This window comes from Hydrogenophaga sp., from assembly GCF_051860785.1.
GTDB lineage: Bacteria > Pseudomonadota > Gammaproteobacteria > Burkholderiales > Burkholderiaceae_C > Hydrogenophaga.
The window spans coordinates 1-56202 of record NZ_JBIMLB010000020.1; the positions used below are offsets into that span (position 1 = coordinate 1).

The following is a 56202-nucleotide window of genomic DNA, read 5'->3' on the forward strand; positions in this document are numbered from 1 at the left end:
CCTCGACCAGTTGCTGCACATGCCCGATGCAGGGCAAGACCGGCTGATCGTGCTGGGGGATGCGGGCGATGCGGTGCAACTGGTGGGTGGCTCGGGGAGCTGGAGCAGCGCGGGCACACAACACCATCAGGGGCTGGACTACGCGGTGTACACGCACAGCGCGGCGGCGGGGCGTGAGCTGTTTGTGCAGCAGGCGGTGATGGTGATGTGAGGGGTGAGGGAAACGGGATATCCCGATAATCGGGTGAATGTCTGTTTCCGCGCCTCATCCCAGCCCCCACCTCGCCACCGGCCTTACGCTCGCCATCGCAGGCTCGATTGCCTTCAGCGCCAAGGCCATCATCGTCAAGCTCGCCTACCGGTATGGCGTGGACGCGGTGACGCTGCTCATGTACCGCATGCTGTTCTCACTGCCGCTGTTCCTGGCGCTGGCCTGGTGGGCGTCTTACCGGCAGGGCGGCCAGGAGGTGCGGCGCTTGGTGTTGAAGCGGCGCGACTGGCTGGGGGTGATCGGCCTGGGTTTCACCGGTTATTACCTCGCCAGCTTCCTGGATTTCTGGGGCCTGCAGTTCATCAGCGCCAGCCTGGAGCGGCTGATTCTTTACCTCAACCCCACGCTGGTGCTGGTGCTGGGCTGGCTCATCTACAAACGGCGCATCAGTGGCCTGCAGGCCATCGCCATGGCAGTGAGCTATGCCGGCGTGTTGCTGGTGTTCGGTCACGAGGTGGGCGCTCAGGGGCCGAACGCGCTGCTGGGTACGGCGCTGGTGTTCGGCAGTGCGATCAGCTATGCCATCTACCTCGTCTACAGCGGTGAACTCGTCAAGCGCCTAGGCTCGATGCGCCTGGTGGGCCTGGCCACCAGCGTGGCCTGCGTGTTGTGCATCGTTCAGTTCGCATTGCTGCGACCTTTGAGTGCGGTGGTGGTCGCGCCCGAAGTGATCTGGCTTTCGCTGCTCAACGCCACGCTGTGCACCTTTGCGCCGGTGGTGATGGTGATGATGGCGATCGAGCGCATCGGCGCGGGCCTGGCGGCGCAGACCGGCATGATCGGCCCCATGTCCACCATCGTCATGGGCGTGCTGATTCTCGGCGAGCCGTTCAACGGCTGGATCGTGGTGGGCACCGTGCTGGTGCTTTCGGGCGTGTTCCTGGTGACGCGCTTTGGCTCCTCCGGGGCCAGCAAATGAACATTCTTTTCTGAGGAGATTGACGAATGGACCTGGGTATCAAAGGCAAGTGGGCGCTGGTGGGTGGCGCGAGCAAGGGGCTGGGGCTGGGCTGCGCGCAGGTGCTGGCGGCCGAGGGTGTGAACGTGGTCATGGTGGCACGGCGCGCGCGCGATCTGGAAGAGGCGGTGGCCGGCGTGCGTGCGGCGTCGCCGTCGGTGACGGTGCTCGGCGTGGCGGCGGACATCACCACGCCCGAAGGTCGAGCGGCGGCGTTTTCGGTGAGCGCTGGGCCGGGCACGGCGTTCGACATCGTGGTGACCAACGCGGGCGGCCCACCGTCGGGCGATTTCAGAGATTGGGACCGCGAGGTGTGGATCAAGGCACTGGACGCCAACATGCTCACGCCGATCGAACTCATCAAGGCGACGGTGGACGGCATGGCGCAGCGCGGCTATGGCCGCATCGTCAACATCACCTCGGGCGCAGTCAAGGCGCCCATCGACATCCTGGGCCTGTCCAATGGTGCGCGCAGCGGCCTGACCGGTTTCATCGCTGGCGCGGCACGCAGCCCGCTGGCCGCGCAGGGCGTGACCATCAACAACCTGTTGCCCGGCGCCTTCGACACCGACCGACTCAAGAACCTGTTTGCAGGTGCCGCCACCAAGACCGGTGAGCCTGCGGAAGCCCTTGCCGATGTGCGGCGCAAGACGATACCGGCCCGACGCTTTGGCGATCCGCAGGAGTTCGGCGCCACCTGCGCGTTCCTGTGCAGCGTGCACGCGGGCTACATCACGGGGCAGAACATCCTGGTGGATGGCGGCGCCTACCCCGGGACGTTCTGAGGCTTCAGGGGCGGGACGACACCAGGATGCCGCCGACGATGAGAACGAAGCCGACCGCGTGGTACAGGCTCGGCGGCTCGCCCAGCAAGGTGGCCGACATGAGCGCGGCGAAAAGGGGTGTGAGGTTGGAGAAGAACGCGGCCATGGCCGGGCCCACGCGTGCCACGCCGGCCCCCCAGCAACGGTAGGCCAGCAGCGAAGGCCCCACGGCCACGTACACCAGCGCGGCGGCCAGCGGCCAGCCCCACTGGATGTGGTGCTCGCCATCGGGCAATGGGGGCAGCAACAGCCATTCGCCGGCCGAAGACAGGGCCGACCAGCCCACACCCATCACCACCTGTGCCAGCAGGAAGGCAGCCCAATCGGCCTTGATGTGGGCAGGTTCGGTGCCGGGGCGGGGACGCACCAACTGCCAGCTGTACCAGCCCCACACGACGGACGCGAGCACAACCAGCGCGTCCCCCGGTACCAGTTGCAGGGCCCACAGCTGGACCAGATCGCCGCGCGAGAGCACCACCACCACACCGGCGATCGATAGCACCGCGCCCAGGGCCGCCATGCGCGTCACGGCCACGCCGTAGAACAGCCGGCCCAGCAGCAGCATCCACACGGGCATGCTGGCCGCCACCAGCGTCACATTGATCGGCGTGGAGGTTTTCAGGGCCATGTACTGCAGCGCGTTGTAGCTGCCCACGCCGAGCAGGCCGAGCAGCGCAAAGCGGCGCCAGTGCGGCCACATGCCCTGGCTGCCCGGTCGCAGCACCCAGCCTGCCAGGGGCAGGAGCAGGGCGAGTGCTAGCACCCAGCGCAGCAGATTGAGCGTCACTGGCGGAACCACGCCCTGCATCACACGCCCCACGATGGCGTTGCCCGCCCACAGCAGTGGTGGCACCACCAGCAGCAGGATGGTGGAGAGCGAAAGGCGTGATTCGGTCGACGCAGACATGCCGGGACTGTAGCGCCCCGGTGATGCCCGCCGGTGGCCAGGGGCTGCTGTGACCCGATACCTTCCGCAGTCGGTTTTCGTGGCAGCATGACCGCTTTCGTCGTCACAAGAGGAGACCCGACATGAGCGAACAGAGCAGCCGCGCCGTGCGCATTCACGCGGCCGGTGGCCCCGAACAACTGGTGATCGACACCTTGAGCGTGGGCGATCCTGGTCCGGGGCAGGTGCGCATCCGCCACCACGCGGTGGGGCTGAACTACATCGACGTCTACCAGCGCACCGGCCTCTACCCTTTTCCCATGCCGCTGGCGTTGGGTATGGAGGGGGCAGGGGTGATCGAGGCGGTGGGCGAAGGCGTGACGCATCTGAAGGCGGGCGACCGTGCCGCCTACGCCGCCAACCCGCCGGGCAGCTACTGCGACGTGCGCGTGATGCCCGCCATGAACTTGTGCAAGCTGCCCGACGGCATCGACTTTGAAACCGGTGCGGCCATGATGCTCAAGGGGCTGACGGCGCAATACCTGCTCAAGCGCTGCAAACCGGTGGAAGGCCTGGAGACTGGCGACTTCGTGCTGTTCCATGCCGCCGCCGGCGGTGTGGGTTTGATTGCCTGCCAATGGGCCAGGGCGCTCGGCCTCCAGCTCATTGCCACTGCCGGTTCAGACGAGAAGTGCAGGCTGGCGCTGGAACATGGCGCGACCCACGCCATCAACTACCGTACCGAAGATTTCGCAGCCCGTGTCAAGGACATCACCGGCGGCCAGGGCGTGAAGGTGGTCTACGACTCGGTGGGCAAGGACACGTTCGACAAATCGCTCGACTGCCTGCGCCCGTTCGGCCTCATGGTGAGCTTCGGCAACGCCTCGGGCCCCGTGCCTCCCGTCGCTCCCGGCATCCTGGGCGCCAAGGGCTCGATCTACCTCACGCGCCAGACCGTGTTCAGCCACATCTCCAGTCGCGAACGAACGCAGGCCATGGCCGACGACCTGTTTGCGGTGGTCGCCGGTGGTCAGGTGAAGATTCGCATCGACCAGCGCTTTGCGCTGACCGATGTGCAAGCCGCACACAAGAGCCTCGAGGCGCGCGCCACCACGGGCAGCACGGTCCTCCTGCCCTGAAGCGATTGGTCAGGCGGGCTGCGCAGCGCGAGGAGCCACGGTGGCCAGCGCCCGCTCCAGGTGCTTCAACGTGCCTGGCACGTCGTGCCACTTGTCCAGGCCGAAGAGGCCGATGCGGAAGGTCTTGAAGTCCGGCCCTTCGTCGCATTGCAGCGGTACCCCGGCGGCCGTCTGCAGGCCTTGCGCCAGGAATTTCTTGCTGGACTGGATGTCCGGGTCGGTGGTGTAGCTCACCACCACGCCTGGCGCCTGGAAACCTGGCGCCGCGACGCTCGGGAAACCGTGGCTCTGCAGCAGCTCGCGCACCTGGGTGCCCAGTGCCATCTGCTCCTGGCGCACCCGCTCCACGCCGTAGGCTTCGGTTTCCTTCATGGTGTCGCGCAGGCGCGTCAGCGCGTCGGTGGGCAGGGTGCTGTGGTAGGCGTGGCCGCCCCCTTCATAGGTTTCCATGATCTGCAGCCACTTCTTCAGGTCCATGGCGAACGTGGTGCTCTGCGTCGCATCGATCGCGGCGCGGGCACGCTCGCTGAGCATGACCATGGCACAGCAGGGCGAGCTGCTCCAGCCTTTCTGCGGCGCACTGATGAGAATGTCCACGCCGGTGGCCTGCATGTCGACCCACATGGCGCCCGAGGCAATGCAGTCGAGCACGAAGAGCCCGCCCACAGCGTGCACAGCGTCGGCGACTTTGCGCAGGTAATCGTCGGGCAGGATCATGCCGGCGGCGGTTTCCACGTGCGGGGCAAACACCAGTGCAGGCTTCTCGCGCGCGATGGTGGCCACCACCTCATCGATGGGTGCGGGCGTCCAGGCGGCCTGCGGGCCTTCACCCACGCGCCGTGCCTTCATCACCGTGTGGCTGGTGGGAATGGAGCCCATGTCGAAGATCTGCGTCCAGCGGTAGCTGAACCAGCCGTTGCGGATCACCAGCACGTGCTTGCCGTGCGCAAATTGCCGCGCCACCGATTCCATGCCGAAGGTGCCACTGCCCGGCACCAGCACCGCCGAGCGTGCGCCGTACACGCGCTTGAGCATGGCCGAGATGTCGGTCATCACGCCCTGGAAGCGCTGGGACATGTGGTTGAGCGCGCGGTCGGTGTAGACCACCGAGAACTCGAGCAGACCGTCGGGGTCGACGTGGGGCAGCAATCCGGGCATGTGTGTCTCCTGTGTCAACGCGCTTGAAAAAGCGGCCTGCCAGCGTAGCACAGCGACCTCTTCGCTGCAGGCTTCAGGTCCGATCGGTCGCCTCGACGGGCGGGCGCAGGCGGCTGGGCGCGAGCACGCCGGCCGAATCCAGAATGGGGTAAGCGATGGAGCAGATGTGCGAGTTGATGCGCTTCAGGTCGCTGATCAGGTCCAGGTGCAGGGCGCTGGTGTCCATGCTCTGCATGCTCTGGTCGGAGAGACGGTTCAGGTGCGTGGCGGCGTATTCGCGCTCCATGTCGCGAAAGCGCACCTTCTCTTCCAGCAGGCGCTGCGCATCGCGCACGTTGCCATTCAGGAACACGCTCATGCCCAGGCGCAGGTTGTCGATCAGGCGCGCGTGCAGGTCGGTGATTTCAGCCATGCCGGCTTCAGAAAAGTCTCGGCCTTTGCGGATCTTCTTGTCCTCGATGTCGAGCAACACGCGCTCCACTGTGTCGCCGATCTGCTCCATGTTGATGGTGAAGCTGATGATGTCGGTCCAGCGCCGGCCTTCTTCCTCGCTGAGCTGCTGGCGCGAGATCTTGGTGAGGTAGTACTTGATCGACGAATAGAGGCTGTCCACCGTGTCGTCGAGCTTGCGCAGATCCTGGGCCAGCTTGAGGTCGTTTGTCTTGATCACCGTGACCACGCCGCGCAGCATGGTCTCCACGATGTCGGCCTGGTGCATGGCCTCACGCGCGGCGCAGGAGATGGCCAGCGAGGGCGTGGCCAGCGCGGAGGGGTCGAGGTGCTTGGGCCGGTCCAGCGGGCTGTTGCCGGTTTGCAGGGGCAGCAGCCGATCCACCATGCGGGAGATCGGCTTGGTGAGACCGATGAACACCAGGCCGACCATGAGGTTGAAGCTGAGGTGGAACAGCACGGTGAGCGTGGCCGGATCCTGCACAACAGGCTGAACCACGCTCAGCCAGAGCGGGATCAACCAGGGCGCAATGGCCACGCCCAACACCTTGAACAGCAGGTTGCCCAGCGGCACCTGGCGCGTGCTGATGCCGGACTTGGCGGTGGTGATCACGGCCAGCAGGCCGCTGCCCAGGTTGGCGCCCAGCACCAGGCCCAGGGCCACGTCCAGGCCCACCACCTGCGTGGCCAGCGTGGCCGAAAGCAGCACCACGGCCAGGCTGGAATAGGACAGCACCGCCAGCGTGGCGCCCAGCAGGATCTCCAGCAGCAGGTCGCTGCCCAGCGATTCCAGCATCAACTGCACCGCCGGGTTCTGCGTAAGCACGGCGGTGGACGCCGACACCAGCCGCAGCGCCAGCAGCATCAGGCCCAGGCCGATCAGCACACGGCCGAAATCGCCCACCTGCGTGCCCTGGCGTGAGATGAAGAGCGTGACGCCGATGAAGATGAACAGCGGCGAGAGCCAGGACAGGTCGAAATGGAACAGCACCGCCATCAGGCTGGTGCCGATGTCGGCGCCCAGCATCACCGCCAGCGCGGCCGGCAGCGCGATCAGGCCCCGGCCCACGAAGGAGCCGGTGATGAGTGCGGTGGCGGTGCTCGATTGCACCAGGGCGGTGACGCCCAGGCCTGAGAGCGCGGCGGCGAAGCGGTTGCCGGTGCTGGTGGCCAGGATCTGGCGCAGGTTGCTGCCGAAGACCCGCAGCACGCCCGTGCGCACCAGGTGGGTGCCCCACACGAGCAAGGCCACAGCGGCCAGGAGATCCAGGAGATGTTTCATGAACCCCAAAACTATACGCGCCACCGGCGACCCCTGTCGCCAGCGCGGACTCACGGGGCTGGCCGGGCGCTCAGCGGCGGCGGCGCAGCCGCAGGAGTTCGTCCAGGATCAGCGCGATGGCGCCCACGCTGATGGCCACGTCCGCGATGTTGAAGGACGGGAAATGGCCACCCGGGAACAGACCTTCCAGAAAGCCCCAGTGGAAGTCCAGCCAGTCCACCACATAGCCGTGCATCAGGCGGTCGATCACGTTGCCCAGTGCGCCACCCAGGATGCAGGCAAGCGCGAACGAAAACAGCTTCTGACCCGGATTCGAGCGCAGCATCCAGACAATGAAGATCGATGCCCCCACGCCCACCACCGTGAAGAACCAGCGCTGCCAGCCGCCCGCCTGCGCCAGGAAAGAGAATGCGGCGCCGGTGTTGTGCACGCGAACGATGTTGAAGAAGCTGGTGACGAAGGTGCTGTCGCCAAGTTGGTAGGTCGCCAGGATCAGCTGTTTGGTGCCTTGGTCCGCCACCACGAGCAGTGCCGCCAGACCCAGCCACGGCCAGATGCTGGAAAAGGAAGCGCGTGGCATCAGGCCACCATGCGGGTCTCGCCCGCGCCAAACAGGTTGCTGGTGCAACGGCCGCACAGGGTGGGGTGCATGGCATCGGCGCCCACGTCGTCGCGGTAGTGCCAGCAGCGCTCGCACTTCTGGGCCGTGGCTGGTGTGACCTCGACCGTGATGTCCGCGCCGTCTGCGGTCTCCAGCGTCACCTTCGACGTGATGAAGACGAACTTCAGGTCCTCGCCCAGCGAGGTCAACTCCCGCACGCGATCGGCCGGCGCGCGGATGAGGAGTTCTGCCTGCAGGGAGGAGCCCACCTCGCCGGCTTCGCGCCGCTTCTCGATTTCCTTGTTGGCCAGGTCGCGCAGCTGGTGCAGGCGCTCCCACTTGTCCAGCAAGGCCTGGTCGGGCTGCGGCAGGGTGGCAAAGGTCTCGAAGAAGATCGAACCCTGGCTCTGCGCACCCGCCAGTACTGGCCAGGCCTCTTCAGCCGTAAAGCTCAGGAAAGGCGCCATCCAGCGCAGCATGGCGTGCGTGATCTGGTGCAGTGCAGTCTGCGCGCTGCGACGCGCCAGGCTCTTGGGAGCCGTGGTGTAGAGGCGGTCCTTGAGCACATCGAGGTAGAAGGCACCCAGGTCTTCCGAACAGTAAACCTGCAGCTTGGAAACCACCGGGTGGAACTCGTACACCTCGAAATGCGCCAGCACTTCGGCCTGCAACTGCGCCGCGCGCGACAACGCGTAGCGGTCCACTTCGAGCAATTGTTCGAAGGGCACCGCGTCCTTTTCGGGATCGAAATCGCTCACGTTGGCCAGCAGGAAGCGCAGCGTGTTGCGGATGCGGCGGTAGGCGTCGGTCACGCGCGCGATGACCTTCTTGTCCATCGGCGGATCGCCCGAGTAGTCGGTCGAAGCCACCCACAGGCGCGCGATCTCGGCACCCGGGTCTTTCGCAAAGGTCTCGATCTCGATCACGTTGCCCAGCGACTTGCTCATCTTGCGGCCCTGGCCGTCGACATTGAAGCCGTGTGTGAGGATGCCGCGGTAAGGCGCCCGGTCATACAGCGCACAACCCAGCAGCAGCGAGCTGTGGAACCAGCCCCGGTGCTGGTCGTGGCCTTCGAGGTACAGGTCGGCCTCGGGGCCGCTGGCGTGGTAGGGCAGGCGGTTGTAGGCCTGGGCATGGCTGCCACGCAGCACATGCTGGAAGGTAGAGCCCGAGTCGAACCACACCTCCAGGATGTCGGTGCTCTTTGTGTAGAGCTTCGCGTCGCCCGCGCCCAGGATCTCTTCGGCCGTGACGCGGCTCCAGGCTTCGATGCCGCCCTTTTCCACGATGGCGGCTGCCTGGTCGAGGATCTCCATGGTGCGCGGGTGCAGCTCGCCACTGTCCTTGTGCAGGAAGAACGGGATCGGCACACCCCAGCTGCGCTGGCGCGAGATGCACCAGTCGGGGCGGTTGGCGATCATGTCATGCAGGCGCGCCTTGCCATTGGCCGGGAAGAACCGGGTCTGCTCGATGGCGTCCAGCGCGGTCTGGCGCAGGGTCTTGGGCGCCTTGTCCTTGGTGAACACGCCCTCGCCCTCGTCCATGCGCACGAACCACTGCGCGGCGGCGCGGTAGATCACCGGGGTCTTGTGGCGCCAGCAGTGCGGGTAGCTGTGCGTGATGGTCTGCGTCGCCATGAGGCGGCCAGCGTTCTTCAGCGCTTCCAGGATCGCCGGCACGGCTTTCCAGATGTGCAGGCCGCCGAACAGGGGGAAGTCGGGCGCATAGGCGCCGTTGCCCTGCACCGGATTGAGGATGTCCTCCACCTTCATGCCGTGGGCGGTGCAGGAGTTGAAGTCGTCCAGGCCGTAGGCGGGCGAGGAATGCACGAGCCCGGTGCCGTCCGCATCGCTCACGTACTCGGCCAGGAACACGGGCGAGAGGCGGCGGTAGCCGGCGTCCACATCGAACAGCGGGTGGCGGAAGTTCAGGCCGCCCAGCGCCTTGCCAGACGCGGTGGCCAGCACCGTGCCGGTGAGGCCGAAGCGTTCCAGGCATTTCCCGACCAGGGTCTCGGCCAGCACCAGGCAGCCCTTGGGCGTGTCGACCAGGGCGTAGGTGAAGTCCGGGTGGGCGTTGAGCGCCTGGTTGGCCGGGATGGTCCAGGCGGTGGTGGTCCAGATGACGGCAAAGCCGGACTTGCCAGCAGGCAACGCTGGCAGGCCGAAGGCGGCGGCCAGCTTCGCGCCGTCGTCCGTCTCGAATGCCACGTCCAGCGTCTCGCTTTTCTTGTCGGCGTACTCGATCTCGAATTCGGCCAGAGACGAGCCGCAGTCGAAACACCAGTAGACGGGTTTCAGGCCCCGGTACACGAAGCCGCGTTCGATCACGCGCTTGAACGCGCGGATTTCTCCAGCCTCGTTGGCCGGGTCCATGGTGCGGTAGGGGCGTTCCCAGTCGCCGAGCACGCCCAGGCGACGGAAGTCTTCGCGTTGCTGGCCGATCTGCTCGGTGGCGAAGGCTCGGCTCTTGGCCTGCATGTCGTCGCGGCTGAGGTTGCGGCCGTGCAGTTTCTCGATCGCGTTCTCGATCGGCAGGCCGTGGCAGTCCCAGCCGGGGATGTATTGGGCGTCGAAACCGGCCAGCTGGCGGCTCTTGACGATCATGTCCTTGAGGATCTTGTTCAGCGCGTGGCCGATGTGCAGTTTGCCGTTGGCGTAGGGCGGGCCGTCGTGCAGCACGAACAGCGGCGCGCCAGCGCGCGCCACACGCAGGCGCTGGTACAGGCCTTCGTCCTGCCAGGCCTTGACCCAGCCCGGCTCGCGCCTGGGCAGGTCGCCGCGCATGGGGAAAGGGGTGTCGGGCAGGTTGAGGGTGCTGCGGTAGTCGGTGGTGGCGGTGGTGTCGGACATGACCGGGGATTTCCGTGGTGGCTACGACAAGCTCAGCCCGAACGGGGAATGAGGGGACGGGAGACTGGAAACCGTTCGCCCTGAGCCTGTCGAAGGGCGGCGACCGGACGGACAGGTCGTTAAATTCGGTCGCGGGTGGTCTGACGGTGGGTCTGCGTGTGCAGTGACGCGAAATAGGCGCGCGCGTCGTCGCAGTCCCGGGCGATGCCCTGGGTCAGGGCGTCGAGGCCGTCGTATTTCAGCTCGTCGTGCAGTTTGTGCAGAAGTTCCACGCGCACGATTTTACCGTAGGCCTCTCCGTTGGGCAGGCTGCGGGCCAAGGCCTCGGGCCATTGCAGGCAATGGGTTTCGAGCAGCACGCGCCCTCCGTTGATGTCGTCGGGGTCGAGTGAGGGACGCACGCCCAGGTTGGCCACGCCGGGCAAGGGGGGCGATGCGGGGGTGGGACCGAGCCCATGGACCAGCACCGCGAAGATGCCACTGGCGGCCGGCTTCCAATGGGAAAACCGCAGGTTGAGTGTGCGAAAGCCGTCGCCCCTGCCAGGGGCGCTCTCGGCCAGTTGGCGGCCGAGTTTGCGGCCGTGCACCACGTGCCCGCTGATGCTGTAGGGCCGGCCGAGCAGGGCGGTCACGTCGTCCATGCGGCCCGCCGCCAGGGCTTCACGCACCGCCGAGCTCGACACGCGCAGCCCATGCACCTCGTAACTCTGCATGCGCGCCACGTCAAAGCCCATGCGGGAGCCAGCGGCATCGAGCATGGCGTAGTCGCCCGCGCGTTTCGCGCCAAAGCGAAAGTCGTCGCCCACCAGCACATAGCGCACCCCCAGGGCTTGCACCAGCGTGTCTTCAATGAAGGCCTGTGGGGCCTGGTTGGCCAACTGGGCGTTGAAGGGCAGCACCAGGCACTCGTCCACGCCGCAGCGTTCGAGCTCCTGAAGCTTGTCGCGCAGTGTGGCGATGCGGGCCGGCGCCAGTTCGGGTTTGTGGTGCAGGGCTGCAAAATAGTCGCGCGGGTGCGGCTCGAAGGTCATCACGCAACTGGGCACGCCACGGTGCTGGGCTTCGTTGTTGAGCAGCGCGAGCATGGCCTGATGGCCACGGTGCACACCGTCGAAATTGCCAATGGTCAGTGCGCAGCCCGGCGAACCGGCCCGGTGGGTGCGCAAACCGCGAAAGATTTTCATGCCGTCAAGGGGTGTTGAAAGGGTGGCACCTGTGGCTTATGCGCCCGCTGACAAGGCCCGCTCACAAAGTCTTGCTATATTGGTGCACGATCATATGCGCCCGCAGCACCGCCTGCTGGCGCCGGACGGTTCCTCCGGGAGCCGCCCTTCCTGTTGACTTGTTCGATAGAAGGAGCCCGTCTTGAAGGTCTTGAAACTCTCCGCGCAAGGCTTGCCACAGTCGTGGATCAGTCTGGAAGAAGCCGTGCTGCATTACGCCGCGGACGAGGTGCGCTGGGAGATGGGGGCCGAGATCGCGGTGTTCCACGGCGGGCACAACGCGGTCACCGGGCGCCAGTCCATCATCACGGTCAATTCCATCATCGGCACCCAGGGCGTGCCGCGCATCAATCCGTTCGACCTGCGTCCCACGCTGACCAACAGCAAGCTGTTCGCGCGCGACCGCAATGTCTGCGCCTATTGCGGCGACCATTTCCATGAAGACGATCTCACCCGCGAGCACATCCTGCCGCTGGGTCAGAATGGCCGGGATCTGTGGATGAACGTGGTGACCGCCTGCCGTTCGTGCAACCACCGCAAGGGAAACCGCACACCCGAGCAGGCCAACATGGGCTTGCTTTACGCCCCCTATGTGCCCAGCCTGTGGGAAGACTTCATCCTGCGCAACCGCCGCATCCTGGCGGACCAGATGGAGTTCCTGATGTCCCATCTGCCCAAGACATCACGCCTGCATGCGTGAGCTGGGGCAAGGGCTCAATAGGTCAGTTCAAGCACCACGAGGCGGTTGTCTGAGGAGGGCCAGGTGCGGCCGGTGATGCGTTCGCCGTTGAACTCTGCGGAAATCGGACGAACACCGTCCTCCATTAGCTTGATCTTCGAACTGGACACACCGGCCCCCGTGGGTGGCACGCCGGGCAATGCCTTGCCGTCAAATGCCATGCGGTCGCGCTCGGCATCGAAGTAACCGCGTGGTCGCGTGAAGGTGACGATGGATTTGCCGTCCTTGTCGGCCGCAGCGGGACGTTCGGCGCGCAGGTGGATCAGGTCGCTGCCGCGGGGCAAAGGGCTGCGGTAGATGTGGGTGGTGGCATAGCCCGGTGCACTGACCACGAATTCATGGGGAACATCGGCTTGCGCCGTGAACGGACCCCACAGGCCATCGGTGCCTACGGTCTTGCGATGCACGGCGGCACCACGGCGTTCGCCCGTGGCGGGGTCGGTCGCGTACACCTCGATCTGAGCCCCTGGCAGTGGCAGGTTGTTCGAGTAGTTGCCCGAGGCGGGGTCGGTCGATGACAGGCCGAGGCCGGTGATCTTGCCATTGAGCACCGGCTGGCCCTGGGGCGGGATCGCTGTGGTCTTCGGTGCCTGGCCGGTAATGAACCGCCAGGTTGCGTCGAAAGCCGCGGGCGAGAACGCGGTCTCTCGGTGGTCCACACGCGGCAGCACGAGGTTCTGTGCACCTTTGAGCGCCGGGCCGTCGAAGCTGACGTTCGTCGGTGTGCCTTTGGCGCCGATCCACAGACCATCCGGTTGGGCGAACTTGTCGTTGTTGTCGGAGCGGATGGTCAGCCACTTCACGGGGCTGCTCACCTCGTCGCCCGCCGCGTTCTTCGCTGCGTTGAGTGCGGTGAGGAACGGGCCGGTGCCCGAGAACTCGTTGGCCTCGCGGAAACCCTTGACGGCCCAGACCCCGTGGTTGGGCACGCCGCCCAGCACCGCGTGGCTCACGGTCTTGTCGCCGCCGCCGTTCTGGATGTAGTTGCGCACCGCATAGCCCCCGCGCGAGTTGGCCACCAGCACCACCTGGCTCGCACCGGTAGCCTTCATGACTTTCTCCACCTCCGCCTTCAGGAAAGCCATGTGCTCGGCGGTGGACGTTCGCCCTGGCTGTGGTTTGCCGTCCTCGTCGCGCGCGAGCGGGTAGGGTAGGTCGATGGCGTGCAGGCGCTCGCGCGGCCAGCCGTTGGCCTCGAATCGCCACACGGTGCTTTGCCAGATGGAGGCCGAATCACCGTTGCCATGCACGAACACGATCGGTGGTTGGGCCGGCCCCGTGGGTGCACTGGCGCAGGCGGTCACGAGCAGGCCGACACCCACCAGCGCGAAGAGGGTGCGGCGCGTGGTCACGCGAAAACCCCGGCCGTGTCCTGCATGCGGGAAGACACCTCGCCCAGGTGGTGCAGCGTGTCGCCGTAGGTCATCTCCAACTGCGTGAGCTTTTTGAAGTAGTGGCTCACGATGTATTCGTCGGTCACACCGATGCCGCCGTGCAGTTGCACCGCCTGCTGACCTACGAAGCGCATGGCCGTGCCCAGTTGCACCTTGGCGCGTGCCATGGCGGCGCGGCGTTCTGACGCAGGCGCGTTCAGCTTGAGGCTGGCGTAGTAGCTCATGGAGCGGGCCAGCTCGAGCTGCATCTTCATGTCGGCCACGCGGTGACGCAATGCCTGGAAGGTGGCGATGGTCACGCCGAACTGCTTGCGTGTGTTCATGTATTCCACGGTGATGGCCACGGTCTTGTCCATCACGCCCACGGCTTCGGCGCACGCGGCGGCGATGCCGATGTCCACGCCGTGCTCCAGCGCGGCCAGGCCATCGGCCGTGATCAACTGGGCCGGCGCATCCTTGAGCGTGAGGTCACCGGCGCGAGAGCCGTCCTGCGTGCCGTAGCCGCGTGTGGTCACACCCGAGGCGCTTCGTTCCACCAGGAACAAGCCCAGCTGGCTGCCCGCCATGGCCGGCACGATGAAGGCGTCGGCTTGGTCGGCGACCGGCACGACGTTCTTGTTGCCCGAAACCGTCCAGCCACCGCCGGCTTGCGTGGCGGTGGTGGTGCAGGCATCCAGCCGGTAGCGGGCCTTGCGCTCCTGGTGCGCGAGCACCACCAGCGCCTCGCCCGATGCCACGCGTGGCAGCCAGACTGCCTTGAGTTCGGAAGGCGCGTAGCCGCTCAGCAGGCCGGAAGCGATCAATGTCTGCGCCAGCGGCTCGAGCACGATGCCGCGGCCCAGTTCCTCCATGACCACCATGCCTTCGACCGGACCCATGCCCAGGCCGCCGTCGTCTTCGCTCACGTAGAGCCCGGCCAAGCCCAGTTCGGCGAGCTCGCCATAGGCCTTGCGGTCAAATCCGCCGGCATTCACGATGGCAAGGCGGCGCTCGAAGTCGTAGCCCTTCTCCACCCATTTCTGAACCGCGTCGCGCAGCGCGCTCTGGTCGTCGGAAAAATCGAAGTCCATCTGTAGTCTCCTCAGCCCAGAACCGTCTGCGCGACGATGTTGCGTTGCACTTCGTTGCTGCCACCGTAGATGGTGGTCTTGCGCATGTTGAAGTAGGTGGAAGCGAGCGGTGCGTTGGCGTTGACGCCGCCAGGGAAATTGCCTTGCCAACCGGCTTCCATGGCCTCTTCGATGAAGGGCAGGCTGTAGGGGCCGGCCGCGAGCATCATGAGTTCGCTGTAGCGCTGCTGGATCTCGCTGCCCTTGATCTTGAGCAGACCGGCGATGTCCAGCGAGTTCTTGCCCGACTTCTCGGCCGAGAGCACGCGCAGCACCAGCATTTCCAGCGCCACCACGTCCACTTCCAGCAGCGCAATCTGGTCGCGCAAGCGCAGGTCATCCCAGACGCCTTCGGTCTTGGCAATGCGTTTCAGGCGTTCGAGTTCGCGCTTGGCGCGGTTCACGTCCGCGATGTTGGTGCGTTCGTGGCTCAGCAGGTGCTTGGCGTAGGTCCAGCCCTTGTTCTCCTCGCCGATCAGGTTCTCCGCCGGCACCTCGACGTTGTCGAACCAGACTTCGTTCACTTCGCTTTCGCCATCCAGCAGCTTGATGGGTCGCACCGAAACGCCGGGCGACTTCATGTCGATCAGCAGGAAGGAGATGCCGGTCTGTGGCTTGCCTTCGTTGCTCGTGCGCACCAGGCAGAAGATCCACTCCCCGTACTGGCCGAGCGTCGTCCAGGTTTTCTGGCCATTGACGATGTACTTGTCACCCTGGCGCTCGGCGCGGCATTTCACCGAGGCGAGATCCGAACCCGAGCCTGGTTCGCTGTAGCCCTGGCTCCACCACACTTCGCCACTGGCGATGCCGGGCAGAAAACGCTGCTGCTGTTCCTTGTTGCCGAAGGCCATGATGACCGGCGCGACCATCACCGGGCCGAAGGGCACCACGCGGGGCGCACCCGCCAGTGCGCATTCCTCTTCGAACAGATGCTTCTGCACCGCGTTCCAGCCGGGACCGCCGAATTCCTTGGGCCAGCCCCAGCCCAGCCAGCCCTTCTTGCCAAGGATCTTCGCCCAGCGCTGCATGTCGTCGCGCGTCAGGCGCAGCGCGTTGTGGACCTTGTGGGAAATCTCGGCGGGCAGGTTGGCCTTGACCCAGGCGCGGATGTCTTCGCGAAACGCCTGCTCTTCGGGCGTGAATGCCAGATCCATGGGTTTGTCTCCTGAGGGCCGCCACCACGGGGTGCCGGCAAGTTGATCGACGTCGGCCAGTTTCGCACGACCGTTCGTTTTATGACTGTCCGGGCTGCGACAAGCCGAGTTGTTCGTTCAGATTCTGCAACTGGTCCTGCAGGCTGGCCACCGTGTTTTCCAGTGCAGCAAGGCGGCGGGTCAGGGCGATCAGCTCGTCTTCGGTGGCCGCGCTGGTTTGAGGAGCGCCTGCCGGAGCGGTGATGTCCACGGGGCCGCACAGCAGGTGGGCCCAGCGCTGTTCCCGCGCGCCAGGTGCGCGGGGCAGCTTCACCACCAGCGGCCCGCCCTTGTCGGTGCTGCGTTCCTGCAGTTCCTCCAGGAAACCGTCCACCGAAGCGATATCGAGGAACTTGTACCAGCGCTCGGTGTTCAGTCGCAGCTCGCCGGCGGTCTGCGGGCCGCGCAGCATCAGCATGCCCAGCAGCACGGCGGACTGTTCGGGCACGCCCGCCGCGCGGGTGAAGTTGTGTTCGTACCGCGTCACGCGGCTGCCACTGCCCTCCAGCACCATGTGCAGCGAGCGCAGGTCATCGAGCGCCTCCAGCACTTGCGCATCGGCCAGGTTCATCACCGGCTCGCGGCTGGACTTCTGGTTGCAGCCTGTCACCAGCGCATTGAGCGTGAGCGGGTAGCTGTCCGGCACGGTGCGCGCTTTTTCCATGAGCGTGCCCAGCACGCGAGCTTCAGCGGCCGAGAGCGGGCGCTGGGCGAAATCGTGGCCGCGCGGGCGAGGGGTTGCGGGGTATTGCGAGTCTGAGGTCATTACACTTCCCGGCCATGTCTGGCGTGAACAAGAACATCGTGATTCTGATCTCTGGCAGCGGCTCCAACATGGCTGCCATCGTGGAGGCGGCGCGTGCGCGGCATTGGCAGCATCGCCATGGTGCGCGCGTGGCCGCGGTGATCAGCAACAAGGCCGCGGCGCAGGGACTGTCGTGGGCGAAAGAGCAGGGCATTGCCACCGCCGCGCTGGACCACACTGCCTTTGAAAACCGCGAGGCATTCGACGCAGCCCTGATGAGTGAGATCGATCGCCACGAACCCGCGCTTGTGGTGCTGGCGGGCTTCATGCGCATCCTCACGCCGGGTTTCGTGCGGCACTTTGAGGGCCGCCTCGTGAACATCCACCCGAGCCTGCTGCCTTCGTTCCCCGGACTCAAGACACACCAGCGCGCGATCGACATGGGTTGCCGCTTCGCCGGTGCCACCGTGCACCGTGTGACTGCTGAACTGGATCACGGTGAGATCCTGGAGCAGGCGGTGGTGCCGGTGCTGCCCGGCGACACAGCCGATGCGCTGGCGGCGCGGGTGCTGACGCAGGAACACGTCATTTATCCGCGAGCGATCGAAGCGCTGCTGCAGAAGGGATGAGTCGTCCAGAAACGCCGCGGAACCGGCTTTGCCGGGCCGCAGGCGTTGCCTCCTTGAGGGGGTGACGCGCCGAAGGCGCGGCGCGGGGGTGTCACATCGATTTTGCAAACACCAGCCCCGCGTGCTCGCGCATGGCGTGGAACTTGATCTTCGACCAGTTTGCTTCCACTGCGCGCAAGGTGGCGGCGTGGTCCACCAGCAGCGTGGGCGCGTCGACTGCGTCCAGTGCCACGCGGTGGCTGTTGGCGTCAATGAAACGTTTGAGTTCGACGTCACCGCCGTCCTCGGGTGCACAGGTCACCCAGCGCGCCACCTGGTAGGGGCTGTTCATGATGCGCGCCTTCACACCGTATTCGTGCTCCAGGCGGTGCGCCACCACTTCGAACTGCAGTTGACCCACCGCGCCCAGCAGCAGCACCGAGCCGGCGACGGGACGGAACACCTGGATCGCGCCTTCTTCTCCCAACTGCGTGAGGCCCGCGCGCAACTGCTTGCTGCGCAGCGGGTCTGCCACCTCGACGCTGCGGATGATTTCCGGCGCGAAGAAGGGCAGGCCGGTGAACTGCAGGCTTTCCCCTTCGGTGAGCGTGTCGCCCAACTGCAGTACGCCGTGGTTCGGGATACCGATGATGTCGCCCGCAAAGGCTTCGTCGAGCAATTCGCGCCGTTGCGAGAGGAAGCTCACCACGGTGTTGGGTCGAAGGTCCTTGCCCGAGCGCACCACCTTGAGCTTCATGCCCCGCTCGAAATGACCGCTGGCCACGCGCACGAAAGCAATCCGGTCACGGTGCGCCGGGTCCATGTTGGCCTGGATCTTGAAGACAACACCGCTGAATTTCGGTTCTTCAGGATGCACCACGCGCTGGATCGCGGGGCGATCGCCGGGCGGTGGCGCCAGGTCCACGAGGGCATCCAGTACCTCGCGAACGCCGAAGTTGTTCACGGCGGAGCCAAACAGCATGGGCGTCTGCCTGCCCGCCAGGAACTGGTCTTCCTCAAAGGCGGGCGAGGCACCGGCTACCAGTTCCAGCTCGTCGCGCGCCTGCTCGAACTCGGCGCCGAAACGCTTGACGCTTTCGGGATTGTCCAGGCCAGCCAGCACGTCTTCGTCGCCACCGCGGCGGTCTTCACCGGCGGCGAACACGCGCATCTGGTCGGTGCGGCGGTCAAACACGCCGCGAAAGGTCTTGCCCATGCCCACAGGCCAGGTGAAGGGCACCACGGTCATGCCGAGTTCGCGCTCGATCTCGTCCATCAGGTCCAGGGGTGCCTGCACCTCTCGGTCCATCTTGTTCACGAAGGTCAGGATGGGCGTGTTGCGCGCGCGGCAAACCTGCAGCAGCCGCCGGGTCTGCGGCTCCACACCGTTGCCGGCGTCGATCACCATCAGCGCGGCGTCCACGGCGGTGAGCACGCGGTAGGTGTCTTCACTGAAGTCCTGGTGGCCCGGGGTGTCCAGCAGGTTGATCACGCAATCGCGGTACTCCATCTGCATCACCGACGACGCCACCGATATGCCGCGCTGCTTCTCGATCTCCATCCAGTCGCTGGTGGCGTGGCGCGCGGCCTTGCGAGCCTTCACACTGCCGGCGATGTTGATCGCGCCGGAGAACAGCAACAGCTTTTCGGTAAGGGTGGTCTTGCCGGCGTCGGGGTGGGAAATGATGGCGAAGGTGCGACGGCGGCGTACTTGGTCGGAGATTTCAGACATAGCCCTCGATTATCCCCGGTGGACAATACGCCTCATGCACCCCAAAGCCCTCCTGGACGAAAGCGCCAGCCTGATCGAGCAGGTATTCAAGTTCGAGCACCCCGCAGACGCCGTCGTCGCGCGCCATTTCCGTGAGAACCGCTCCCTTGGCCCGCGCGAGCGGGCCACGCTGTCGGACACCGTCTATGCCGTCCTGCGCGAGCGCCTGAAACTGGAGTGGTTGGCCAGATCCGGCAGCGGCTCCAAGTGGCGCCGACTCGCCATCCTCGCGTTCCCGGGCGATCGCGCCTTCGTCAAGAGCGCGCTGACGGAACCCGAAAAGACCTGGCTCGACCATTGCGACGCCGTGTCCGATGCCGACCTGATGTCGCAGCACCGGCACAACCTGCCAGATTGGCTGGCGACCGCGCTGGGTGAGCAGGTTGGCGATGACTTCGACGCGCTGGTGGCCAGCCTGAACCAGGCCGCGCCACTGGACTTGCGGGTGAATCTGCTCAAGACCAAACGCGAAGCCGCGCTTGCTTCGATTCGCCAGGCGGGCCTTGCCTCCGATCCCACGCCGTACTCGCCACTGGGCATCCGTCTGGCTGGCAAACCCTCGCTCGCCAAACTGCCGGCCTTCGTGGAAGGTGAGGTCGAGGTGCAGGACGAGGGCTCGCAACTACTGGCCTTGTTGCTGGATGCCAAGCGCGGTGAGATGGTGGTGGACTTCTGCGCGGGCGCTGGCGGCAAGACGCTGGCCATCGGGGCTGCCATGCGCAACAGCGGCAGGCTTTACGCCTTCGACACCTCCGGGCACCGCCTTGATGCGCTCAAGCCGCGGCTGGCCCGCAGCGGTCTCTCCAACGTCCACCCGGTTGCCATTGCCCACGAGCGGGACGACCGCATCAAGCGCCTGGCCGGCAAGATCGACCGGGTCCTCGTGGATGCCCCTTGTTCTGGTCTGGGAACCCTGAGACGCAATCCGGACCTGAAGTGGCGCCAGACGCCCCAGACCGTGGCCGCACAGACCCAACTCCAGCTGGCCATCCTGACCAGCGCGGCGCGCCTGCTCAAACCGGGTGGGCGCCTGGTCTATGCCACCTGCAGCCTGCTCCCGACGGAGAATGAGGCCGTGGCGGAGGCCTTTTCGGCTGCCCAGACGGGCTTTGAGCCCTTGCCCGTGGCCGACATCCTGGAAGCGCTTCATGTAGGGGCTGCAAATGCGTTGTGCGCGGGAAATGCGGGTCAGTGGCTGCGTTTGTGGCCGCATCGGCATTCAACTGACGGCTTCTTCGCGGCCGTCTGGCGGAAAAAGCCTTGAAAATCCGCTAAAACGACGAATCTCAAGGGCTGATTTCCACATCGTGGATCCTCAGGTTGGTGATTTGCACCCCCTACCTTAAAATCACGGTGTTTCGCCGGCACCCTGCGCCTGGGTGCCGGTCGTGCCATGTCGGGAAAGTACCGGGCGTTCCTTTAGGAATTCAATGTCTTCATCTGTTTTCGAGGTTTTCTTGTCCGTCTGGGATGGTCTGGTCCGCTTCCTGGATCAGGGCCTGACGGGTGCCAGCTGGTGGCAGGCCATCCTCGTGGCCCTGCTGCTTGCCCACGTGACCATCGCCAGCGTCACCATCTACCTGCACCGTCATCAGGCGCACCGCTCGCTGGACCTGCACCCCATCGCCTCTCATTTCTTCCGCTTCTGGCTGTGGCTGACCACCGGCATGGTGACCAAGGAGTGGACGGCCATTCACCGCAAGCACCACGCCAAGTGCGAGCACGAAGGCGATCCCCACAGCCCCGTGGTGTTCGGCATCAAGAAGGTGTTCTACGAAGGCAGCGAGCTCTACCGCGCGGAAGCCAAGAACCAGGAAACCCTGGAGCGTTACGGCCACAACACGCCCAATGACTGGGTGGAGAAGTACCTCTACACCGGCCAGTCAAAACTGGGCGTGAGCCTCATGCTGATCATCAACGTGGCCCTGTTTGGCGCGTTGGGCCTGACCGTCTGGGCCATCCAGATGATCTGGATTCCTGTGACAGCCGCTGGCATCATCAACGGCATCGGCCACTGGTGGGGCTATCGCAATTTCGAAGCTGCCGATGCGAGCACCAACGTTTCGCCCTGGGGCATCCTGATTGGCGGCGAGGAATTGCACAACAACCACCACACCTACCCGACCTCGGCCAAGTTGTCCGTCAAACCCTACGAGTTCGACATCGGCTGGATGTATATCAGCATCCTGCGCTCGGTCGGCCTGGCCTCGGTGAAGAAGGTGCCTCCCAAGATGGCATATGGCGCCGTGCGGGCCGTGGCCGACGAGAAGACACTGGAAGCCATCATCGCCAACCGCTATGAAGTGATGGCGGGTTATGCGCGCGAAATGCGCGCGGCCTGCAAGCGCGAAATCGACAACCTGCAGAGTCGCCGGGGCGATGCCACGGTGTTGCAGGCGGCGCGCCGCTGGCTGCACCGCGACGATGACAAGGTGCCCGCCAGCGTCAAGCCCCAGCTCGCCCAGGTGCGTGCCGAGCATCCGGTGCTCGACAAGATGGTGACCATGCGCGAGGAGCTTCGCGCCTTGTGGTCCAGCACCAATGCGACGCGTGAGCAACTCGCCACCGACCTGCAGGCCTGGTGCCGCCGGGCGGAAGAAAGCGGCATTGCCGCTCTGCGCGATTTCTCCATTCGGCTGCGCTCCGCCCACGCATGAAGTAGCCCGTCTGGGAAACAAAAAAACCCGCTGTGAGAACAGCGGGTTTTTTGTTGGGAATCGCTCAATTACTTGAGCTTGATTTCCTTGTAGTCCACATGCTTGCGTGCCTTCGGATCAAACTTCTTGATCAGCATCTTGTCGGGCGTGGTTTTCTTGTTCTTGGTGGTGGTGTAGAAGTGGCCGGTTCCAGCGGTGGATTCCAGCTTGATCTTCTCGCGTGCGCCTTTGGTTGCCATGTTCGGTTCTCCTTAAGCCTGACCGCGTGCGCGCAGGTCGGCGAGCACGGCATCAATGCCGTTTTTGTCGATCAGGCGCAGAGCAGCGCCAGAGACGCGCAGACGCACCCAGCGGTTTTCGCTCTCGACCCAGAAACGGCGGTATTGCAGGTTCGGCAGGAACCGGCGCTTGGTTTTGTTGTTGGCGTGGGAAACGTTGTTCCCGACCATGGGCTTCTTGCCCGTGACGTCGCAGACGCGTGCCATGAGGACACTCCGATCATTTTCAAACAGCTGCTGGCCGCGACCCGGAAGTGCTTCCGGATGAGCCGATCAGCCTCACCTCGCCAGGAATGGGTGGCGGTAACCCGAAATCTGCGTCAAGCCCGGTACGCCGGGCAATGTCAGCAAAGCCCGCAATTATAGCCAAGGTGGAGAAATATGGCCAGACCGAGCGAAGTCAGGACGGCGTTTGCTCCAGAAAACGCTGGGCGTCGAGTGCGGCCATGCAGCCGGTACCGGCGCTGGTGATGGCCTGGCGGTACACATGGTCCTGCACGTCACCGGCGGCGAACACGCCGGGCACGCTGGTCATGGTGGCCATGCCTTGCAGGCCGGAGCGGGTGGTGATGTAGCCGTCCTTCATGTCGAGCTGGCCCTTGAAGATGTCGGTGTTGGGCTGGTGGCCAATGGCGATGAAGCAGCCTTTGACCGCCACGTCCTCGGTGGCACCGGTCTTCACGCTTTTCAGGCGCACGCCGGTCACGCCGGTCTGATCGCCCAGCACCTCATCGAGCGTGCTGTGCAGCTTGAGCTCGATCTTGCCGGCACCGACCTTTTCCATCAGCTTGTCGACCAGAATCGCTTCTGCCTTGAAAGTGTCGCGGCGATGCACCAGCGTCACCTTGCTGGCGATGTTGGAGAGGTACAACGCCTCTTCCACGGCGGTGTTGCCACCACCCACCACGCTGACCTCCTGCTCGCGGTAGAAGAATCCGTCGCAGGTGGCGCAGCCCGACACACCCTTGCCCATGAAGGACTCTTCCGAGGGAAGACCGAGGTACTTGGCCGATGCGCCGGTGGCAATGATGAGCGCGTCGCAGCTGTACTCGCCGCTGTCGCCCTTGAGCACGAAAGGCCGCTTGCTGAAATCCACGGCGTTGATGTGATCGAAGATGATTTCGGTCTTGAAGCGCTCGGCATGCGCCAGGAAGCGCTGCATCAGGTCGGGGCCCTGCACGCCATCGGCGTCGGCGGGCCAGTTGTCCACGTCGGTGGTGGTCATGAGCTGGCCACCCTGTGCAATGCCCGTGATGAGCACCGGGTTGAGGTTGGCGCGCGCAGCGTAGACGGCGGCTGTGTAGCCCGCAGGGCCTGAACCCAGGATGAGTACTTTCGCGTGTTTCATGTGGCGAGCCCCATCGGAATTGGAGCCAAGTGGTTTAGAGTAGTAGGGTATGTGGGCGCCAGCGGGTGGAAAACCAGTCCCGTGAAGTGCCCAGTGTGTGCCGCTCATTGTATGAAAGAGCGCTGTCCGCGCTGGCTGAACCAAGGAATACACGCATGTCGCTTCTGTCCAATCTCGATCTGATCCGCCGGGTGCCGCTGTTCTCCACTTTGACACAGGCCCAGGCCGAGGCGGTCGCTGATTCCGTCATCAAACGCCGCTTCAAGCGCGGTGAGTGCATCGTCGAACAGGGCAAGAAGTCGAATTGCCTGGCCATCGTGCTCACCGGGCGCGCGCGTGTGGTGACCACCGATACCCGTGGTCGCGAGGTGATCCTGGCCACCATGAACCCTGGCGACTATGTGGGCGAGATGAGCCTGATCGACAACCAGCCGCATTCCGCCACGGTGAAAGCCGAGGTGCAGACCGACGTGCTGATCCTGGGGCGTACCGAATTTGCACGTTGCCTGCCGGAAAACACCTCCATGGCCTACGCCGTCATGAAGGGCCTGGTGCAGCGCTTGCGTCATGCCGACCGCAAGATCGAGTCCCTCGCGCTGATGGATGTGTATGGCCGAGTGGCCCGTGCGCTGCTGGAATTTGCCCGGCCGGACAAGGACGGACAACTTGTCATCAAGGATCGCGTCTCGCGCCAGGACGTGGCCAAGATGATCGGTGCGTCGCGTGAGATGGTCAGCCGGGTCATGAAGGACCTGGAAGACCGAGGTTTCATCGAGTTGGCCGAGGACGGCAGCACGATCATCAAGGAACGCCTCAACTCACTGGGCTGAGGGGCGCTGAACCGCCTAGAGGCGCCTTGTCGGCGCCTGGAGATGGCCCCTGCTTGGGGTAAGCTTGCGGAAGAAAAACCGCAAGGCTCATGACCTATTCACTCAATACCCTCAATGCCGATCGCAATGCCGCGCCTGCGGTGGGCGTGTCGCGTTTTGCCCAGGAGATCGTCCTGGTGCTGGGGGCTGCCGCGTTGCTCTTCTGGCTGCTGGCCCTGTTGAGTCATTCGCTCGCCGATCCGGCATGGAGCACCACGGGCACATCGACCGATGTGGGCAACTGGGGTGGGCGCCTGGGAGCGCTGTTGTCCGACTGGAGTTACTACCTGTTGGGCTTTTCCGTGTGGTGGTGTTTTCTGGCCGGGGTGCGGGCTTGGCTGTCGGCGCTGGCGCGCTGGATCCGTGGCACGCAAGGCCCCACGGCACAGGAACTCGAGGCCATGCGGCCGTGGCAGCGCCCGTGGGCGCGACGCGGCCTGTATGCGCTGGGCATCGTGATGCTCCTCGCGGCAAGTGCCGTGCTGGAATGGAGCCGCTTGTATCGGTTGGAAGCCTTGCTGCCCGACCATGCCGGCGGTGTTCTGGGTCACGCGTTGGGGCCGATCGCAACCCGCTGGCTGGGCTTCAATGGCGCGGCCATTGCCATGCTTGCGCTGCTGCTGGCCTGCCTGCCTGCCGTCTTCCGTTTTTCATGGGGCCATTGGGCCGAGGTGGTGGGGCATACGCTGGACGGGTGGTTCGAGGCGCGCCGCGAGAAACGCGAGGCGGTGGAAGACCAGCGCATTGGCGAGAAGGCTGCCCGCGAGCGCGAAGAGGTGGTGAAGGTGGAGCGTGTCGAGATCGAGGAACTGCACCCCACGCCGGTGGTGATCGAACCTACCCTCGTGGACGTGCCCAAGAGCGAGCGCGTGGCCAAGGAACGCCAGAAGCCACTGTTTGCAGAGATGCCCGACAGCAAGTTGCCTCAGGTGGATCTGCTCGACAGCGCGCCGCAGCATCAGGCCGGCGTGGACAGCCAGACGCTGGAGATGACCAGCCGCCTGATCGAGAAGAAGCTCAAGGACTTCGGTGTGGATGTGCGCGTGGTGGCAGCCGCGCCGGGTCCGGTGATCACGCGTTACGAAATCGAGCCGGCTACCGGCGTGAAGGGTTCGCAGATCGTCAACCTCGGGCGGGACCTGGCGCGCTCGCTCTCGCTAGTGTCCATTCGCGTGATCGAGACCATACCGGGCAAGAATCTCATGGCGCTGGAGTTGCCCAATGCCAAGCGCCAGACCATCAAGCTCAGCGAGATCCTGGGCTCTCAGGTCTACAACGATGCCAAGTCGATGCTGACCATGGGCCTGGGCAAGGACATCGGTGGGCAGCCCATCGTGGCGGATCTTGCCAAGATGCCGCATTGCCTGGTGGCAGGTACCACCGGTTCGGGCAAGTCGGTCGGCATCAACGCCATGATTCTTTCGCTGCTCTACAAGGCCGATGCGCGCGATGTGCGCTTGCTGCTGATCGACCCCAAGATGCTGGAAATGAGCGTCTATGAAGGCATTCCGCACCTGCTGGCGCCGGTGGTCACGGACATGAAGCACGCCGCCAACGGATTGAACTGGTGCGTGGCCGAGATGGAGAAGCGCTACAAGCTCATGAGCAAGATGGGCGTGCGCAACCTCGCCGGTTTCAACACGAAGATCGATGACGCCACGGCGCGGGGCGAGATCATCGGCAACCCGTTCAGCCTGACGCCCGAACAGCCCGAGCCTCTCGAACGCCTGCCCTACATCGTGGTGGTGATCGACGAACTGGCCGACCTCATGATGGTGGTGGGCAAGAAGATCGAGGAACTCATCGCCCGCCTGGCACAAAAGGCGCGCGCGGCCGGCATCCACCTGATTCTGGCCACACAGCGACCCAGCGTGGACGTGATCACCGGCCTGATCAAGGCCAACATCCCGACCCGGCTTTCCTTCCAGGTCAGCAGCAAGATCGACAGCCGCACCATCCTTGATCAGATGGGTGCAGAGAGTCTGCTGGGCATGGGCGACATGCTTTACATGCCTTCGGGCACGGGTTTCCCGATCCGGGTGCACGGCGCCTTCGTGAGCGACGATGAGGTGCACCGCGTGGTGGCCTATCTGAAGGAGCAGGGCGGTGAGCCCAACTACATCGACGGGGTTCTCGAAGGCGGCGTCGGCGATGGCGAGGGCGGCGACCTGTTCGGTGAAGGCGGCGGTGAGAGCGGAGGCGAGAAGGATGCGCTCTACGATCAGGCCGTGGAGATCGTGCTCAAGGACCGCAAGGCCAGCATTTCCTATGTCCAGCGCAAGCTCAAGATTGGATACAACCGCGCCGCGCGCCTGCTGGAAGACATGGAGAAGGCAGGGCTGGTGAGTGCGCTCACCTCCAGCGGCCAGCGCGACATTCTCATGCCTTCGCGCGGCGATTGAACCAGGCCTGCAACCAAGTGGGCGCAAACGGGTCAGACCCCTCATGATGAAACAACTTCTTCTTGCCGGCGTCCTCGCATGGTCGAGTTTTGGTGCTCAGGCCGACGGCATGCAGGACCTGGAAAAATTCCTGCGTGAGGTGAACAGCGCACAAGCCAGCTTCACGCAGGTGGTCACGTCACCCAAGCGCAGCAACGAGACCACCGCACGCAGCAAAACCTCCACGGGCCGCTTCGAATTCCTGCGGCCCAACCTCTTCCGTTTCCAGTACACCAAACCCTTCGAGCAGACCATCGTGGCCGATGGGCAGACGCTGTGGCTGCACGACGTGGACCTGAACCAGGTGACGTCGCGGTCGCAGAAGGACGCGCTCGGCAGCACACCCGCCGCGCTGATTGCCTCCGGTGCCGACATGAAGGGGCTGTCGGAAGCGTTCGAGCTCAAGGCGGCGCCCGCTCGCGACGGCCTGGAATGGCTGGAGGCACGCCCGAAGGACCGCGACGGCCAGTTGCAGATGGTGCGAGTCGGCTTTCGCCAGGGCAGGCTTTCGGTGCTCGACATCGAGGACAGCCTGGGTCAACGCTCGGTGCTCACATTCAGCGAATGGCGCGACAACGCCGCTTTGAAGGCGGGCGATTTCAAGTTCCAGCCACCGTCTGGCGCGTCCGTGATTCGGCCCTGAGCCGGTCTTTCGCAAGCCATGCCCGTGTCCGCAGCCGGTGCCCACGTCCCATTGGCGGAGCGTCTGCGACCGCGCACACTGGCTGACGTGATCGGGCAGCAGCACATGCTGGGGGAAGGCATGGCCTTGCGCCTGGCCTTTGAATCGGGCCAGCCACACAGCTGCATCCTCTGGGGGCCGCCTGGTGTGGGCAAGACGACCATCGCCCGTTTGATGGCCGATGCCTTCGATGCCCAGTTCATCACCATCAGTGCGGTGCTGGGTGGCGTCAAGGACATCCGTGAGGCGGTGGAACGTGCCGAAGCAGCCCGCAGTGGTCTCACAGCGCAGCGCACCATTCTGTTCGTGGACGAGGTGCACCGCTTCAACAAGAGCCAGCAGGATGCCTTCCTGCCCCATGTGGAAAGCGGACTGTTCACCTTCATTGGTGCGACGACTGAAAACCCCTCGTTCGAAGTGAATTCAGCCTTGCTGTCGCGCGCGGCAGTGTACGTGCTGCAGCCCCTTACCGAAGACGACCTGCGCCAGATCGTGGCCAAGGCCCGCGCCATCGACGCCGTGCCTCCAGTGGAAGCGGCGGCGGTCGACCGGTTGATTGCCTATGCCGATGGCGATGCGCGCCGTCTGCTCAACACACTGGAAACGCTGGCGGTGGCGGCTGCGCGTGAAAAGCTGGCGGAGGTGACCGACGAGTGGCTGCTCAAGGTGCTGGGCGAACGCATGCGCCGCTACGACAAGGGTGGCGAGCAGTTCTACGACACCATCAGCGCCCTGCACAAAAGCGTGCGCGGATCGGACCCGGACGCCGCACTGTATTGGCTCGTGCGCATGCTCGACGGAGGCGCCGACCCGCGCTACATGGCACGGCGCCTTATTCGCATGGCCAGTGAAGACATCGGCCTGGCCGATCCGCGGGCCTTGCGCCTGGCGCTGGATGCGGCCGAAGTCTACGAGCGGCTCGGCAGCCCCGAAGGCGAGCTTGCTCTGGCCGAATGTGTGGTCTACCTGGCGGTGGCACCCAAGTCCAATGCGGTCTACAAAGCCTTCAACGCCGCCAAGGCGTTTGTGAAGAAGGACGGAACGCGTCCGGTACCGATGCACCTTCGCAATGCGCCAACCCAGCTCATGAAGTCGCTCGACTATGGCAAGGGGTATCGGTACGCGCACGACGAAGCGGGTGGATTTGCCGCAGGTGAGCGCTACCTGCCCGAGGGCATGGCCGAACCTGGTTTCTACCAGCCGGTGGATCGTGGCCTGGAACTGCGCATTCGTGATAAGTTGCGTGAGCTCAAGGGCCGTAACGATCAAAATAACTAATGCAACGCCTAACCCTCTGATGCTGTGTCGATGCCCTGGGTGAAATCAGGGTAAACCCGCGCCCGCTAAGGGCTTACACGCATGGGGGGGCCGAAAACGCCTCGCTACAATCGCCCACCAACCCGCCGTCTGTCCTGTTACAAGGTCAGGTCTGGCGGGTTTTTTGCTAGGTTGAAGCAGGCCATGGCGCACAACGCAAGTGGCTGATCACAAACACGGAGAACCTTCATGGAAGTATTGCTTCAGCAGATCATCAACGGTCTGGTGCTGGGCAGCATGTATGCGCTCGTGGCCCTGGGTTACACCATGGTTTACGGCATCATCGGGCTGATTAACTTTGCGCACGGCGACGTGCTGATGGTGGGAGCTCTCACCAGCTGGACCGTCATCGGCTGGATGATGGACGCCTCCACCGGCATGCCCACGTGGTTGGTCCTTCTCTTCGCCACCATCATCGCCATGGTGGTCTGCGCGACCCTCAACTTCTCGATCGAGAAGCTTGCATACCGACCCCTTCGCAATTCGAACCGGCTCGCGCCCCTGATCACCGCCATCGGCATGTCGCTGCTGTTGCAGACATTCGCCATGATCATCTGGGCGCCAAATCCCAAGTCCTACCCGTCCATGCTCTCGCGCGAGCCGATCGAGTTCGCTGGCGCGGTGGTGTCGGTCACACAGGTCGTCATCCTCGCCACCACGGCGGTCACACTGGCTTTCCTGATGTGGCTGGTCAACCGAACCAACCTGGGGCGCGCCATGCGGGCCACGGCAGAGAATCCCCGCGTGGCCGCGCTCATGGGCATCAAGCCCGACGTGGTCATCTCCGCCACCTTCATCATCGGTGCCATGCTGGCGGCCATTGCCGGCGTGATGTGGGCTTCGAACTACGGCACGGTGCAGCACGCCATGGGCTTCATGCCAGGCCTCAAGGCTTTCGTGGCTGCCGTCATGGGCGGCATCGGCAACCTCGCGGGTGCTGTGGTGGGTGGTATCGCCCTGGGCCTGATCGAGTCGCTAGGTGCGGGTTACCTCGGCAAGCTCACTGGCGGTGTGCTGGGCAGCCAGTACACCGACATCTTCGCCTTCATCGTGCTGGCCATCGTGCTCACGCTGCGTCCCTCGGGCCTGCTGGGCGAACGCGTGGCGGACCGCGCCTGACCGGAAAGGAGAAGCACCATGATGAACACGAAAACCGGCAAACTCATCGTCTTCCTGATCGCTGCTGTCGCGTTGCTGCTGCTGCCGATCATCCTGCAATCCACCGGGAGCAACTCCTGGGTCCGCATTGTGGACATTGCCCTGCTCTACGTGCTGCTGGCCCTTGGCCTGAACATCGTGGTGGGCTACGCAGGCCTGCTCGATCTCGGCTATATCGCCTTCTTCGCGGTGGGCGCCTACGTCTTTGCGTTGCTGGGCTCACCCCATCTGGCCAACACGTTCCCGGCCATTCAGGCCATGTTCCCTGATGGGCTGCACTACAGCATCTGGTGGGTCATGATCCTGGCCGCGGTCATTGCCGGTGTGGTCGGCATGATCCTGGGCGCTCCCACGCTCAAGCTGCGTGGCGACTACCTCGCGATCATCACCCTGGGCTTCGGCGAGATCATCCGCATCTTCCTGCTCAACATGGATCGCCCGGTGAACATCACCAACGGCCCCAAGGGCATCAGCCAGATCGACACCATCTCTGTGTTCGGACTGGATCTGGGCAAGCGCCTGACGATCGGCGACTACACCTTCCAGCCGGTCACGCTGTACTACTACCTGTTCCTTTTCTTCGTGGTGCTGGCCGTGATCATCTCGTACCGCCTGCAGGATTCGCGCATTGGCCGCGCCTGGATGGCGATCCGCGAAGACGAGATTGCTGCCAAGGCCATGGGTCTGAACACGCGCAACCTCAAGCTGCTGGCCTTCGGCATGGGTGCCTCCTTCGGCGGTGTCTCAGGCGTTCTGTTCGCATCCTTTCAACGCTTCGTCTCACCCGAGTCCTTCTCGCTGATGGAGTCGGTGATGGTGGTGGCCATGGTGGTGCTTGGCGGTATCGGTCACATTCCCGGCGTGATCCTGGGAGCATTGCTGCTGGCCGGCCTGCCCGAGTTGCTGCGCCACGTGGCCCATCCGCTGACGGCCTTGACCGACGGCCGCCTCGCACCCGAGATCCTGCGACAGTTGTTGATTGCGCTGGCCATGGTGGTGGTCATGCTCATCCGGCCGAAAGGCTTGTGGCCTGCGCCCGAGCACGGCAAGTCCTTGAGCAAGTGAGCGGAGAAGAAAAATGAGCGACACCATTCTCAAGGTAGCCAACGTATCCAAGCGCTTCGGCGGCCTGCAAGCCCTGAGCGACGTGGGCATTGAAATCAAGCGCGGACAGGTCTATGGCCTGATTGGCCCCAACGGTGCCGGCAAGACCACGTTCTTCAACGTGCTCACCGGCCTGTACACGCCCGACAGCGGTTCCTTCGAACTGGCGGGCAAGCCCTACACCCCTACAGCGGTGCACGAAGTGGCCAAGGCCGGCATCGCCCGGACCTTCCAGAACATCCGTCTGTTTGCCGAGATGACGGCACTGGAAAACGTGATGGTCGGGCGCCACGTGCGCACCCATTCGGGCCTGATCGGTGCCGTGCTGCGCACGCCCGGCTTCAAGCGCGAGGAGGCCGCCATCACGGCCCGGGCGCGCGAACTGCTGGCCTATGTGGGCATCGAGAAGTTTGCCGACTACAAATCGCGCACGCTCAGCTACGGCGACCAGCGTCGCCTGGAGATCGCCCGCGCGCTTGCCACCGATCCTCAGTTGATCGCGCTCGACGAGCCGGCCGCCGGCATGAACGCCACCGAAAAGGTGCAACTGCGCGAACTCATCGACCGCATCCGCAAGGACGACCGCACCATTCTGCTGATCGAGCACGACGTGAAACTGGTGATGGGTCTGTGCGACCGCGTCACCGTGCTCGACTACGGCAAGCAGCTGTCTTCCGGCTCGCCGGCGGATGTGCAGAAGGACCCCAAGGTGATCGAGGCTTACCTCGGCACGGGCGGCCACTGATCAAGGATTCATGCAAATGGCAAACACACTCCTCAAAATCAGCGGCCTTAAGGTGTCTTATGGCGGCATCAAGGCCGTCAAGGGCGTCGATCTGGAAGTGCGCGAGGGCGAGCTGATCTCCCTCATCGGTTCCAACGGTGCGGGCAAGACAACCACCATGAAGGCGGTGACTGGCTCACTCGCCTACGAAGCCGGCGACATCGAATACCTGGGTCAGAGCATCAAGGGCAAAGGGGCCTGGGATCTGGTCAAGCAAGGTCTGGCCATGGTGCCCGAAGGTCGTGGCGTGTTCACACGCATGAGCATCACCGAGAACCTTCAGATGGGCGCCTACATCCGCAGGGACAAGGCCGGCATTGCGCAGGACATCGAACGCATGTTCGGTATCTTCCCGCGCCTGCGCGAGCGCAAGGACCAGCTGGCAGGCACCATGAGCGGTGGCGAGCAGCAGATGCTGGCCATGGCGCGTGCACTCATGAGCCAGCCCAAGGTGTTGTTGCTGGATGAGCCGTCCATGGGCCTGTCGCCCATCATGGTCGACAAGATCTTCGAAGTCGTGCGCGACGTGTCTTCCCAGGGCGTGACCATCCTGCTGGTGGAGCAGAACGCCCGCCGTGCCCTGCAGATTGCCGACCGCGGCTACGTGATGGACTCGGGCGAGATCATCATGACGGGCAATGGTCGCGACATGCTGGACGATCCGAAAGTGAGAGCGGCCTACCTCGGGGAATGAGTCCAGCAGGCACCCGCCCGCTCAAAACTACAATCATGGGTTGCGCACTTCGGTGCCCAACCCATTTTTCATTCATGACCCAAGTTCAAACCCCCGATTCTGCCGCGCCCGCGCACGACGACAACCAGCTGATCGCGGAACGCCGTGAGAAGCTCAAGGCCCTTCGGGAAGCTCAGAAACAGGGCTTGGGCGTGGCGTTTCCCAACGACTTCAAGCCGGCGAACAAGGCGGCCGAACTGGTCGAGAAGTATGGCGAGTCGACCAAGGAAGCGCTGGAAGCCGAGCCGGTGCGCGTCAGCGTGGCCGGGCGAATGATGCTCAAGCGCGTCATGGGCAAGGCCAGTTTTGCCACGGTGCAGGACGCCTCCCTGGGCGCATCGAGCGGGCGCATCCAGATCTACGTGAACAACGACGGCGTGGGTGAGGCGAGGCACCAGGCGTTCAAGCATTGGGACCTGGGTGACATCATCGCCGTCGAGGGCGTGCTCATGCGCACCCGCACCGGCGAGCTCACCATCCAGGCCAACCACATTCGCCTCATCACGAAGAGTCTGCGCCCGCTGCCCGACAAGTTTCACGGCATCGCCGACCAGGAAATCAAGTACCGCCAGCGTTACGTGGACCTGATGACCGACGAGACCGCTCGCAAGCGTTTTATGGTGCGCAGCCAGTCGCTGGCCAGCATTCGCGACTTCATGGTGAAGCACGGCTTCCTCGAGGTGGAAACGCCGATGCTGCACCCCATCCCCGGGGGCGCGAACGCCAAGCCGTTCAAGACGCACCACAATGCCCTCGACCAGGAAATGTTCCTGCGCATCGCGCCCGAGCTGTACCTGAAGCGTCTGCTGGTCGGTGGCTTCGATCGCGTGTTCGAGATCAACCGCAATTTCCGCAACGAAGGCATCAGCGTCCGCCACAACCCCGAGTTCACCATGATGGAGTTCTACGCGGCGTACTGGAATTACCAGGACCTGATGGACTTCAACGAGCAGCTCATCCGGCATGTGGTGCGCCAGGTGCGCGGCGATGAGCCGCTGACCTACCAGGGACAACCGGTGGACGTGCTGTCGCCATTCGAGCGGCTGACGATTCGCGAAGCGATCGTCAAGTACACCGACGCGGGCGACAAAGTGGACGATGGGGCATGGCTCACAGGCCAGTTGAAGAAGCTGGGCCTGAGCGAGGAAAAACACCAGCTCTCCGGTCGCAGTCTGGCGAGCCTGCAGGTGCTGTATTTCGAGGAGAAGGTCGAGGACAAGCTCTGGAACCCGACCTTCATCATGGACCACCCGACCGAGATTTCACCGCTGGCCCGTGCCAACGACAAGAACCCCGAGGTGACCGAGCGATTCGAGCTCTACATCACCGGTCGCGAATTCGGCAATGCGTTCTCAGAGCTCAACGACGCCGAAGACCAGGCTGCGCGCTTCCAAGCGCAGGCTTCCGCCAAAGACGGCGGGGATGAGGAAGCGATGTTTTACGACGCCGACTACATCCGGGCACTGGAATACGGCATGCCTCCGGCAGGCGGCTGCGGCATTGGCATCGACCGGCTGATGATGCTGCTGACTGACAGCCCGAGCATCCGAGACGTGATTCTTTTTCCCGCTCTCCGCCGAGAACAGTAACGCGACACTCTCGCAGGAAAAAGCCGTCCCCGGGGCGGCTTTTTCGTTGAAGCCGAGCAACAACTTCAGGCGTAGGCGGCCAGCGCCTTGCGCATCTTTTTCATGGCCGCCACCTCGATCTGGCGCACGCGCTCGGCGCTGACGCCGTACTCGGCCGCCAGTTCGTGCAGCGTCATGCCGCCGGAGCCATCGTCGTTCACCTTCAACCAACGCTCACTGACGATGCGGCGCGAGCGCTCGTCGAGCTCGCTCATGGCCATGGCCACGCCTTCGGTGGCCAGCAGATCGCGCTGCGCGGATTCGAGCACGGCGGTGGGTTCGTGCGTGCCATCGGCCAGGTAGGCGATCGGCCCGAAGCTGTCCTCGCCGTCATCACCCGGCGCGGGGTCCAGCACCACGTCCCCGCCCGAAAGCCGGGTTTCCATCTCGCGGACTTCCTCCGGCTTGACGTTGAGCTCGCGGGCCATCACGTCCACCTCGCCATCGGACAGGACTTCGCGGTGGGTGTCGCCGTCGAGCGCATCGGCACGAAAACCTTGCTTGCGCGAGCGCAGGTTGAAGAACAGCTTGCGCTGCGCCTTGGTGGTGGCCAGCTTGACCATGCGCCAGTTCTTCAGCACGTATTCGTGAATCTCGGCCTTGATCCAGTGCATGGCATAGCTCACCAGCCGCACGCCCTGATCGGGATCGAAACGCTTCACGGCCTTCATCAGGCCCACGTTGCCTTCCTGGATCAGGTCGCCGTGCGGCAGGCCGTAACCCAGGTACTGGCGGGAAATGGAGACGACCAGGCGCAGGTGCGACATCACCAGCTGGCTGGCGGCCTCAAGATCGTTGTCGTCGCGCAGGCGGCGGGCGGCCTGCTGCTCCTGCTCGAGCGTGAGCAGTGGCAGGCGGTTCACCGCAGAAATGTAGGCGTCCAGGTTGCCGAGCGGTGGCACCAGCGCCCAGGGATTGGCCACGGCCAGCGAGCCTTGGGTGGCAGAAGCGACAGGGGCGAGAGCGTGAGACATGAGAACCCTCCTCAGGTGTTCGGCCAAGAATATTAGCACTCTCTAGGAGTGAGTGCTAAACCCGAAGTTCCTTGTCCATTCGGGTTGAGGAGAATAAAAGAGAGTGGATGCTAACTTCGATTCAGAGCACGCCGAACCGGTACACCGTGGTGCCTTGGTACGGGCGTCCGGATGAGACCAGGTTTTGAGGCAATTCCGGGCAGTTGGGCGCGTTGGGGAACTGCTGGGGTTCCAGGCAAACCGCCGCGCGCGGTCGGTGTCGAACGCCTTGTTTCCCCAGATCGGGCTTCTCAGCGGCGCCCAACTGGCCGGCGGTGTAGACCTGAAGCAGCGGCTCGCTGGTTCTTACCTCGAGAGTCCGTCCGCTGGTGGGGCTGTGCAGGTGCGCGCACAGGCGCGTCGAGCCCTCAGGGTTGCGTGCCAGGGGGTAGCTGAGATCGATGTCGGGCAAGGTGCTCAGTGTCTTTGGCGATCGCAGGTCGTGCACGTGGCCATCCAGCGGTACCAACAAGCCGGTGGCGATGCCGTCCTGGCCGGTGGCCAGCACCGTGTTCGCGCCGGGCACGTGCAACACGTGGTCGTCGATGCGCTGGTCCCGGCCCACGCCATCGAGGTTGAAATAGATGTGGCTCGTGAAGCTCGCCGGGCCGGGATCGTCGAGCGCCGTGGCCACGTGTTCGATCCAGAGCGCGTTGTCTTCGTCGAGGCGGTAGGTGAGCTGCAGGTCCAGCGTGCCGGGGAAGTTGTCTTCGGCGGTGAGGAAGCGGTGGTGCAGCACGAGGGTCTGTGCGTCCGTCTGAGTGGCATCGAAGACGCGGTGGCGAGCGCCGCGCGGGCCGCCGTGAATGCAGTGCGCGCCGGCATTCGGCGTGAGTCCATGCTCTCGCCCATTCAGGGAGAAACGCGCTCCGCCGATGCGCCCCGCGTAGCGTCCGACGAAGGCGCCCATGGATGGCGACCCCATGAGCACGTCATCCAGGGAGTCATAGCCGAGCGCCACGTCGCCCAGCTCACCCTGTCGATCGGGCACCACGATCTGCAGCACTTTGGCGCCGAGGTTGGTGATGGCAACCACCATGCCGCGCGCGTTGCGCAGGAAGAAGAGGGCGGTGGGTCGGCCATCCACCTCGCCATGAAAGCGGGCCGGATCGAGCAGTTGGGAAAAGGGCGTCGGACTCATCCCCTCATTGTGGGCCGAGTGCACGGATCAGCGCGCCGAGCTGTTCCCTTTCGGCGGGTTTGAGGTCGGTCAGTGGCGCGCGCACCGGGCCGGCACCTTGTCCCACGAGCGACGCGCCAGCCTTCACGATGCTGACCGCATAGCCCTGGCTCTTGTTGCGAATGTCCAGGTACGGCATGAAGAAGGACTTCAGCAGGCGGTGCTGCGTGGCGTGGTCATCGGTGCGCACGGCATGGTAGAAATCCATGGCCGTTTTCGGGATGAAGTTGAACACCGCAGACGAGTACACCGGTGTGCCCAGGGCCTTGTAGGCCGCCGCGTACACCTCGGCCGTGGGCAGGCCACCGAGGTAGGAGAAGCGCTCACCCATCTTGAGATGTATCGACATCATGAGTTCGATGTCGCCCACACCGTCCTTGAAACCGATCAGGTTGGGACAGCGTTCTGCCAGGGTCGCCAGCGAATCGGGCGTGAGCTTGCAGACGTTTCGGTTGTAGACGATCACGCCCAGCTTCACGCTCTGGCACACCTGTTCCACATGCGCCATCAGACCTTCCTGGCCCGCTTCGGTGAGGTAGTGCGGCAACAGCAGCACGCCTTGCGCGCCAAGTCGCTCGGCTTCCTGTGCGTGTGCCACCGCGGTGCGGGTGGGGCCACCCGCACCAGCGATGATCGGCACCTTGCCGCGGCAGGTGTTCACTGCGGTCTTGATCACCTCGCTGTACTCGGTGCCACTGAGCGAGAAATACTCGCCGGTGCCACCCGCCGCGAACAGCGCGCTGGCACCGTAAGGCGCCAGCCACTCCAGCCGCGCAGCATAGCCACTGGCGTTGAAGTTTCCCTGTTCATCGAAGTCGGTCACGGGGAATGAAAGCAGGCCTGAGCCCACTGTGGTTTTGAGTTCCTGGGGGTTCACGTACGGTCCTCTGCAACGGGCCTGGACTCAGTCGAGCTTGATGTTGGCTTGTGCGACCACTTCTGCCCAGCGCTTGCGCTCACGCTCGAAGAAGCGGTCCTGCTCGGCCGATTGCATGGTGACCACTTCGGCGCCTTGCCCGGTGAGGCGCGCGCGCACGTCGGGGCTGCGGATGGCCTTGATGAGTTCGGCGTTGAGGCGCGCGATGATCGCGGCCGGCGTGCCATTGGCCACCAGCGCACCCTGCCAGGTACCCGATTCGAAATCGGTGACGCCCTGCTCGGCCAGCGTGGGCACTTCACCCACCAGCGGCATGCGCGTCTTCTTCGAGATGCCGAGCACCTTGAGGCGCCCGCTCTGCACGTGCGGCAACGTGGCGAGCATGCCGTTCATGATCACCTGGGTCTGGCCTGCCACGGTATCGGTCACGGCCTGCGAGCCGCCCTTGTAGGGCACGTAGGTCCATTTGGCGCCGGTGGCACGCTCTACCGCCACGCCAGCCACGTGCGGCGCACTGCCGACGGCGGTCACCGCAAAGTTCAGGTCGGTGGTCTTGGAAAGTGCCACCAGTTCCTTGAGCGAGTTCGCCTTCACCGACGGGTGCACGGCCAGCATGTGGGGTGAGTACGCCAGCATGGTCACGCCGCGCAGGTCCTTGCCCGGATCGAAGGACAGCTTGGTGTAGACCGAGGGGCTGATCGCCAGCGCGCCCACGTCGCACAGCAGCAGGGTGTGGCCATCGGGTGCCGATTTGGCCACCAGGTCGGCACCCAGGTTGCCGTTGGCACCGGGGCGGTTCTCCACGATGACGGACTGGCCCAGGCTTTCGGACAGGGGCTGGCTGATGGCGCGCGCGATGATGTCCGAGGAGCCACCGGGCGGGTAGGGCACGATGATCTTGACCGGCTTGTTGGGAAAGCTTTGCGCCTGTGCGGGCAGGCCCACGGTGGCCATGGCGGCTGTGGCAGCGATGAGTTGTCGACGGTTCAATGACATGGAAATCTCCTTGAGGTTCATTTGAAGAGGCTGGGCAGCCAGAGCGAAAACGCGGGTATGTAGGTGACGAGCATCAGACACACGCCGAGCGCGCCGTAGAAAGGCGCGATGGTGCGCATGACCTGTCCCACCGAAATGCCACCGATGGCACAGCCCACGAACTGGACCGAGCCCACCGGCGGGGTGTTGAGGCCGAGCGCACAGTTGATGAGCATGACGATGCCGAACTGGGTGGGATCCATGCCGTACTGCATCGCGATCGGCAGGAAGATCGGTGTGCAGATCAGGATGGTGGCGGCCATGTCGAGAAAGGTGCCGAGCACGAACAGCAGCAGGTTGATCATGAGGAAGATCACCCAGGGCTTGTCCGACACCGATTTCATGAGTTCACCGGTGACCTGCGGCACTTCATAGAGGGCCATGAAGTAGCCGAAGGCGGCCGAGATGCCGATCAACAGCAGCACCACACCCGTGGTCTTGCACGCTTTGGCGCAGGCCTTCAGGAAGTTGTCCCAGGTCAGCGAGCGGTACACCACCGTGGTGATGAACAGCGCCCAGGCCACGGCGATGGAAGCCGACTCGGTGGCGGTGAAGGCACCTGAAAGAATGCCGACCAGGATGATCACCACCACCAGCAGGCCGGGAATGGAGGCGAGGAAGGCGGCCAGCACGATGTTCCACCCCACGAAGCCGCCGCCACGCACCGGGTAGCCGCGCCGGATCGCGACCCAATAGGCTGCAGCGAGGTTGCACACCGTGAGCAGCACCGCAGGCAGCAGGCCGGCCAGCATGAGGCTGATCACGCTGACGGACGCAATGCCCGAGGTGGCCAGCGTGAAGATGATGAGGTTGTGCGAGGTCGGCATGATGGCGCCCACCAGCGCTGCGTGGGTGGTGACGTTGACCGCATAGTCCGCGTCGTACCCTTCCTTCTTCATCAACGGGATCATCACCGAGCCAATGGCCGACACGTCGGCCAGCGGCGAACCGGCCACGCCACCGAAGATGGTGCAGCCCAGCACGTTGCTCATGCCCAGTCCGCCGCGCACGTGCCCCACCAGGCTGTTGGCGAAGCGAACGATGCGATCGGCGATGCCGCCGTACAGCATCAGCTCGCCCGCGAACACGAAGAACGGGATGGCCAGGAAGCTGAACACCTGCATGCCGCCCACCATCTTCTGGAACACCAGGGCCACCGGCAGGCCCGCGGCGAGGATGGTCACGACGGATGACAGCCCGATGGCGAACGCCACCGGCACCCCGATGAGCAGCAGCAGCGTGAAGCTGACGGCGAGGATGGTCAGTTCCATGCGGGCTCCACGGTCTGGCCGCGCAGCAGCGCAAGGAAATGCTCGATCGAGAACATGACGATGAGCACGCCCGCGATCATCAGCGGGATGTAGTCCATCGCCTCGCTCACCCCCAGCAAAGGCTTGACCTGACCCCACTTCGCCTGGGCCCAGATCCACCCGCCGTAGACCATGATCGCGCCGAAGGTGCCCACCAGCAGATGAATGAGCAATTCGACCCAATGGCGCCAGCGATCGGGCAACAGCGCCACCATGGATTCAAGGCCGATGTGGCCCGCGTCGCGCACGCCCACCGCCACCCCGAGCGCGGTCACATACAGCACGAGCAGCAGCGCCAGCGCTTCGGCCCAGGTGGGGGTGTCGTTCATGATGTACCGGCCAATGACCTGGTACTGAACGCACAGCACGAGCGCGATCAGGCCGACCACCGCCAGCATCAGACTGAGCCGGGACAGGCCGGCGCAGAGCTTGGTGTACATGAATTCTCCTGGAGCACCGGCCCCGTCCAGGTGTGGGAGGGGCGGTGCGAGAGCGACGCGAAGCCGCCCGGGGCTATTTGGAGTCCTGGACCGACTTCACCAGGCGTTTCAGATCCGGCGTGGTCATGAACTTGTCGTAGACCGGACCCATCACCGCCTGGAAGGACTTCTTGTCCACCTCGGCGATTTCAGCGCCGCCGGCCTTCACTGCCGCGAGCGACTTGGCTTCCTGCTCATCCCACTTCCTGCGCTGGAAGGCCACCGATTCCCTGGCCGCCGAACGCACCATGTCCTGCTCGGCCTTGGGCAGCTTGTCCCAGACGACCTTGGACATCAGCAGCATTTCTGGTGCCATCGAATGCTCCGTGCGCGAGTAGTACTTGGCCGACTCGTAGTGCTTGGTGGATTCGTACGAGGGAATGTTGTTTTCCGCCGCGTCGATCAGGCCCGTCTTCAGGCCGGTGTAGACCTCGCCGAACGGCATGGGCGTGGCGTTGCCGCCCATGGCACCGATCAGCGCCACCCACAGCTCGGACTGCTGCACACGCACCTTCAGGCCTTTCACGTCGGCCACCGTCTTGATGGGCTTCTTGGAGTACAGCGAGCGCGCGCCGCTGTCGTAGAACGCCAGACCCACATAGCCCTGGTCTTCGCAGGATTTCAGGATCTCTTCGCCGATGGGGCCGTCCAGCGTCTTGCGCATGTGTTCCACTGAGCTGAACAGGAACGGCATGGTGGGCACCTGCGTTTTCTGGCAGATCGAGTTCATCGGGCTGATGTTCACCCGCGTCATTTCCAGCGCACCGATCTTCACCTGGTCGATGGTTTCCTTCTCGGTGCCCAGCGCCCCTTTGTTGAACACCTTGATCTTGTGCTTGCCGCCGCTCTTTTTCTCCAGCAGCTCGCTCATGTGCTTGACGGCGGCCACGGTGGGGTAGTCGTCGGCGTTGTGGATGTCGGCCGAGCGGAACTCGGCGGCTTGGGCGCCCAGGGCGGCGCACGCAGCCAGGGCGATCAGGGCAGGTTGGAGCTTCATGTCTTCCTCAGGATTGGCGTTGGGTGGATGAACGAGACCAGTGGAGGGGGCTTGATGCCTCTTGTCAGAATGCGCAGGCGGTTTCCGGCAGTCCGCGCACGCCGGGGTGCAGCGCGAACACGCCGCCGGCCAGCGGCTGATCGGAGAGATCGCCGCCGGGCCGGATGGAGGTGACGAACAAGGTGTCGAGCCCAGGGCCACCAAAGGCGCACATCGCGGGCTTTTTCACCGGCACCGCGATCGAACGATCGAGTCGCCCGTCGGGAGTGAAGCGGTGCACCAGGCCGGCGTCGTTGCCGCAGATCCAGTAGCCGCCGTCTTCGTCCACGGCCGCACCATCGGGCCGGCCGGGCAGGGGCTTCATGTCGACGAACACGCGCTGCCGGTGCGGCGTGCCGGTGTCGACGTCGTAGTCGAAAGCCCAGATGGTCTGAACGTCCGGGTGCGAGTCCGACAGGTACATGGTTCGGCCATCGGGGCTGAAGGCCATGCCATTGGGGGTGATCAAGCCGTCCAGCAGGCGGCGCAATTCGCCACTGTCGAAAGCGTAGACACGGCCCGTCGATGCAGCCAGCGACATGTTCGAGACCATGGTGCCGGCGCGCAGCCGGCCCTGGCGATCGCAGCGGCCGTCGTTGAAACGCATGCCGGCCTGCGGGTGATGCACAGGGGCCAGTTTTTCGAAGCCCAGCGTTCCGTTTTCCCATGGCGTGAGCACGGCCACGCCCGTTTCCATGCAGGCCACCCAGCGGCCGTGTGGGGTACCCCCACTGCCTCTGGCCAAGGCAATGCAGCCGATCATCTCTGGCGTGGGCCACTGGCGCGAGCGGCCTGTACCGGCGTTCCAGCACCACAGCGAACGGCCAGGAATGTCCACCCAGAACAGACACTGCCGTTGCACGTCCCACGTCGGGCTCTCACCCACGCCGTTGCGTGCGTCGATCAGCAGTTCGATCCTGGGGTTCATGTTCAGAACGGGCCGGCCTTGACGAACGCACCACCCTGGTAGATGGCCGCAGGGTCGCTCAGGTCGGGCGGGCTGGTGCGTGCGAACACAGCGTCGCGGAACACATCGGACGTGTCGCGCGGCACGAAGCCGATGTGGCGCGCGCGGCTGTTGTCCCACCAGGTCACGGCGTTGTCGGACATGCCGAAAACGATGCTGTGGCCAAGCACGGGGGTGCTCAGGCACGCGGTGATCAGACGGTGCAGATCGTCGAAGCTGAGCCAGGTGGCGAGCATGCGGCGGTCCTTGGGCTCCGGAAACGAGGAGCCGATGCGCACGCACGCGGTCTCGATGCCGTGGCGGTCGAAGTACAGGCGGGCCAGGTCTTCGCCAAAGGCCTTGCTCAGGCCGTAGAAGCCGTCGGGGCGGGGCGGGTGGTCGGCATGGATGGTCTCGCTCTGCTTGTAGAAACCGGTCACATGGTTCGAACTGGCGAACACGATGCGCTTCACACCGTGCCGCCGGGCCGCTTCGTAGAGGTGGTAGGCGCCGAGGATGTTGGCCTGCAGGATGGCGGCGAAAGGCGCCTCCACCGAGATGCCACCCATGTGCACGATGGCGTCCACACCCTTCACCATGGCATCGACTTCGTCGGCGTTGGCGAGATCGGCCTGCACGATTTCCTCGCCGGCCTGCGCGTTGCCCAGGCCGGCCTTGTCGGACAGGCGCAGCACCTCGCAGTTGGCCTTGAGGCGCGTGCGCAGGGCGGTGCCCAGGCCGCCGGCGGCACCGGTGAGCAGCAGGCGGTGATGGGTCTTGAGCGTGGTTTCCATGAGGTGGGCGCTGGCGGGAGAAAAGGGCTTGGACTTTGCCGGGTGGTTTGTTACAGTCCGCTCAACTTCCGTTGTCTGTTGTCGGTTGTCAGACAACTTGGGCGGATTGTGTAAAGGCGAGAATGGCGTGTCAAGGAAAAAACCATGCTCTCAGTGAAAACCCTAGACCGTGAGGCCACGCCGCCGATGCGTCCCCGCCGCCAGCGCGGCCTGGTGCCCGAGATCGTCGATACGCTGGCCGCCGACATGCGCGAAGGCCGCCTGCAGACGGGCGACAAGCTGCCCACCGAATCCGAGTTGATGGGCCGGTTCGAGGTCAGCCGCACCGTGGTTCGCGAGGCCATCTCGCGCCTTCAGGCCTCGGGCCTGGTGGAGACGCGCCACGGCATCGGCACTTTCGTGATGGCGCCGCCGGAGCAGAGCAACTTCCGTGTCGCTCCCGAGGACTTCGCCACCGTGGCCGACGTGATCTCGCTGCTCGAACTGCGCATCAGTCTGGAGAGCGAAGCCGCCAGCCTGGCCGCACAGCGCCGCGATGAAAGCCACCTGCAGAACATGGCGGCTGCGCTGGCCGCCTTCGAGGCGTCGATTGAAGAGGCTTCCGATGCCGTGCCCTCGGACTTCCAGTTCCACATGGAGGTGGCGCGCGCCACCGGCAACCGCCACTTTGCAGATCTCATGACCTACCTGGGCACCATGATCATTCCGCGGACCCGGCTCAACACCGCGAGCAGTGCGCCCGAGGGCCGGCTTGCCTATCTGAAACGGGTGCATGGCGAGCACCAGAACATCTACCAGGCGATTCGCCAGCACGACGCCGAGGCCGCGCGCAAGGCCATGCGGCTGCACCTGTCCAACAGCCGCGAGCGCCTGCGCCGCGCGCAGCCCGAAACGCCCGTCTGATGGCTTGACCTTCACCTCGCGCAGGTGCGCCATGGGCGCTACAGTGCCCCTTGCGTTCACAAGAGGGGAAGTTCATGGCGTGGCTCATCGTTGGTCTGGTGCTGTTCCTGGGTGTGCACTCCGTGTCCATCGTTTCGCCCCAGGGACGCCAAGTACTGGCGGGCCGCATGGGTGAGGGAGGCTTCAAAGGCCTGTATTCGCTGGTGTCCTTCGTGGGTCTTGCACTCATGGTCTGGGGATACGGTCTCGCGCGCCAAGCGCCTGTGGTGGTCTACGCGCCACCCACCGGCATGCGCCACGCTGCACTGTTGCTCATGCTGCCGGTGTTCGTGCTGCTGCTGGCGGCCTACCTGCCCGGGCGCATCCAGCGCGCGGCAAAGCATCCCATGCTGTTGTCGGTGAAGCTGTGGGCCACGGCCCATCTGCTGGCCAATGGCACGCTGGCCGATGTGCTGCTCTTCGGCGGTTTCCTGGCGTGGGCGGTGGCCGACCGCATTTCGGTCAAGCGCCGCGCGGCCGTCGGGCTGGCGCGTCCTGCGCCCGCACTCCCGGGCAGCGCCGCCAACGACGCCATCGCGCTGGTGCTCGGCCTTGGCACCTATGCGCTCTTCGTGTTCTGGGCGCATGGCTGGTTGTTCGGCGTGTGGCCACTGGGTTGATGTCAGGGAACCTGGCGGCGTGCGCGCGCACCAACCTGATTGCCGCCAACTTTTCCGAAATCCTTTCCTTCATCCCATGACACCCCCATTCGCCACGCCCCTGTTGTCGCTGTTCGCCCTGGTGGGCACGCTGGTTGCCCCTGCATTGCATGCGCAATCGCCCACCGTCAACACCGAAGTCGTCGCGCGCGGATTGCAGAATCCGTGGGGCCTGGCATTCGTCGGGGATGGGCGCATGCTCGTGACCGAGCGCCCGGGGCGCATGCGAGTGATCGAGGCCAATGGTCGCGTGGGGGATGCGCTGTCGGGCGTACCCCGGGTGGATGCCGTGGGGCAGGGCGGTCTGCTCGATGTGATCGCCGACCGCAACTTCGAGCGCAACCGCACGCTGCACTTCTGTTATTCCGAGCCTGCTGCGACGGGCTCGGGCAATTCCACCGCGATGGCGTCTGCTCGTCTCTCCGACGATGGCAGGTCGCTGGAAGACGTGAAAGTGATCTTCAGCCAGAAGCCCAAGTTCAGCAGCCGCCTTCATTTTGGCTGCCGCATCGTGCAGACCGACGATGGCAACCTGTTTCTCGGGCTCGGCGATCGCTTCCAGCGCATGAATGATGCGCAGACACTGGACAACCACCACGGCAAAGTGGTGCGTGTGCGGCCCGATGGCAGCGCACCGAGCGACAACCCGTTCGTCGGGCGCACCGATGCCTTGCCCGAGATCTGGAGCCTGGGTCACCGCAACATCCAGGGCGCTGCGCTCGCACCGGATGGGCGCCTGTGGACCATGGAACATGGTCCGCAAGGCGGCGATGAAATCAACATCACGGCGGCTGGCAAGAACTACGGCTGGCCCGTCATCACGTTCGGCGAGAACTACGGCGGCGGCCAGATCGGCGGGGGCATCACCAGCAAGCCAGGGCTCGAGCAACCGTTGCACCACTGGAAGCCTTCCATCGCACCTTCGGGCATGGTCTTTGTGAAGAGCGAACGCTATGGCAAGGCATGGCAGGGCAACCTGCTGGCCGGCTCGCTCAAGTTCCGCTATCTGGTGCGCCTGGTGCTCGATGGCGATCGCGTGGTTCGCGAGGAAAAAGTTTTGCCCGATCTGGGGCAGCGCGTGCGCGACGTGCGTGAAGGCCCGGACGGATTCATCTACCTGCTGACCGACGACAGCAACGGCGAGTTGCTGCGACTTCGACCTGGAACCTGACACCATGCAAGCCCGCACCTCAACGTCCTCTGCGCCGCACCCGCTGGCCACGCATTACACCGAGGTGAGGGCGCGCAGCAGGGCCCTGGCGGCCCCGTTGTCGGCGGAAGATTGCCAGGCCCAGTCCATGCCCGATGCGAGCCCGGTGAAATGGCACCTTGCGCACGTGACGTGGTTCTTCGAGACCTTCGTGCTGGAAGTGTTCGAGCCGGATTTCAAGCCCTTCAACCCGGCGTTCCGCGTGCTGTTCAACAGCTATTACCAGGGCGTGGGCGAGCAGTTCCCCCGACCGCAGCGGGGCTTGATCACGCGACCGGACATGGCCGAAGTGTGGCGCTGGCGCGAGGAGGTGGACGAGCGAATCGCCCGCCTGATCGCGAGCGGCGGACCCGAGCCCGCACTGCGGCTGATCGCACTCGGCCTGCAGCACGAACAGCAGCACCAGGAACTGCTGCTTACCGACGTCAAACACCTGTTGTCACTCAACCCCCTGCGGCCGACCTACCATCGTCCCTGGCCGCTGAGTCCGGTGGCCCAGCTCGCCTCGACCTGGATCGAGTTCGAGGGTGGGTTGGTGGACGTGGGCCACGATGGAGGTGGGTTTGCTTTCGACAACGAGACCCCGCGCCATCGGCAGTGGCTCGAACCCTACGCGCTGATGAACCGGTTGGTGACGCACGGCGAATGGCTGGCCTTCGTGCGCGATGGCGGCTACCAGGAACCGCGCTGGTGGCTGGCGGCCGGATGGGACTGGGTGCGATCCCAGGGCATTCGAGCTCCGCTCTACTGGGCTTTACCGCTGGCAGACCACGCGCTGCCCACGGTGTTCACCCTGCATGGCGACATGCCGCTGGACCCCAACACACCGGTGACGCACATCAGCTACTTCGAGGCCGATGCGTTTGCCCGCTGGTCAGGCGCCCGTCTGCCCACCGAAACCGAATGGGAGGCCGCAGCGGCACCCTTGCCCGTGCAGGGCAATCTGCAGGATGGCAACGCGCTGCACCCCATGCCCGCACGCAACGCCGCCAGCGGCCTGGTGCAGATGTACGGCGACGTGTGGGAATGGACGTCCAGCAGCTACGCCGCGTATCCCGGCTACCAGCCCGCCGAAGGGGCGGTCGGCGAGTACAACGGCAAGTTCATGGTGAACCAGTACGTGCTGCGCGGTGGCTCCTGCGCCACGCCCGCCTCGCACATCCGTGCGAGTTACCGCAACTTTTTTCCCACCGAAGCCCGCTGGCAGTTCAGCGGACTGCGGCTGGCCAGAAGCCTTTGAAACAGCACACCATTCCTACCCCGCAGTTCGTGCAGTTCGAGTTGCCCGCGGCCAGCGTGGTGCACGCCGAACTGCTCGCAGGTCTGCGCGAGACGCCGCCGCGCATTGCGCCCAAGTTCCTTTATGACGCCCTCGGCTCGCGACTGTTCGACGCCATCACCGACCTGCCCGAGTACTACCCCACGCGCACCGAGGCTTCGATCTTTGCGCGTCATGGGACCGACATGGCGCGCCATGTGCCTGAAGGCGCCGTGATCATCGACCTGGGTGCCGGCAGTTGCGAGAAGGCCGCCCGCCTGTTTCCGGTGTTGCAGCCGGCGGCGTATGTGCCCGTGGACATCTCCGTTGACTACCTGCGCGACACCCTTGCCGCCTTGCAGCAGCGCCACCCCGATCTGCCCATGCTGGGCCTGGGCATGGACTTCTCGCAACGCTTTGCCCTGGGCGCCACGGCTGGTCGGTGGCTCCACGATCGCGCGTTGACCGATCAACCCCGCTGCGTGTTCTACCCGGGTTCGAGCATCGGCAACTTCATGCCCGACGAAGCGCTCGCGCTGCTGTGCCAGGCGCACGAAGTGTGCGCAGCGGGCGGCCCTGGCAGTGGCCTGCTGATCGGCGTGGACCGTGTCAAGCCGCGCGAGGTGCTTGAACCGGCCTACGACGACGCGCTGGGTGTCACTGCCGCGTTCAACCGCAACCTGCTGCTCCACGTCAACCGGTTGCTCGGGGCCGATTTCGCGCCTGCCGCCTGGCACCACGTGGGACTGTTCAACGCGGAGCTTTCCCGCATCGAGATGCACCTGCAGGCCCGTGGTCCGCAGACCGTGCGCTGGCCGGGAGGCGAGCGGCACTTCGCTGCCGGTGAACGGCTGCACACCGAGAACTCCTACAAATGGGAGCCACAGGCTTTCCAGGTGTTGCTGCAGGAAGCGGGCTTTGGCGAGGCGCGGCACTGGACCGACGAGCAAGGCTGGTTCAGCGTGTTCTGGGCGCCGGCCTGAGGGCTGTCGCACAATGGGCGTCCGGTGCGAGCCTGCGCACCATGCCACGGATGCCCACCCATGAACGCCCCTCTGCCTTCCTCCGCCCGCCAGGAACCCCGACTCACCAGCCTCTCGCATGGCGGTGGCTGTGGATGCAAGATCGCACCCGGTGTGCTCAGCGAGATCCTCAAGGGCATCAGCGCCATGCCCGTGCCCGCCGAATTGCTGGTGGGCATCGAAACGGCCGACGATGCGGCCGTGTACCGGCTCAATGACCAGCAGGCGCTGATTGCAACCACCGACTTCTTCATGCCCATCGTCGACGACCCGTTCGACTTCGGCCGCATCGCTGCCACCAACGCCATCAGCGACGTCTATGCCATGGGCGGCACGCCCATCATGGCGCTCGCGCTGGTGGGCATGCCCATCAACGTGCTCTCCACCGAAACCATCGGCAAGATCCTTGCGGGTGGGCAAAGCGTGTGCCGCGAGGCCGGCATTCCCGTCGCGGGGGGTCACACCATCGATTCGGTGGAGCCCATCTATGGCCTGGTCGCGCTCGGGCTGGTGCATCCCGCTCGCGTCAAGCGCAACGCCGATGCGAAAGTGGGCGACCGCCTGATCCTGGGCAAACCCCTTGGCGTGGGCGTGCTCTCGGCCGCACTCAAGAAGGACGCGCTGCCACCCGCAGGCTACGCGCAGATGATCGCCAACACGACGAAGCTCAACACCCCCGGCCCCGATCTTGCCGCGCTGGAAGGTGTGCACGCGCTCACCGACGTCACCGGTTTTGGCCTCGCCGGCCACGCGCTGGAGATGGCGCGCGGTTCGAACACCACCGTGCACATCCGCATGGCTCGCGTGCCCCTGATCGAAGGGGTGCGCAACCTGGCCGGCGCCGGCATGGTGACAGGCGCCTCGGGCCGCAACTGGGTTGCCTACGGCCATGAAGTCCATCTGGGAGAAGCCTTGCAGCCGGTCGATCAGGCGCTGTTGTCCGACCCGCAGACCAGCGGAGGCCTGCTGGTGGCCTGCGCGCCCGAAGCGGTGGCCGAGGTGCTGGCCGTGTTCGAACGCCACGGATTTTCCGTGGCCGCCGAGGTGGGTGAAATCGTGGCAGCGCGCGCTGATGGCGTGCGCCTGCGAGTGGAATGAACACAGGAGGGCACACATGAACCGTCAACGCATCAGCTCGGGATCCACCTTCGAGGAGCAGATCGGCTACTCGCGTGCCGTGGTCGCCGGCGACTGGGTGTTCGTCTCTGGCACCACCGGTTTTGACTACACCACCATGACGATCAAGGACGATGTCGTGGAGCAGACGGAGCAGTGCTTTCGCAATATCCAGGCCGCGTTGCAACTGGCCGGCGCCAGCCTGGACGATGTCGTCCGCGTGAACTACGTGCTCCCGGATGCCTCGCTGTTCGAGGCCTGCTGGCCGGTGCTGCGCAAGCACCTGGGCCGTGCGCGGCCTGCCGCCATGGTGATCACTGCCGGTCTGCTCGATGCGCGCATGAAGATCGAGATCGAAGTCACGGCGCTCAGGTCTCGGTGATGACGCCCACGCCCATCCTCGCCTTCGACGTCTTCGGCACCGTCGTCGACTGGCACGGCAGCATCTCACGTGAAGTGCGGGCTCTGTACCCGCAGGTGGACAGCGATGCCTTTGCGCTGGCCTGGCGCGAGGGCTACCAGCCTGCGATGCAGCGCGTGCGCTCGGGTGAGCTGGGCTGGACGCGCATCGACGACCTGCACCGCATGGTGCTCGACGGGCTGCTGCCGCGCTTCGGGCTGGCGCATCTGGGCGAGGCCGAACGCGATCACCTGAACCTTGTGTGGCACCGGCTCGATCCCTGGCCCGACACCGTGCGCGGGCTTGCTCGGCTGAAGGCTCGACACACGCTGTGCACTTTGTCCAACGGCAATCTCGGCCTGCTGACGAACATGGCCAAGCGCGCCGGCCTGCCCTGGGATTGCATTCTCTCGGCCGAGGTGTTTCGCGCTTACAAGCCCGATCCGCTTACCTACCTGGGTGTGGCCGACGTGTTTCGCGTGTCGCCGGCACAAGTGACGCTGGTGGCGGCGCACCAGGACGATCTGGCTGCGGCGCGCGCTTGTGGGCTGGCCACGGCCTATGTGGAGCGTCCGCTGGAGTTCGGTGCGGCGAGGCCCAAGGATGTGTCGCCCGACGCGGCCAACACGCTGCACGCGCGGGATTTCCTGGACCTGGCCGACCAGTTGGGTTGTTGACGACCCGCTACTCGACCCGAACGCTGGCGACGGCCGGACTGGTCAGGCGTTTGGTGGGGTCGATGTTGTCCACCATCTCCAGCCGCAGGTTGTAGCTGCCCACGGGTGGAGCAAGCCAGACCTCGGTCTGGCCTTCGGCGAAATCGATCACCGTCGGTGCGCCCGAGCCCGTGGCGGGCGTGGCGGTCAGGCGGAAATGGCCGGTGTCGGGGATCTTCTGTGCCTGGTGGGCGACGTTGAGTGCCGAGGCGTGGAACTGCACCCGGAAGGGCGCCTTGACCACGGCGCCATCGAGTCCAAGGCTCACGCCCTTGACGGACAACGTGGCCGGATCGGTGGTGTTCTTCTTCGTGACGGTGATGGTGGCCGGCTTGCTGTAGACGAAATGCGGCAGGTGCTTTTGATCGGCCAGCAGCATGCGCAGGGTGTAGGTGCCGGGTTCGAGCGTGAGCACGGTCTCCATCTGACCCTTGCCGAAGTGGATGTACTGGTCGTTGAACGGCAGGGCTTCCTTGAAGTTCAGCGGCAGGTCGCGGTTGACCAGCAGGTGGTGGTGGCCACTGCGGGCTCGACCCGCCTGTGCAATGGGCGCCAGGCCCCAGCCGCCGGAGAGCCCGAACTTGAGCAGGTACGGCGTTTCGATGCGATCACCGTCCTTGAGGTTGGTGAAATAGGCCTCGGCCGTGAGGCGTGGCGGAGGGCTTTGCCAGGGATGAAGCTTGTCCGGCGCGGCGGACGTCTGGGCCCAGGCGGCACCGGCCAGGGCGGTCAGGAGGATGGGAGCGAGATGGCGAAGGACAGGGTATGCGGGCATGGTGGGACGGCAGGATGGCTGGACCAAGTCTACCGAGTGGCTGGCCCAGTGGCACTTACCGCCGGTAGCGCGCCATGAACCCTTGGTCGATCCGGTCCTTCCACCACCAGACCCACGCACCCTCCAGGTGCAAGGGCCCATAGCTCGCAATGGCGTGCCTGGTGCCGCAGGACAGCAGGTTGAGCGAATGCCGGGGCGGGTGATGGGCCTTGAGTGGCTGGTTTTCGTGGGCGGCGAGCAGGTTGTGGGCCAGTGGCGGGCCGGCCCTGACGGCGTAGACGCCACTGCGCGGATGGATCTGGTCCGATCGGTTCGCGACATCGCCCGCGGCGAATACGTTGGCGTGGCTGGTGCTCTGCAGGAACTTGTTCACCTGCACATGACCCTCTTCCGACAACGCCAGGCCGCTGTCGTGCAGCCATGCCGGCGCGTGTGTTCCGATGGCCAGCAGTGGCACATCGCAGGCCAGGCGTGCGCCGTTGGCGAGGCGAAGTTCGCCTTCGCTTACCCCCGTGCAGGCCTCGCGCAGCACGGTGATGCCGCGCCGCTTGAGCTGGCGCAGCACACGCCGTTGCACACCGGGCGCATAGCCGGTTGCTACTTCGGGGCCGCCGGTGATCAGCGTGAAGCGCGCGCCTGCATGGCCATTCAGTCGGATCGCCTGCTCGGCGGCAAAGACCAGTTCGATGCCGCCCGCGCCAGCACCCACCACGGCCAGCGACACGGCTCGTGCCTGCGCGAGTTCCATCACCTGCGGCCAGAAGGTGGTGAAGGCCTCGATCGGACGGATCGGCAGGGCGTGCGTGGCGGCGCCCGGCATCCCGGCTTCGAGTCGGGCGCGGTCCAGCACGGCGCCGGTGTCGATGGAGAGCAGATCGTAGGTCAGCGAGGCGGGTGCACCCTGCGCGCCGCCACTGGGCTGCACCGCCACCAGGCGTTGCTCGGCATCGATGCCGTTGCAGCGGCCCTGCACCCAGCGTGCGCCGGCCGCGCGCATCAGCGGCTCCAGCGCGATGCGGCAGTCGTCTTCGCTGTAGTGCCCGGCCACGAAGCCAGGCGTCATGCCGCTGTACGTCTGGTGTGGGTAGGGCGTGAGCACGGTCACGTCCAGGTTGCCGGGGCGGCCCTGCGCCAGGCGCGCCAGCACTTCCACGTGCGCGTGGCCGGCGCCCAGCAGCAGGAGTTTCTTGATGCCGTGGTGCATGCGCCCGATGGTACGGCCTGGCTCAGCGCGCGTCCGTCGCCCACCGCACATCGGCCACCCAGCCGCTGCTGGTGCTCGCGGTGTTGTCGCTGTCGGCACCGATCAGCACGCGCATGAGGGCAGGCACTTCGGCTCGCTTCGTGGACGAGCCCTCGGGCAGCTCATCGCCGAAGAGGTCGATGAAATCCTGGGCGACATCGCGCGACTCCGGTACCCAGCGCGCCAGCGGTGCACCGTGGCCCTGCAGGCTGATGAACCGCACACGCTTCGTGTACGGATTGGCGCCCCGCGTGAGCGCGGGGTGCGTGCTGTCCCACACGTAGCACACCGTCGCCGCCGGCAAGGACTCGCCACTCATGCTGCGCGCCAGCCGCAGCACCGTGCGCTCCACGAACGGCACACGGTCCAGCGCATGATCGAACATCACGCAGACCTTCAGCGCGGCGTCGTCTCCGGCCTTGGTAAGGATGTCCGCGCTCGTCTTGCCGCCGGAGAGTGGCTGGTCCAGCCGCCACCGCCACTGCAGTCGCGCCAAAGCCGGTCCACGCGTGTCGTGCACCAGGATGCCATAGGACGACGCGGTGAGTACTTGCACGCCCGCCACACCCTCTGCGCTGCCTGCCTCGAAACGCGTGGGCGGCAAATCGGTGTGCTGCTTGGGAAACCCCACGAAATGCCACGCCGGGTTCAGCGCCCCATCGGGCTGGATCAGAGAAGGCAGGGCAGAGATCTGCGCCCACAGGCTGGCGCAGAAGACCATCAGCAACACGCCGGACAAGCCACGCATCATCCTCGTTTCCAGTCGTGGTACTTCTTCACCCAGCCCAGCAGTTGCTCGGGCGCGTGGGCGCGCTTCCATTCGCCGGCTGCGTACTTGTTGGCTTCGGCCAGCGTGGGGTAGATGTGGATGGTGTCCAGGATCTTGTTGAGTCCCAGGCCGTGCTTCATGGCCAGCACGTATTCGGCCAGCAGGTCGCCGGCGTGCGTGCCGACGATGGTCACACCCAGGATGGTGTCCTTGCCCGGTGGTGTGAGGACCTTCACGAACCCGTGAGCCTCGCTGTCGGCGATGGCGCGGTCCAGGTCGTCAATGCCGTATTTCGTGACCTCCACCGCGATGCCCCTCTCTTTCGCTTCCTGCTCGTTCAGACCCACGCGCGCCACCTCGGGATCGATGAACGTGGCCGAGGGAATCACGCGGTAGTCGGCCTTGAACTTGCGGAATTCGCCGAACAGCGCGTTGACCGCCGCATACCAGGCCTGGTGCGCAGCGACGTGCGTGAACTGGTAGGGGCCTGCCACGTCGCCTGCTGCGTAGATGTTCGGGTAGATCGTCTGGAGGTATTCGTCGGTCTCCACCGTCTTGCCGGTGGGGATGCCGAGTTCTTCGAGGCCGTAGCCTTCCAGCCGCGCGCTGCGGCCCACGGCGCAGATGAGTTCGTCGTAGGCGACGGATTGCTCGACGCCTGCGTGTTCCACCACCAGCACCTTCTGGTCTCCCTGGCGCTCGCACCTCAGCGCCTTGTGACCGGTGCGCACGTCCACACCATCGGCCGCCAGGGCCTTGCGAGCGAGCTCGCTCACCTCCTCGTCTTCGCGCAGCATGAGCCTTGGCGCCATCTCCACCTGCGTGACCTGCGAGCCCAGCCGGGCGAAGGCCTGCGCGAGTTCGCAGCCGATCGGCCCGCCGCCCAGTACCACCAGGCGCCGGGGAATTTCGTCGAGCTCGCCAAAGCGTTCCCACATCGTGTCGCTCGTCACGTAGCCGCTGTCGTCCAGGCCGGGCAGGGGGGGCACGAAAGGGCGCGCGCCCGTGGCCAGCACGATGCTGCGCGCCGTCAGGGTCTGGGTGCCGCCGTCGTTCAGCGCGATCTCCACCGTCCAGGGGTTGGTGAGCCTGGCGTAGCCCTGCAGCACCTCCACGCCCAGGCCGGTGTAGCGTTCCACGCTGTCGTGCGGTTCGATCGCGCGGATGATGTCCTGGATGCGCTGCATCACGGCCTTGAAACTGAATGCCGGTGTCGTGGCGTGCAGGCCGTAGTTCTCACCGTGGCGCATCTGGTGCGCCAGCTTCGCACTCTTGATCAAGGCCTTGCTCGGCACGCAGCCGTAGTTCAGGCAGTCGCCACCCATCTTGTGCGACTCGATCAGCGTGACCCTGGCCTTGACCACGGCGGCAATGTAGGCCGAAACCAGTCCGCCCGCACCTGCACCAATCACGATCAGGTTGCGGTCGAAGCGTCTGGGGCGCTGGCCTTTCCAGCGTGCATACACCTGGCGCCTGCGCACCACGCCCACGATCCAGCGCGCGATCAGCGGGAATAGGCCGAGCAGCACGAACGAAGCCAGCAGCGCCGGGCTGAGGATGTCTTGAAGCGAATCGACCCGGGCCAGTTGTGTGCCCGCGTTCACATAGACCAGGGTGCCGGCCAGCATGCCGAGCTGGCTGACCCAGTAGAAAGTGATGGTCTTCATGCGCGTCAACCCCATCACCAGATTGATCACGAAAAACGGCACCACGGGAATCAGGCGCAAGGTGAACAGGTAAAACGCACCGTCCTTCTCGATGCCACGGTTGATTTCCTTCAGGCGATCACCAAAGCGCGCCTGGATGCCATCGCGCAGCACGAAGCGCGACACCAGGAAAGCCAGCGTCGCGCCGATGCTGGAGGCGAACGAAACCAGCACCGTGCCCCAGAAGAGTCCGAAGATCGCGCCGCCGGCCAGGGTGATGATGGCAGCGCCAGGTACTGAAAGCGCCGTGGCTGCCACATAGACGGCAAAATACGCCAGCGCCAATTGCAGCGGCGATCGGGCGTGCAGTTCGGTAAAGGTGGCCTGGCTGTGTTTGAGTTGCTCCAGACTCAGGAATCGATCCAGATCGAATGCAAAGAAGGCCACGATGCCCAGCACCACCACCACGAGCAGCAGGATTCTTCGAGTGTTCAAGATGGTTCCAGTGGTGGGATTGCAGATCGGTCGGTCGGCGCTGGCCATTCTTGCACTCTTGGCGCTCGCGATGCACTGGAGGAAGCGGCCAAATCCCTGGCGGCGGATTTCGTTGGGCATCTGATTTGCTCAATCGGTTGAGCCAAAGTACCCAATGGATTGAGAAGAATGTCTCAGACCACCAGCATCCCCGCAAACCACGCCGCCGCGCCCGCCATCGCCCAGGCCGGTTTGGGTTGGGTGAGCCACAGCGATCGCACCAGAAAGGCGTTGTAGGGCACTGGCGAGAAATGCACAGCGAGCGCCCAGGCCACGGGCTGGCCTTGCGAGAGAAGGAGGAGCGCGATGAATCCAGTGAAGAGGTTGATGGTGCTGCCCACGGCCACCATGTCGCGCCAGAACAGCGTGCGCCAGGGCACCAGGCCCTTCCAGCGTGGCGACCAGTAGCCGGGGGCTGCCGGGCTCAATGCGCGCTCAGCACGCCGACGCCCAGCAGCCCGAAGACCAGCAGGCCCAGCGCAATGCGGTAATACACGAAGGGCATGTAGCTGCGCGTGGACACCAGCTTGAGGAAGACCACGATCACGCCGTAGCCCACACCGAAGGCAATCAAGGTGGCCAGTGCCGTGGGGCCGGGGGCCACCGGGCTGCCGTGTTGCCAGCTTCGCAACAACTGGTAGAAGCCCGAACCCATCACGGCTGGAATGGCCAGCAGGAACGAGTAACGCGCGGCAGCTTCACGCGTGTAGCCCATCATCAGACCGGCGGTGATGGTGCCGCCCGAGCGCGAGACACCGGGAATCAGCGCCATGGCCTGGGCCAGGCCGAACAGCACGCCGTGCCCCCAGGTGAGCCGGTCCAGCGTGCGCTCGCGCCGTCCAAAACGGTCGGCGGCGGCCAGGATGAGCGCGAACACGATCAGCATGGTGGCGGTGATGTACAGATTGCGCAGCGAACCTTCGATGGCGTCCTTGAACAGCAGGCCCAGCACCACGATGGGCACCGAGCCGATGATGATCAGCCAGCCCATGCGCGCGTCCGGGTCCTGGCGCATCGCGGGCTGGGTGAGCGATGCCCAC

The 56202-nt window shown here is 64.9% G+C and carries 54 protein-coding genes (1 of these 54 only partly in view); 25 read left to right on the forward strand and 29 right to left on the reverse strand.

The annotated features are described in order from the left end of the window. The 3 genes from ACTIF6_RS21025 to ACTIF6_RS21035 all read left to right on the forward strand — a co-directional run. The coding region (locus ACTIF6_RS21025; protein ID WP_439589783.1) for a hypothetical protein at positions 1-211 on the forward strand (211 nt) is incomplete at its 5' end. 37 nt (positions 212-248) lie between these two features. Next, a complete protein-coding gene (locus ACTIF6_RS21030; protein WP_439589784.1) occupies positions 249-1190 on the forward strand; it encodes a DMT family transporter in 942 nt (313 codons plus the stop codon). Between the two features lie 26 nt (positions 1191-1216). Further along, positions 1217-2014, forward strand: a complete 798-nt coding sequence (locus tag ACTIF6_RS21035) for an SDR family oxidoreductase (RefSeq protein ID WP_439589785.1) — start codon at positions 1217-1219, stop codon at positions 2012-2014. A gap of 4 nt (positions 2015-2018) precedes the next feature. Here ACTIF6_RS21035 and ACTIF6_RS21040 read toward each other — a convergent pair whose 3' ends face one another. Next, on the reverse strand, positions 2019-2960 hold the full coding sequence (locus ACTIF6_RS21040) for a DMT family transporter (protein ID WP_439589786.1): 942 nt from the start codon (positions 2958-2960) through the stop codon (positions 2019-2021). Positions 2961-3082: 122 nt separating this feature from the next. Here ACTIF6_RS21040 and ACTIF6_RS21045 point away from each other — a divergent pair, with 122 nt between their 5' ends. Next, positions 3083-4078 carry a quinone oxidoreductase family protein gene (locus tag ACTIF6_RS21045; protein WP_439589787.1) on the forward strand — a complete coding sequence of 332 codons (996 nt, stop codon included), beginning with the start codon at positions 3083-3085 and terminating at the stop codon, positions 4076-4078. A gap of 9 nt (positions 4079-4087) precedes the next feature. Here the strand turns inward: ACTIF6_RS21045 and ACTIF6_RS21050 are convergent, their stop codons facing one another. From ACTIF6_RS21050 to ACTIF6_RS21070, 5 genes are all read right to left on the reverse strand, one after another. Continuing rightward, positions 4088-5236 (reverse strand): aminotransferase class V-fold PLP-dependent enzyme, encoded by a 1149-nt coding sequence (locus ACTIF6_RS21050; protein ID WP_439589788.1) that lies wholly within the window; start codon positions 5234-5236, stop codon positions 4088-4090. Positions 5237-5309: 73 nt separating this feature from the next. Continuing rightward, positions 5310-6968: a Na/Pi cotransporter family protein gene (locus ACTIF6_RS21055; RefSeq protein WP_439589789.1), complete on the reverse strand. Its 1659-nt coding sequence runs from the start codon at positions 6966-6968 to the stop codon at positions 5310-5312. Between the two features lie 70 nt (positions 6969-7038). Then, positions 7039-7548, reverse strand: coding sequence for a signal peptidase II (gene lspA, locus ACTIF6_RS21060; protein ID WP_439589790.1), 510 nt, complete (start codon positions 7546-7548; stop codon positions 7039-7041). Then, positions 7548-10421 (reverse strand): isoleucine--tRNA ligase, encoded by a 2874-nt coding sequence (ileS, locus tag ACTIF6_RS21065; protein WP_439589791.1) that lies wholly within the window; start codon positions 10419-10421, stop codon positions 7548-7550. The genes lspA and ileS overlap by 1 nt, the downstream gene beginning before the upstream one ends. 119 nt (positions 10422-10540) lie before the next feature. Beyond that, complete coding sequence (locus ACTIF6_RS21070) at positions 10541-11605, reverse strand: bifunctional riboflavin kinase/FAD synthetase (protein WP_439589792.1); 1065 nt, start codon at positions 11603-11605, stop codon at positions 10541-10543. Between the two features lie 181 nt (positions 11606-11786). Between ACTIF6_RS21070 and ACTIF6_RS21075 the strand changes: the two genes are divergently transcribed. Then, positions 11787-12344, forward strand: coding sequence for an HNH endonuclease (locus ACTIF6_RS21075; protein WP_439589793.1), 558 nt, complete (start codon positions 11787-11789; stop codon positions 12342-12344). 14 nt (positions 12345-12358) lie between these two features. On the opposite strand, the gene ACTIF6_RS21080 is transcribed toward ACTIF6_RS21075, so the two are convergent. From ACTIF6_RS21080 to ACTIF6_RS21095, 4 genes are all read right to left on the reverse strand, one after another. Further along, positions 12359-13735 (reverse strand): alpha/beta fold hydrolase, encoded by a 1377-nt coding sequence (locus ACTIF6_RS21080; RefSeq protein WP_439589794.1) that lies wholly within the window; start codon positions 13733-13735, stop codon positions 12359-12361. Beyond that, positions 13732-14847, reverse strand: a complete 1116-nt coding sequence (locus tag ACTIF6_RS21085) for an acyl-CoA dehydrogenase family protein (RefSeq protein ID WP_439589795.1) — start codon at positions 14845-14847, stop codon at positions 13732-13734. Before ACTIF6_RS21085 ends, ACTIF6_RS21080 begins: the two co-directional genes overlap by 4 nt. A gap of 11 nt (positions 14848-14858) precedes the next feature. After that, positions 14859-16040, reverse strand: coding sequence for an acyl-CoA dehydrogenase family protein (locus tag ACTIF6_RS21090; protein ID WP_439589796.1), 1182 nt, complete (start codon positions 16038-16040; stop codon positions 14859-14861). Between the two features lie 79 nt (positions 16041-16119). After that, positions 16120-16845 (reverse strand): YceH family protein, encoded by a 726-nt coding sequence (locus tag ACTIF6_RS21095; RefSeq protein ID WP_439589797.1) that lies wholly within the window; start codon positions 16843-16845, stop codon positions 16120-16122. Positions 16846-16913: 68 nt separating this feature from the next. Here ACTIF6_RS21095 and purN point away from each other — a divergent pair, with 68 nt between their 5' ends. Next, positions 16914-17453: a phosphoribosylglycinamide formyltransferase gene (gene purN, locus ACTIF6_RS21100; protein WP_439589869.1), complete on the forward strand. Its 540-nt coding sequence runs from the start codon at positions 16914-16916 to the stop codon at positions 17451-17453. A gap of 91 nt (positions 17454-17544) precedes the next feature. On the opposite strand, the gene ACTIF6_RS21105 is transcribed toward purN, so the two are convergent. Beyond that, positions 17545-19164: a peptide chain release factor 3 gene (locus ACTIF6_RS21105; protein ID WP_439589798.1), complete on the reverse strand. Its 1620-nt coding sequence runs from the start codon at positions 19162-19164 to the stop codon at positions 17545-17547. 34 nt (positions 19165-19198) lie between these two features. On the opposite strand from ACTIF6_RS21105, the gene ACTIF6_RS21110 reads away from it, so the two are divergent. After that, positions 19199-20467, forward strand: coding sequence for an RsmB/NOP family class I SAM-dependent RNA methyltransferase (locus ACTIF6_RS21110; protein WP_439589799.1), 1269 nt, complete (start codon positions 19199-19201; stop codon positions 20465-20467). A gap of 166 nt (positions 20468-20633) precedes the next feature. Then, entirely contained in the window at positions 20634-21860 is a 1227-nt protein-coding gene (locus tag ACTIF6_RS21115; protein ID WP_439589800.1) for a DesA family fatty acid desaturase, read from the forward strand. 68 nt (positions 21861-21928) lie between these two features. Here the strand turns inward: ACTIF6_RS21115 and rpmG are convergent, their stop codons facing one another. The 3 genes from rpmG to trxB all read right to left on the reverse strand — a co-directional run bounded on the left by rpmG (position 21929) and on the right by trxB (position 23486). Next, positions 21929-22099: a 50S ribosomal protein L33 gene (rpmG, locus tag ACTIF6_RS21120; protein ID WP_066268084.1), complete on the reverse strand. Its 171-nt coding sequence runs from the start codon at positions 22097-22099 to the stop codon at positions 21929-21931. A 12-nt stretch (positions 22100-22111) separates the two neighbouring features. Then, the gene (rpmB, locus tag ACTIF6_RS21125) at positions 22112-22345 is read right to left on the reverse strand and encodes a 50S ribosomal protein L28 (RefSeq protein ID WP_056269541.1); all 234 of its coding nucleotides are present in this window, start codon (positions 22343-22345) and stop codon (positions 22112-22114) included. 193 nt (positions 22346-22538) lie between these two features. Further along, on the reverse strand, positions 22539-23486 hold the full coding sequence (gene trxB / locus ACTIF6_RS21130) for a thioredoxin-disulfide reductase (protein ID WP_439589801.1): 948 nt from the start codon (positions 23484-23486) through the stop codon (positions 22539-22541). 155 nt (positions 23487-23641) lie between these two features. On the opposite strand from trxB, the gene ACTIF6_RS21135 reads away from it, so the two are divergent. From ACTIF6_RS21135 to lysS, 9 genes are all read left to right on the forward strand, one after another. Beyond that, positions 23642-24316, forward strand: a complete 675-nt coding sequence (locus ACTIF6_RS21135; RefSeq protein ID WP_086125474.1) for a Crp/Fnr family transcriptional regulator — start codon at positions 23642-23644, stop codon at positions 24314-24316. Positions 24317-24405: 89 nt separating this feature from the next. After that, the gene (locus ACTIF6_RS21140) at positions 24406-26757 is read left to right on the forward strand and encodes a DNA translocase FtsK (RefSeq protein WP_439589802.1); all 2352 of its coding nucleotides are present in this window, start codon (positions 24406-24408) and stop codon (positions 26755-26757) included. Positions 26758-26803: 46 nt separating this feature from the next. Next, positions 26804-27439, forward strand: a complete 636-nt coding sequence (gene lolA / locus ACTIF6_RS21145) for an outer membrane lipoprotein chaperone LolA (RefSeq protein WP_439589870.1) — start codon at positions 26804-26806, stop codon at positions 27437-27439. Positions 27440-27457: 18 nt separating this feature from the next. Beyond that, on the forward strand, positions 27458-28756 hold the full coding sequence (locus ACTIF6_RS21150) for a replication-associated recombination protein A (RefSeq protein ID WP_439589803.1): 1299 nt from the start codon (positions 27458-27460) through the stop codon (positions 28754-28756). A 228-nt stretch (positions 28757-28984) separates the two neighbouring features. Continuing rightward, complete coding sequence (locus ACTIF6_RS21155; protein ID WP_439589804.1) at positions 28985-29914, forward strand: branched-chain amino acid ABC transporter permease; 930 nt, start codon at positions 28985-28987, stop codon at positions 29912-29914. Between the two features lie 18 nt (positions 29915-29932). Next, complete coding sequence (locus tag ACTIF6_RS21160) at positions 29933-31018, forward strand: branched-chain amino acid ABC transporter permease (protein ID WP_439589805.1); 1086 nt, start codon at positions 29933-29935, stop codon at positions 31016-31018. Between the two features lie 13 nt (positions 31019-31031). Further along, positions 31032-31802, forward strand: coding sequence for an ABC transporter ATP-binding protein (locus ACTIF6_RS21165; RefSeq protein ID WP_439589806.1), 771 nt, complete (start codon positions 31032-31034; stop codon positions 31800-31802). 16 nt (positions 31803-31818) lie between these two features. Next, positions 31819-32535, forward strand: a complete 717-nt coding sequence (locus ACTIF6_RS21170; RefSeq protein ID WP_439589807.1) for an ABC transporter ATP-binding protein — start codon at positions 31819-31821, stop codon at positions 32533-32535. 74 nt (positions 32536-32609) lie between these two features. After that, positions 32610-34163, forward strand: coding sequence for a lysine--tRNA ligase (gene lysS, locus ACTIF6_RS21175; RefSeq protein WP_439589808.1), 1554 nt, complete (start codon positions 32610-32612; stop codon positions 34161-34163). A 65-nt stretch (positions 34164-34228) separates the two neighbouring features. On the opposite strand, the gene rpoH is transcribed toward lysS, so the two are convergent. From rpoH to ACTIF6_RS21220, 9 genes are all read right to left on the reverse strand, one after another. Further along, the gene (gene rpoH, locus ACTIF6_RS21180) at positions 34229-35176 is read right to left on the reverse strand and encodes an RNA polymerase sigma factor RpoH (protein ID WP_439589809.1); all 948 of its coding nucleotides are present in this window, start codon (positions 35174-35176) and stop codon (positions 34229-34231) included. 121 nt (positions 35177-35297) lie between these two features. Further along, complete coding sequence (locus tag ACTIF6_RS21185) at positions 35298-36356, reverse strand: aldose epimerase family protein (protein ID WP_439589810.1); 1059 nt, start codon at positions 36354-36356, stop codon at positions 35298-35300. Positions 36357-36360: 4 nt separating this feature from the next. Next, the gene (gene kdgD, locus ACTIF6_RS21190; protein ID WP_439589811.1) at positions 36361-37272 is read right to left on the reverse strand and encodes a 5-dehydro-4-deoxyglucarate dehydratase; all 912 of its coding nucleotides are present in this window, start codon (positions 37270-37272) and stop codon (positions 36361-36363) included. A 27-nt stretch (positions 37273-37299) separates the two neighbouring features. Beyond that, on the reverse strand, positions 37300-38268 hold the full coding sequence (locus ACTIF6_RS21195; protein WP_439589812.1) for a Bug family tripartite tricarboxylate transporter substrate binding protein: 969 nt from the start codon (positions 38266-38268) through the stop codon (positions 37300-37302). A 17-nt stretch (positions 38269-38285) separates the two neighbouring features. Next, positions 38286-39578 (reverse strand): TRAP transporter large permease, encoded by a 1293-nt coding sequence (locus ACTIF6_RS21200; protein ID WP_439589813.1) that lies wholly within the window; start codon positions 39576-39578, stop codon positions 38286-38288. Further along, on the reverse strand, positions 39569-40057 hold the full coding sequence (locus ACTIF6_RS21205; protein ID WP_439589814.1) for a TRAP transporter small permease: 489 nt from the start codon (positions 40055-40057) through the stop codon (positions 39569-39571). The genes ACTIF6_RS21200 and ACTIF6_RS21205 overlap by 10 nt, the downstream gene beginning before the upstream one ends. 73 nt (positions 40058-40130) lie before the next feature. Beyond that, on the reverse strand, positions 40131-41093 hold the full coding sequence (locus tag ACTIF6_RS21210; RefSeq protein ID WP_439589815.1) for a TRAP transporter substrate-binding protein: 963 nt from the start codon (positions 41091-41093) through the stop codon (positions 40131-40133). Between the two features lie 64 nt (positions 41094-41157). Next, on the reverse strand, positions 41158-42060 hold the full coding sequence (locus ACTIF6_RS21215; RefSeq protein ID WP_439589816.1) for an SMP-30/gluconolactonase/LRE family protein: 903 nt from the start codon (positions 42058-42060) through the stop codon (positions 41158-41160). A gap of 2 nt (positions 42061-42062) precedes the next feature. Next, positions 42063-42872 carry an NAD-dependent epimerase/dehydratase family protein gene (locus ACTIF6_RS21220; RefSeq protein ID WP_439589817.1) on the reverse strand — a complete coding sequence of 270 codons (810 nt, stop codon included), beginning with the start codon at positions 42870-42872 and terminating at the stop codon, positions 42063-42065. A gap of 144 nt (positions 42873-43016) precedes the next feature. On the opposite strand from ACTIF6_RS21220, the gene ACTIF6_RS21225 reads away from it, so the two are divergent. The 8 genes from ACTIF6_RS21225 (at position 43017) to ACTIF6_RS21260 (ending at position 50156) form a co-directional block, all read left to right on the forward strand. Continuing rightward, positions 43017-43775 carry a FadR/GntR family transcriptional regulator gene (locus ACTIF6_RS21225; protein ID WP_439589818.1) on the forward strand — a complete coding sequence of 253 codons (759 nt, stop codon included), beginning with the start codon at positions 43017-43019 and terminating at the stop codon, positions 43773-43775. A gap of 74 nt (positions 43776-43849) precedes the next feature. Next, complete coding sequence (locus tag ACTIF6_RS21230) at positions 43850-44434, forward strand: NnrU family protein (protein ID WP_439589819.1); 585 nt, start codon at positions 43850-43852, stop codon at positions 44432-44434. Between the two features lie 76 nt (positions 44435-44510). Beyond that, positions 44511-45644: a PQQ-dependent sugar dehydrogenase gene (locus ACTIF6_RS21235; protein WP_439589820.1), complete on the forward strand. Its 1134-nt coding sequence runs from the start codon at positions 44511-44513 to the stop codon at positions 45642-45644. Between the two features lie 4 nt (positions 45645-45648). Continuing rightward, positions 45649-46923 (forward strand): ergothioneine biosynthesis protein EgtB, encoded by a 1275-nt coding sequence (gene egtB, locus ACTIF6_RS21240; RefSeq protein WP_439589821.1) that lies wholly within the window; start codon positions 45649-45651, stop codon positions 46921-46923. Next, positions 46920-47924: an L-histidine N(alpha)-methyltransferase gene (gene egtD / locus ACTIF6_RS21245; RefSeq protein WP_439589822.1), complete on the forward strand. Its 1005-nt coding sequence runs from the start codon at positions 46920-46922 to the stop codon at positions 47922-47924. The genes egtB and egtD overlap by 4 nt, the downstream gene beginning before the upstream one ends. A 60-nt stretch (positions 47925-47984) precedes the next feature. Further along, positions 47985-49061, forward strand: coding sequence for a selenide, water dikinase SelD (selD, locus tag ACTIF6_RS21250; RefSeq protein WP_439589823.1), 1077 nt, complete (start codon positions 47985-47987; stop codon positions 49059-49061). Positions 49062-49077: 16 nt separating this feature from the next. Continuing rightward, a complete protein-coding gene (locus ACTIF6_RS21255) occupies positions 49078-49461 on the forward strand; it encodes a RidA family protein (protein ID WP_439589824.1) in 384 nt (127 codons plus the stop codon). Continuing rightward, positions 49461-50156, forward strand: a complete 696-nt coding sequence (locus tag ACTIF6_RS21260) for a haloacid dehalogenase type II (RefSeq protein WP_439589825.1) — start codon at positions 49461-49463, stop codon at positions 50154-50156. The genes ACTIF6_RS21255 and ACTIF6_RS21260 overlap by 1 nt, the downstream gene beginning before the upstream one ends. Positions 50157-50163: 7 nt before the next feature. Here the strand turns inward: ACTIF6_RS21260 and ACTIF6_RS21265 are convergent, their stop codons facing one another. The 6 genes from ACTIF6_RS21265 to ACTIF6_RS21290 all read right to left on the reverse strand — a co-directional run. Beyond that, complete coding sequence (locus tag ACTIF6_RS21265; protein WP_439589826.1) at positions 50164-50970, reverse strand: DUF4399 domain-containing protein; 807 nt, start codon at positions 50968-50970, stop codon at positions 50164-50166. Positions 50971-51025: 55 nt separating this feature from the next. Continuing rightward, positions 51026-52174, reverse strand: coding sequence for an FAD-dependent oxidoreductase (locus ACTIF6_RS21270; protein WP_439589827.1), 1149 nt, complete (start codon positions 52172-52174; stop codon positions 51026-51028). Positions 52175-52196: 22 nt separating this feature from the next. After that, positions 52197-52961, reverse strand: coding sequence for a DUF3047 domain-containing protein (locus ACTIF6_RS21275; protein WP_439589828.1), 765 nt, complete (start codon positions 52959-52961; stop codon positions 52197-52199). Continuing rightward, a complete protein-coding gene (locus ACTIF6_RS21280; protein WP_439589829.1) occupies positions 52961-55123 on the reverse strand; it encodes an FAD-dependent oxidoreductase in 2163 nt (720 codons plus the stop codon). The genes ACTIF6_RS21275 and ACTIF6_RS21280 overlap by 1 nt, the downstream gene beginning before the upstream one ends. 173 nt (positions 55124-55296) lie before the next feature. Continuing rightward, positions 55297-55590, reverse strand: a complete 294-nt coding sequence (locus tag ACTIF6_RS21285) for a hypothetical protein (RefSeq protein WP_439589830.1) — start codon at positions 55588-55590, stop codon at positions 55297-55299. Continuing rightward, a protein-coding gene (locus ACTIF6_RS21290) for an undecaprenyl-diphosphate phosphatase (RefSeq protein ID WP_439589831.1) crosses the window boundary here: on the reverse strand, positions 55587-56202 show its 3' portion. The gene runs 224 nt beyond the window's last position; the window shows 616 of its 840 coding nt (coding positions 225-840); its start codon lies off the right edge, out of view — the gene reads right to left on this strand; the stop codon is at positions 55587-55589. The genes ACTIF6_RS21285 and ACTIF6_RS21290 overlap by 4 nt, the downstream gene beginning before the upstream one ends.

Bases quoted from the DNA above. Each gene is read 5' to 3' on its own strand.
- ACTIF6_RS21045 (WP_439589787.1), top strand. From the start codon at position 3,083: ATGAGCGAACAGAGCAGCCGCGCCGTGCGCATTCACGCGGCCGGTGGC.
- ACTIF6_RS21055 (WP_439589789.1), bottom strand. From the start codon at position 6,968: ATGAAACATCTCCTGGATCTCCTGGCCGCTGTGGCCTTGCTCGTGTGG.
- ACTIF6_RS21155 (WP_439589804.1), top strand. From the start codon at position 28,985: ATGGAAGTATTGCTTCAGCAGATCATCAACGGTCTGGTGCTGGGCAGC.
- ACTIF6_RS21160 (WP_439589805.1), top strand. From the start codon at position 29,933: ATGATGAACACGAAAACCGGCAAACTCATCGTCTTCCTGATCGCTGCT.
- ACTIF6_RS21040 (WP_439589786.1), bottom strand. From the start codon at position 2,960: ATGTCTGCGTCGACCGAATCACGCCTTTCGCTCTCCACCATCCTGCTG.
- egtB (WP_439589821.1), top strand. From the start codon at position 45,649: ATGCAAGCCCGCACCTCAACGTCCTCTGCGCCGCACCCGCTGGCCACG.
- rpmG (WP_066268084.1), bottom strand. From the start codon at position 22,099: ATGGCAACCAAAGGCGCACGCGAGAAGATCAAGCTGGAATCCACCGCT.
- ACTIF6_RS21095 (WP_439589797.1), bottom strand. From the start codon at position 16,845: ATGACCTCAGACTCGCAATACCCCGCAACCCCTCGCCCGCGCGGCCAC.
- ACTIF6_RS21215 (WP_439589816.1), bottom strand. From the start codon at position 42,060: ATGAACCCCAGGATCGAACTGCTGATCGACGCACGCAACGGCGTGGGT.
- ACTIF6_RS21110 (WP_439589799.1), top strand. From the start codon at position 19,199: ATGCACCCCAAAGCCCTCCTGGACGAAAGCGCCAGCCTGATCGAGCAG.
- lolA (WP_439589870.1), top strand. From the start codon at position 26,804: ATGAAACAACTTCTTCTTGCCGGCGTCCTCGCATGGTCGAGTTTTGGT.
- ACTIF6_RS21105 (WP_439589798.1), bottom strand. From the start codon at position 19,164: ATGTCTGAAATCTCCGACCAAGTACGCCGCCGTCGCACCTTCGCCATC.
- ACTIF6_RS21035 (WP_439589785.1), top strand. From the start codon at position 1,217: ATGGACCTGGGTATCAAAGGCAAGTGGGCGCTGGTGGGTGGCGCGAGC.
- ACTIF6_RS21220 (WP_439589817.1), bottom strand. From the start codon at position 42,872: ATGGAAACCACGCTCAAGACCCATCACCGCCTGCTGCTCACCGGTGCC.
- rpmB (WP_056269541.1), bottom strand. From the start codon at position 22,345: ATGGCACGCGTCTGCGACGTCACGGGCAAGAAGCCCATGGTCGGGAAC.
- selD (WP_439589823.1), top strand. From the start codon at position 47,985: ATGAACGCCCCTCTGCCTTCCTCCGCCCGCCAGGAACCCCGACTCACC.
- ACTIF6_RS21070 (WP_439589792.1), bottom strand. From the start codon at position 11,605: ATGAAAATCTTTCGCGGTTTGCGCACCCACCGGGCCGGTTCGCCGGGC.
- ACTIF6_RS21195 (WP_439589812.1), bottom strand. From the start codon at position 38,268: ATGTCATTGAACCGTCGACAACTCATCGCTGCCACAGCCGCCATGGCC.
- ACTIF6_RS21135 (WP_086125474.1), top strand. From the start codon at position 23,642: ATGTCGCTTCTGTCCAATCTCGATCTGATCCGCCGGGTGCCGCTGTTC.
- trxB (WP_439589801.1), bottom strand. From the start codon at position 23,486: ATGAAACACGCGAAAGTACTCATCCTGGGTTCAGGCCCTGCGGGCTAC.
- ACTIF6_RS21115 (WP_439589800.1), top strand. From the start codon at position 20,634: ATGTCTTCATCTGTTTTCGAGGTTTTCTTGTCCGTCTGGGATGGTCTG.
- ACTIF6_RS21265 (WP_439589826.1), bottom strand. From the start codon at position 50,970: ATGCCCGCATACCCTGTCCTTCGCCATCTCGCTCCCATCCTCCTGACC.
- ACTIF6_RS21150 (WP_439589803.1), top strand. From the start codon at position 27,458: ATGCCCGTGTCCGCAGCCGGTGCCCACGTCCCATTGGCGGAGCGTCTG.
- ACTIF6_RS21270 (WP_439589827.1), bottom strand. From the start codon at position 52,174: ATGCACCACGGCATCAAGAAACTCCTGCTGCTGGGCGCCGGCCACGCG.
- ACTIF6_RS21260 (WP_439589825.1), top strand. From the start codon at position 49,461: ATGACGCCCACGCCCATCCTCGCCTTCGACGTCTTCGGCACCGTCGTC.
- ACTIF6_RS21090 (WP_439589796.1), bottom strand. From the start codon at position 16,040: ATGGATCTGGCATTCACGCCCGAAGAGCAGGCGTTTCGCGAAGACATC.
- ACTIF6_RS21225 (WP_439589818.1), top strand. From the start codon at position 43,017: ATGCTCTCAGTGAAAACCCTAGACCGTGAGGCCACGCCGCCGATGCGT.
- ACTIF6_RS21185 (WP_439589810.1), bottom strand. From the start codon at position 36,356: ATGAGTCCGACGCCCTTTTCCCAACTGCTCGATCCGGCCCGCTTTCAT.
- rpoH (WP_439589809.1), bottom strand. From the start codon at position 35,176: ATGTCTCACGCTCTCGCCCCTGTCGCTTCTGCCACCCAAGGCTCGCTG.
- ACTIF6_RS21085 (WP_439589795.1), bottom strand. From the start codon at position 14,847: ATGGACTTCGATTTTTCCGACGACCAGAGCGCGCTGCGCGACGCGGTT.
- ACTIF6_RS21200 (WP_439589813.1), bottom strand. From the start codon at position 39,578: ATGGAACTGACCATCCTCGCCGTCAGCTTCACGCTGCTGCTGCTCATC.
- ACTIF6_RS21050 (WP_439589788.1), bottom strand. From the start codon at position 5,236: ATGCCCGGATTGCTGCCCCACGTCGACCCCGACGGTCTGCTCGAGTTC.
- ACTIF6_RS21210 (WP_439589815.1), bottom strand. From the start codon at position 41,093: ATGAAGCTCCAACCTGCCCTGATCGCCCTGGCTGCGTGCGCCGCCCTG.
- ACTIF6_RS21165 (WP_439589806.1), top strand. From the start codon at position 31,032: ATGAGCGACACCATTCTCAAGGTAGCCAACGTATCCAAGCGCTTCGGC.
- ACTIF6_RS21230 (WP_439589819.1), top strand. From the start codon at position 43,850: ATGGCGTGGCTCATCGTTGGTCTGGTGCTGTTCCTGGGTGTGCACTCC.
- ACTIF6_RS21235 (WP_439589820.1), top strand. From the start codon at position 44,511: ATGACACCCCCATTCGCCACGCCCCTGTTGTCGCTGTTCGCCCTGGTG.
- ileS (WP_439589791.1), bottom strand. From the start codon at position 10,421: ATGTCCGACACCACCGCCACCACCGACTACCGCAGCACCCTCAACCTG.
- ACTIF6_RS21030 (WP_439589784.1), top strand. From the start codon at position 249: ATGTCTGTTTCCGCGCCTCATCCCAGCCCCCACCTCGCCACCGGCCTT.
- lysS (WP_439589808.1), top strand. From the start codon at position 32,610: ATGACCCAAGTTCAAACCCCCGATTCTGCCGCGCCCGCGCACGACGAC.
- ACTIF6_RS21255 (WP_439589824.1), top strand. From the start codon at position 49,078: ATGAACCGTCAACGCATCAGCTCGGGATCCACCTTCGAGGAGCAGATC.
- ACTIF6_RS21140 (WP_439589802.1), top strand. From the start codon at position 24,406: ATGACCTATTCACTCAATACCCTCAATGCCGATCGCAATGCCGCGCCT.
- purN (WP_439589869.1), top strand. From the start codon at position 16,914: ATGGCTGCCATCGTGGAGGCGGCGCGTGCGCGGCATTGGCAGCATCGC.
- lspA (WP_439589790.1), bottom strand. From the start codon at position 7,548: ATGCCACGCGCTTCCTTTTCCAGCATCTGGCCGTGGCTGGGTCTGGCG.
- ACTIF6_RS21205 (WP_439589814.1), bottom strand. From the start codon at position 40,057: ATGTACACCAAGCTCTGCGCCGGCCTGTCCCGGCTCAGTCTGATGCTG.
- ACTIF6_RS21275 (WP_439589828.1), bottom strand. From the start codon at position 52,961: ATGCGTGGCTTGTCCGGCGTGTTGCTGATGGTCTTCTGCGCCAGCCTG.
- ACTIF6_RS21170 (WP_439589807.1), top strand. From the start codon at position 31,819: ATGGCAAACACACTCCTCAAAATCAGCGGCCTTAAGGTGTCTTATGGC.